At 28.1% G+C, this 53,571-nt stretch carries 48 protein-coding genes, 1 tRNA gene, 2 riboswitches and 1 other annotated feature (1 of these 52 running past the window's edge); of the genes, 16 read left to right on the plus strand and 33 right to left on the minus strand.

Annotated features, from left to right (window positions below; genetic code table 11):
• From LQE93_RS07985 to LQE93_RS07995, 3 genes are all read right to left on the minus strand, one after another.
• Positions 1 to 496, minus strand: the start of a protein-coding gene (locus tag LQE93_RS07985; RefSeq protein WP_055267565.1) for a sensor histidine kinase. The gene continues 1,490 nt to the left of window position 1, outside the view; 496 of the gene's 1,986 nt are visible here — the first part of the coding sequence; it begins with the start codon at positions 494 to 496; its stop codon lies off the left edge, out of view.
• A 255-nt stretch (positions 497 to 751) separates the two neighbouring features.
• Positions 752 to 1,594 carry a CvfB family protein gene (locus LQE93_RS07990; protein WP_055267563.1) on the minus strand — a complete coding sequence of 281 codons (843 nt, stop codon included), beginning with the start codon at positions 1,592 to 1,594 and terminating at the stop codon, positions 752 to 754.
• 8 nt (positions 1,595 to 1,602) lie between these two features.
• Complete coding sequence (locus tag LQE93_RS07995) at positions 1,603 to 2,106, minus strand: gamma carbonic anhydrase family protein (RefSeq protein WP_055267561.1); 504 nt, start codon at positions 2,104 to 2,106, stop codon at positions 1,603 to 1,605.
• 125 nt (positions 2,107 to 2,231) lie between these two features.
• Here LQE93_RS07995 and LQE93_RS08000 point away from each other — a divergent pair, with 125 nt between their 5' ends.
• Complete coding sequence (locus tag LQE93_RS08000; protein ID WP_055267559.1) at positions 2,232 to 3,266, plus strand: CehA/McbA family metallohydrolase; 1,035 nt, start codon at positions 2,232 to 2,234, stop codon at positions 3,264 to 3,266.
• Positions 3,267 to 3,296: 30 nt separating this feature from the next.
• Here the strand turns inward: LQE93_RS08000 and LQE93_RS08005 are convergent, their stop codons facing one another.
• Positions 3,297 to 3,647 carry a hypothetical protein gene (locus LQE93_RS08005; RefSeq protein WP_055267557.1) on the minus strand — a complete coding sequence of 117 codons (351 nt, stop codon included), beginning with the start codon at positions 3,645 to 3,647 and terminating at the stop codon, positions 3,297 to 3,299.
• Positions 3,648 to 3,854: 207 nt separating this feature from the next.
• On the opposite strand from LQE93_RS08005, the gene LQE93_RS08010 reads away from it, so the two are divergent.
• On the plus strand, positions 3,855 to 4,316 hold the full coding sequence (locus tag LQE93_RS08010; protein WP_055267555.1) for an Lrp/AsnC ligand binding domain-containing protein: 462 nt from the start codon (positions 3,855 to 3,857) through the stop codon (positions 4,314 to 4,316).
• A 61-nt stretch (positions 4,317 to 4,377) separates the two neighbouring features.
• The gene (locus tag LQE93_RS08015; protein WP_055267553.1) at positions 4,378 to 4,587 is read left to right on the plus strand and encodes a DUF378 domain-containing protein; all 210 of its coding nucleotides are present in this window, start codon (positions 4,378 to 4,380) and stop codon (positions 4,585 to 4,587) included.
• A 35-nt stretch (positions 4,588 to 4,622) separates the two neighbouring features.
• Here LQE93_RS08015 and LQE93_RS08020 read toward each other — a convergent pair whose 3' ends face one another.
• On the minus strand, positions 4,623 to 6,368 hold the full coding sequence (locus tag LQE93_RS08020; RefSeq protein ID WP_055267551.1) for a hypothetical protein: 1,746 nt from the start codon (positions 6,366 to 6,368) through the stop codon (positions 4,623 to 4,625).
• Positions 6,369 to 6,502: 134 nt separating this feature from the next.
• Positions 6,503 to 7,171, minus strand: a complete 669-nt coding sequence (locus LQE93_RS08025) for a lysophospholipid acyltransferase family protein (RefSeq protein WP_231072940.1) — start codon at positions 7,169 to 7,171, stop codon at positions 6,503 to 6,505.
• Between the two features lie 167 nt (positions 7,172 to 7,338).
• Between LQE93_RS08025 and LQE93_RS08030 the strand changes: the two genes are divergently transcribed.
• Positions 7,339 to 8,184 carry a ComEC/Rec2 family competence protein gene (locus LQE93_RS08030; RefSeq protein WP_055267547.1) on the plus strand — a complete coding sequence of 282 codons (846 nt, stop codon included), beginning with the start codon at positions 7,339 to 7,341 and terminating at the stop codon, positions 8,182 to 8,184.
• Positions 8,185 to 8,259: 75 nt separating this feature from the next.
• On the opposite strand, the gene LQE93_RS08035 is transcribed toward LQE93_RS08030, so the two are convergent.
• Positions 8,260 to 8,931, minus strand: a complete 672-nt coding sequence (locus tag LQE93_RS08035) for a ribonuclease H-like domain-containing protein (RefSeq protein WP_055267545.1) — start codon at positions 8,929 to 8,931, stop codon at positions 8,260 to 8,262.
• A gap of 213 nt (positions 8,932 to 9,144) precedes the next feature.
• Between LQE93_RS08035 and LQE93_RS08040 the strand changes: the two genes are divergently transcribed.
• Genes LQE93_RS08040 through LQE93_RS08050 form a run of 3 tightly spaced genes read left to right on the plus strand, consistent with a single transcriptional unit; the run spans position 9,145 to position 11,295 of the window.
• Positions 9,145 to 9,366, plus strand: a complete 222-nt coding sequence (locus LQE93_RS08040) for a FeoA family protein (RefSeq protein ID WP_055267543.1) — start codon at positions 9,145 to 9,147, stop codon at positions 9,364 to 9,366.
• Between the two features lie 13 nt (positions 9,367 to 9,379).
• A complete protein-coding gene (gene feoB / locus LQE93_RS08045; protein WP_231072941.1) occupies positions 9,380 to 11,140 on the plus strand; it encodes a ferrous iron transport protein B in 1,761 nt (586 codons plus the stop codon).
• A 14-nt stretch (positions 11,141 to 11,154) separates the two neighbouring features.
• On the plus strand, positions 11,155 to 11,295 hold the full coding sequence (locus LQE93_RS08050) for a FeoB-associated Cys-rich membrane protein (RefSeq protein WP_084759041.1): 141 nt from the start codon (positions 11,155 to 11,157) through the stop codon (positions 11,293 to 11,295).
• Between the two features lie 69 nt (positions 11,296 to 11,364).
• Here LQE93_RS08050 and LQE93_RS08055 read toward each other — a convergent pair whose 3' ends face one another.
• Together LQE93_RS08055 and argS are read right to left on the minus strand one after the other, a co-directional pair.
• On the minus strand, positions 11,365 to 12,483 hold the full coding sequence (locus tag LQE93_RS08055) for an AI-2E family transporter (RefSeq protein ID WP_055267540.1): 1,119 nt from the start codon (positions 12,481 to 12,483) through the stop codon (positions 11,365 to 11,367).
• A gap of 140 nt (positions 12,484 to 12,623) precedes the next feature.
• Positions 12,624 to 14,315, minus strand: a complete 1,692-nt coding sequence (gene argS / locus LQE93_RS08060; RefSeq protein WP_055267538.1) for an arginine--tRNA ligase — start codon at positions 14,313 to 14,315, stop codon at positions 12,624 to 12,626.
• Between the two features lie 123 nt (positions 14,316 to 14,438).
• Positions 14,439 to 14,647 (minus strand) — a binding site (T-box leader).
• Positions 14,648 to 14,781: 134 nt separating this feature from the next.
• Here argS and LQE93_RS08065 point away from each other — a divergent pair.
• Positions 14,782 to 16,287 (plus strand): Ppx/GppA phosphatase family protein, encoded by a 1,506-nt coding sequence (locus LQE93_RS08065; protein WP_186838883.1) that lies wholly within the window; start codon positions 14,782 to 14,784, stop codon positions 16,285 to 16,287.
• Between the two features lie 57 nt (positions 16,288 to 16,344).
• On the opposite strand, the gene LQE93_RS08070 is transcribed toward LQE93_RS08065, so the two are convergent.
• The gene (locus LQE93_RS08070; RefSeq protein ID WP_055267534.1) at positions 16,345 to 16,992 is read right to left on the minus strand and encodes a site-2 protease family protein; all 648 of its coding nucleotides are present in this window, start codon (positions 16,990 to 16,992) and stop codon (positions 16,345 to 16,347) included.
• A gap of 137 nt (positions 16,993 to 17,129) precedes the next feature.
• Entirely contained in the window at positions 17,130 to 18,569 is a 1,440-nt protein-coding gene (locus tag LQE93_RS08075; protein ID WP_055267532.1) for an LCP family protein, read from the minus strand.
• 416 nt (positions 18,570 to 18,985) lie between these two features.
• Here LQE93_RS08075 and rocF point away from each other — a divergent pair, with 416 nt between their 5' ends.
• Positions 18,986 to 19,885 carry an arginase gene (gene rocF, locus LQE93_RS08080; protein WP_055267530.1) on the plus strand — a complete coding sequence of 300 codons (900 nt, stop codon included), beginning with the start codon at positions 18,986 to 18,988 and terminating at the stop codon, positions 19,883 to 19,885.
• 94 nt (positions 19,886 to 19,979) lie between these two features.
• Positions 19,980 to 20,612: a 3'-5' exonuclease gene (locus LQE93_RS08085; RefSeq protein ID WP_055267528.1), complete on the plus strand. Its 633-nt coding sequence runs from the start codon at positions 19,980 to 19,982 to the stop codon at positions 20,610 to 20,612.
• A gap of 237 nt (positions 20,613 to 20,849) precedes the next feature.
• Here the strand turns inward: LQE93_RS08085 and LQE93_RS08090 are convergent, their stop codons facing one another.
• Together LQE93_RS08090 and pflA are read right to left on the minus strand one after the other, a co-directional pair.
• Positions 20,850 to 22,169 (minus strand): CapA family protein, encoded by a 1,320-nt coding sequence (locus LQE93_RS08090; protein WP_231072943.1) that lies wholly within the window; start codon positions 22,167 to 22,169, stop codon positions 20,850 to 20,852.
• 227 nt (positions 22,170 to 22,396) lie between these two features.
• Positions 22,397 to 23,098, minus strand: a complete 702-nt coding sequence (pflA, locus tag LQE93_RS08095) for a pyruvate formate-lyase-activating protein (protein ID WP_055267524.1) — start codon at positions 23,096 to 23,098, stop codon at positions 22,397 to 22,399.
• 473 nt (positions 23,099 to 23,571) lie between these two features.
• Between pflA and LQE93_RS08100 the strand changes: the two genes are divergently transcribed.
• The 6 genes from LQE93_RS08100 to LQE93_RS08125 all read left to right on the plus strand — a co-directional run bounded on the left by LQE93_RS08100 (position 23,572) and on the right by LQE93_RS08125 (position 28,339).
• The gene (locus LQE93_RS08100; protein ID WP_055267522.1) at positions 23,572 to 24,111 is read left to right on the plus strand and encodes a helix-turn-helix domain-containing protein; all 540 of its coding nucleotides are present in this window, start codon (positions 23,572 to 23,574) and stop codon (positions 24,109 to 24,111) included.
• Positions 24,112 to 24,134: 23 nt separating this feature from the next.
• Positions 24,135 to 25,178, plus strand: a complete 1,044-nt coding sequence (gene potA / locus LQE93_RS08105) for a spermidine/putrescine ABC transporter ATP-binding protein (RefSeq protein ID WP_055267520.1) — start codon at positions 24,135 to 24,137, stop codon at positions 25,176 to 25,178.
• Positions 25,179 to 25,180: 2 nt separating this feature from the next.
• Positions 25,181 to 26,032, plus strand: coding sequence for an ABC transporter permease (locus LQE93_RS08110; RefSeq protein ID WP_055267518.1), 852 nt, complete (start codon positions 25,181 to 25,183; stop codon positions 26,030 to 26,032).
• Positions 26,026 to 26,838 (plus strand): ABC transporter permease, encoded by an 813-nt coding sequence (locus LQE93_RS08115; protein WP_055267516.1) that lies wholly within the window; start codon positions 26,026 to 26,028, stop codon positions 26,836 to 26,838. The genes LQE93_RS08110 and LQE93_RS08115 overlap by 7 nt, the downstream gene beginning before the upstream one ends.
• Complete coding sequence (locus LQE93_RS08120; RefSeq protein ID WP_231072945.1) at positions 26,825 to 27,886, plus strand: ABC transporter substrate-binding protein; 1,062 nt, start codon at positions 26,825 to 26,827, stop codon at positions 27,884 to 27,886. Before LQE93_RS08115 ends, LQE93_RS08120 begins: the two co-directional genes overlap by 14 nt.
• A 180-nt stretch (positions 27,887 to 28,066) precedes the next feature.
• Entirely contained in the window at positions 28,067 to 28,339 is a 273-nt protein-coding gene (locus LQE93_RS08125) for an acylphosphatase (protein ID WP_055267512.1), read from the plus strand.
• A gap of 28 nt (positions 28,340 to 28,367) precedes the next feature.
• On the opposite strand, the gene LQE93_RS16880 is transcribed toward LQE93_RS08125, so the two are convergent.
• The 20 genes from LQE93_RS16880 to LQE93_RS08225 form a co-directional block, all read right to left on the minus strand.
• Complete coding sequence (locus tag LQE93_RS16880) at positions 28,368 to 29,315, minus strand: glycoside hydrolase family 73 protein (RefSeq protein WP_084759040.1); 948 nt, start codon at positions 29,313 to 29,315, stop codon at positions 28,368 to 28,370.
• Between the two features lie 76 nt (positions 29,316 to 29,391).
• Complete coding sequence (locus LQE93_RS08135; protein ID WP_055267510.1) at positions 29,392 to 30,768, minus strand: alanine/glycine:cation symporter family protein; 1,377 nt, start codon at positions 30,766 to 30,768, stop codon at positions 29,392 to 29,394.
• 172 nt (positions 30,769 to 30,940) lie between these two features.
• Positions 30,941 to 31,023: riboswitch (glycine riboswitch) on the minus strand.
• 2 nt (positions 31,024 to 31,025) lie between these two features.
• A riboswitch (glycine riboswitch) is annotated at positions 31,026 to 31,103 on the minus strand.
• Positions 31,104 to 31,223: 120 nt separating this feature from the next.
• A tRNA-Leu gene (locus LQE93_RS08140) sits at positions 31,224 to 31,309 on the minus strand.
• A gap of 47 nt (positions 31,310 to 31,356) precedes the next feature.
• The gene (locus LQE93_RS08145; protein ID WP_231072947.1) at positions 31,357 to 32,127 is read right to left on the minus strand and encodes a potassium channel family protein; all 771 of its coding nucleotides are present in this window, start codon (positions 32,125 to 32,127) and stop codon (positions 31,357 to 31,359) included.
• 157 nt (positions 32,128 to 32,284) lie between these two features.
• Entirely contained in the window at positions 32,285 to 33,784 is a 1,500-nt protein-coding gene (gene malQ / locus LQE93_RS08150) for a 4-alpha-glucanotransferase (protein WP_231072966.1), read from the minus strand.
• A gap of 82 nt (positions 33,785 to 33,866) precedes the next feature.
• A complete protein-coding gene (locus LQE93_RS08155) occupies positions 33,867 to 34,877 on the minus strand; it encodes a LacI family DNA-binding transcriptional regulator (protein ID WP_055267503.1) in 1,011 nt (336 codons plus the stop codon).
• A gap of 208 nt (positions 34,878 to 35,085) precedes the next feature.
• Positions 35,086 to 36,036 (minus strand): PucR family transcriptional regulator, encoded by a 951-nt coding sequence (locus LQE93_RS16885; RefSeq protein WP_055267501.1) that lies wholly within the window; start codon positions 36,034 to 36,036, stop codon positions 35,086 to 35,088.
• 56 nt (positions 36,037 to 36,092) lie between these two features.
• Complete coding sequence (locus LQE93_RS08165; RefSeq protein WP_055267499.1) at positions 36,093 to 37,202, minus strand: ABC transporter ATP-binding protein; 1,110 nt, start codon at positions 37,200 to 37,202, stop codon at positions 36,093 to 36,095.
• 142 nt (positions 37,203 to 37,344) lie between these two features.
• Positions 37,345 to 38,388, minus strand: a complete 1,044-nt coding sequence (locus tag LQE93_RS08170; RefSeq protein WP_231072949.1) for an aldose epimerase family protein — start codon at positions 38,386 to 38,388, stop codon at positions 37,345 to 37,347.
• A gap of 78 nt (positions 38,389 to 38,466) precedes the next feature.
• Positions 38,467 to 39,501 carry a galactose ABC transporter substrate-binding protein gene (locus LQE93_RS08175; protein ID WP_055267496.1) on the minus strand — a complete coding sequence of 345 codons (1,035 nt, stop codon included), beginning with the start codon at positions 39,499 to 39,501 and terminating at the stop codon, positions 38,467 to 38,469.
• 33 nt (positions 39,502 to 39,534) lie between these two features.
• Positions 39,535 to 40,512 (minus strand): substrate-binding domain-containing protein, encoded by a 978-nt coding sequence (locus LQE93_RS08180; RefSeq protein WP_055267494.1) that lies wholly within the window; start codon positions 40,510 to 40,512, stop codon positions 39,535 to 39,537.
• Positions 40,509 to 42,314 carry a sensor histidine kinase gene (locus LQE93_RS08185; protein ID WP_231072951.1) on the minus strand — a complete coding sequence of 602 codons (1,806 nt, stop codon included), beginning with the start codon at positions 42,312 to 42,314 and terminating at the stop codon, positions 40,509 to 40,511. The genes LQE93_RS08180 and LQE93_RS08185 overlap by 4 nt, the downstream gene beginning before the upstream one ends.
• 2 nt (positions 42,315 to 42,316) lie before the next feature.
• On the minus strand, positions 42,317 to 43,921 hold the full coding sequence (locus tag LQE93_RS08190; RefSeq protein ID WP_186838943.1) for a response regulator transcription factor: 1,605 nt from the start codon (positions 43,919 to 43,921) through the stop codon (positions 42,317 to 42,319).
• Between the two features lie 152 nt (positions 43,922 to 44,073).
• On the minus strand, positions 44,074 to 44,229 hold the full coding sequence (locus LQE93_RS08195; RefSeq protein ID WP_172675773.1) for a hypothetical protein: 156 nt from the start codon (positions 44,227 to 44,229) through the stop codon (positions 44,074 to 44,076).
• Between the two features lie 48 nt (positions 44,230 to 44,277).
• Positions 44,278 to 45,312 (minus strand): galactose/methyl galactoside ABC transporter permease MglC, encoded by a 1,035-nt coding sequence (gene mglC, locus LQE93_RS08200; RefSeq protein ID WP_231072953.1) that lies wholly within the window; start codon positions 45,310 to 45,312, stop codon positions 44,278 to 44,280.
• A gap of 16 nt (positions 45,313 to 45,328) precedes the next feature.
• A complete protein-coding gene (gene mglA, locus LQE93_RS08205; protein ID WP_231072955.1) occupies positions 45,329 to 46,825 on the minus strand; it encodes a galactose/methyl galactoside ABC transporter ATP-binding protein MglA in 1,497 nt (498 codons plus the stop codon).
• A gap of 128 nt (positions 46,826 to 46,953) precedes the next feature.
• Positions 46,954 to 48,033, minus strand: coding sequence for a galactose ABC transporter substrate-binding protein (locus LQE93_RS08210; RefSeq protein WP_055267486.1), 1,080 nt, complete (start codon positions 48,031 to 48,033; stop codon positions 46,954 to 46,956).
• 189 nt (positions 48,034 to 48,222) lie between these two features.
• The gene (locus LQE93_RS08215; RefSeq protein ID WP_055267484.1) at positions 48,223 to 48,405 is read right to left on the minus strand and encodes a DUF1858 domain-containing protein; all 183 of its coding nucleotides are present in this window, start codon (positions 48,403 to 48,405) and stop codon (positions 48,223 to 48,225) included.
• A gap of 16 nt (positions 48,406 to 48,421) precedes the next feature.
• Complete coding sequence (locus LQE93_RS08220; RefSeq protein ID WP_186838947.1) at positions 48,422 to 49,060, minus strand: hypothetical protein; 639 nt, start codon at positions 49,058 to 49,060, stop codon at positions 48,422 to 48,424.
• Between the two features lie 219 nt (positions 49,061 to 49,279).
• Positions 49,280 to 52,477, minus strand: a complete 3,198-nt coding sequence (locus LQE93_RS08225) for a ligand-binding sensor domain-containing protein (protein ID WP_055267480.1) — start codon at positions 52,475 to 52,477, stop codon at positions 49,280 to 49,282.
• Positions 52,478 to 53,571: the final 1,094 nt, after the last annotated feature.

The following is a 53,571-nucleotide window of genomic DNA, read 5'->3' on the forward strand; positions in this document are numbered from 1 at the left end:
ATATATTTATTGAAATAAAGTTTACTAATAGCCCTAAGGATAATATCTTTATAAAACTCCTAATATTTTCTTTGAAATTATTTAGTGTATAAGCTATTAAAATTATTTGTAGCAAATAATATATATTATTAATAAATACAGTTTTATTTGATATTAAATCTAAAGCTATATTATTACTATATGTTGAATAGAAAATTGCTGATTTAATCATTGTAATAATTGCTAAAAATCCACATCCAACTGATATTTGTAAATAAAACTTATCTCCGTAATCTTCTGATAAAATACTATTACACTTATATTTAATTTTGCTTAACGAATAAATCATTAGAACTATATAAAACATACTGATTATAGTTTTACATAAATATTCTATAAAATATTTATCCACAATTCCATTTATAACAAAAGATGTAAAAAATAAAAATGTTATTATACTTAAAATATTTATTATATCCCTTGTACTTGCTCTTTTTATCATAAACCCCTGATTCATATCTAAATTACCCCACTATAACTACTATATTTAAGCAAAACTTCTTATCATTTTTTATTTACTTTTTCATACTTATAAATTTTACATCATTCTCACTTTTATTTCAATTTTTTCTTTAAATTACTATTTTTATTTATTTTTCTTCTTTTTACCACAAAATTTCATTCTAATTATAAAAATGACCTCTCGCCATTCTTTAATTACTTTCCTAATAAAAAAAGATGCTACACTTTTGTAACATCTTTAAAATATAATCTAAATTAATCTGCATCCCTCTGAATCTTGCTCAATTCTACCTTCTTTCATAAGACCACCTAACGCCATCTTAAAGTAGTTTTTACTAGTTCCAAAAGTAGCTTTAATATCTTCTGGTTTAGATTTATCGTTAAACTCCATAAATCCACCATTTTTTCTCATATATTTAACTATCTTTTCTTTCAGTTCATCTCTTTCATTTAATCTAGTTTTTCTTGGAGTTAATCCTATAACTCCATCCTCATATATTCTTTTAACTCTTAACTTCATTTCTGTTCCTGGGAATATTTCTTCATAATATTCATTAGGTAAAACTAATCCTTTATACTTTCCATCTATAGCAACATTCAATGTTCCTGATGGAGTTCTTGAATAAACCATCGCAGTAACCTCATCTCCAACCTTGAATCCTACAGACTCATCAGCTATTTCTATGTAGTTTTCTACTTCAGTAGTAGCTGCTAATCTATTTGTCTTATCTAAGTATATATAGAATAAATACTTATCTCCAGTACGAAGTTTGAATCGTTGTTCTTTAAGTGGAACAAAAATATCCCTATCTAATCCAAAATCTATAAACGCACCGAATTCTCCTTGATGAACAACTTTTAAGTACGCCACATCATATACTTTAGCTAATGGCTTTTTAAAAGTAGCTATAGGTCTATCTTTAGAATCTCTATAAATAAAAACTTCTCTTTCTTGACCGACTTCAACATTCATTCCTTCAGCTAAAGATTTTGGAAGTAATACATCTTCTCCACTCTCTTTATCTACTAAGTAAAAACCAAAATCTTTCTCTCTATCAACTCTTAGAGTATTATAATCACCTATTTTTAACATAAGTCCTCCTATTTTTTATATTTATTACTTAAGGCCACATAATTATCAGCAGATTTTTGAATACTCTTTATTTCTTCATCTGTTAATTTTCTAATAACCTTAGCTGGATTTCCTAATACTAGAACCCCCTCTTCAAAGCTTTTGCCTTGAGTTATTAATGATCCTGCACCTATAATAGTATTCTTACCAATTCTAGCTCCATTTAATATTATAGACCCCATTCCTACTAAAACATTATCTGCTATATTGCATCCATGAATTATAGCTCCATGCCCAATTGTAACGTTTCTACCTATTATAGTCTCATAATCAACATCTATATGAATAACTGAATTTTCTTGAATATTAGTATTTTCTCCAATAACTATTTTATTCATATCAGCTCTTAGCCTTGCACCAAACCATATATTAACATTATCTTTAATTAAAACATCTCCTATAATATCTACAGATTCTGATATATATGCTGTCTCATTAATATTAGGATACTTTCCATAAAACTCCTTAACCATTACTATTAAACCTCTCTCATTCCAAAGTTTCACTTTATTTTATCATCATTTATAATTGTTGTCATTATTTTAATACTCCTAATACTATATATAAGTATGTAATAATTTATTAAGAGGTATACATTTTGGGAAAAAAGAAAAGTAAAAATAATATAGTCTTTGATCAAAATAAAATTAGATTTTATTACGGAATACCTCACTGTCATTCAAATTACTCTACTGGTAGAGGAACACCTACTGAGCTTTATGAATACGCAGCCAAATGTGGCTTAGATTATTTATTTATAACTGATCATAATGATTTTCTTAATAATAAATCATCTAAAGACGGTTCATCAACTAAGTGGCAAAGTTTAATTAGTATTTGTAATAAATTTAAAAAGTCTCATGATGATTTTCTTCCAGTTGTTGGTTTCGAATGTAAAACTCAATCATATGGTGATTTTAACGTAATAAATTCAAAAAATTTTTTTACTGGCACTCTTAAAGACTTAAGACTTTTAACACTATGGATGATAAATAATCCTACTGCTTTTATATCTATTAATCATCCACATAAAAACATAATGGATATACCCTATGATCCAATATTTAATAATATAATTACTTCAATAGAAGTTTGTAATGGGAATCCATCTGCAAAGATTACTTACCATGAAAAATACTTTTTTCAACTATTAGATTGCGGTTGGAAATTAGGTGCTATAAATGGTCAAGATAATCATAGAGTTAACTTCGATGAATCTGATAACCTTACGGTATACATTGGAAATGAGCTATCTAAAGAAGCTTTAATAGATGCATTTAGGATGCATAGAACATATTCTACTGAATCTCGTTTTTTGCGATTATATTTTACAATAAACAATAATTTTATGGGAGAAAGTATTGTTACTAACAATAAAAAATTAAAATTTTTAATTTTTGCTGAAGATGTTAAATATAGAATAAAAGATATAGAAATAATAACTAATGGTGGTAAACTTATTAAATCAATAAATAATATAAATTTAAATAGCATTAAGTATCTCTATGAACATATTCCTGCTGAAAACGAAAGTTGGTATGTAATAAAAGTTTATCAATCTAATGGAAAAATCGCTATTACATCCCCCATATTCATTTATCACTATAATATTATTGATGAAAACACCTTATAAAAAAGATGAGAAGCTATACTTCTCATCTTTTTACTTATTGTCTTTTTGATTTTTTAAATGCTTAACTCTATTTGGCTTAGCCTTAGGTCTAATTTCTATTTGTTTTTCTTTCTTCTTAGGCCCTCCAGTAGTTTGAATTTCTAAGAACCATAAGAAAAATGTTACTGTAACTATTGTAAGAATCATACTTAACCATAAATTTTGCTCTTGCATAATCTTTGGTAAAAACATTTGTAAAACAAATAATGCTATTGATATTCCTAGTGGTATAAACTTATTTATTCTTACCTTTGAGAAAACATATTTTCTACCTAAGAACAGAATTCCAAATGTGATTGCTAATAATATTACAAAATATAATACTGTAAATAAAATGCCCATCCTCTGTTTGCTCCTTCCATATATATATACACTTATATATTACTTTTTATTTAACATATTTTCAAGTAATATTATTTTTCCATATTTTGATAAAACGTTAAATATTGAGTTATTATTTAAAAGATTTTATTTAATACTTCTTTTTTCTTATATAATTTGATAAAATATATTAAAGATATTATAAATTTATTAAAAGGGGTGTTAGTTTTGAATCAGAGTTATCAATTAGATGAACTAGATTTTCAGATATTAGATATATTAGTTAAGGATTGTAGAACTCCTTATTTAGAAATTGCTAGACTTTGTCATGTTAGTGGTGGTACAATACATGTTCGTATGAAAAAGATGGAGGAACTTGGTATAATTAAAGGTTCTCGTATATTACTTGATCTTCCAAAGTTAGGATATGATGTTTGTTGTTTTGTTGGAATATATGTTGATAAAACATCTTCATTTAATGATGTTTTTGACGAACTATCAAAAATAAAAGAAGTTGTTGAATTGCATTTAACTACTGGTGATTATTCAGTATTTGCCAAAGTTATATGTAAAAACATCACAGATCTTCAAGATATACTTTTAAATAAAATTAATGTTATAACCGGAATTCAACGAACCGATACTATTATATCTTTAAATCAACCTATAGACAGAAATATTACTATTTAGCGAATAAAACCTCCTTTTTATGGTTACTATAGCAACAGTATCATAAATAAGGAGGTTTTTTATGAAATTATTAGATACTATAATACTTGCAATAATTATACTTGGTTCTATTAATTGGGGGCTAATTGGTATATTTCAATTTGATTTAATTTCCAACATTTTCGGTGATATGTCCGTATTTACTCGAATTATTTATACATTAGTTGGTATATGTGGTTTATATGCTATTTCATTTTTTATGAAAAGCAAAAGTACAAGTAATGACAAATAAAAAAAATCCTTCTTTTTATCGAAGGATTTTTTTGTTTATAATGTTTTTATAATATCAAATAACTCTATTGCAGCTCTTCTTGGACCATCTTTTTCTTGTCCTTTTATTCCTAAACAAGTTTTAATCTGTCCTACCTTAATATTATTTTTAAACATAAGATTGAAATATTCTTCTATTAATACATCAGTTTTCTCTTTCATTTGAACTGGCCCAAAAGGATTTGCAAAGTAACTTTCTACTAACCCTTTTTCAGATGTAGTCCCTTTTGCCATTCTTGCACCACTTTTAAACACATTAATAGCTTCATCTACATTTCCAAAGAACTCTATAGATTTATCCTCAGCTTCCACCGCTGTATAGTTATTTGCATAAAGCATCATATCTACTTTATAGCCTTTAACTATTTCAAAGTATGGAGTTATAGGCATTACCAATCTAGCATTTATCTTATCTGGATTCATAAATATACTTCTATCTATTTCATTAAATGCATAACCTTGCTCTAAATCATCTAATCTAACAAATGCTCCGATTTCTGTACCATATCCAACTACTTCATTATCTGTATTTTTAAATATACCCATATCATCGAATATCACTGTCATATCACTTATATTATCTTTACCAAGTGCTCTAAAAGCTTCTAAACTCTCTGATTTTCCTGCTCCACTATCTCCCATAATTACAACATTGGCTTCTTTACCACTCTTAAGCTTAATATTAACCATTGCACCATGTATTGGTAGATATCCTCTTTTTATCATAATCAAATTGTGAAGAGTTAAAATCATCTTTTTCATATATCCAAAATAATCAATTTGATCTGAATGATTAATGTATCCTAACATAATATCATTTTCTACATCATCATAAAATACTGTCTTGAAGTCATCTTCTTTATCAGTTCCTCCAAACACATAGATTATATCTGGTTTTCTATTTCTACATTCATCTCTTTTTGCCATTTCAAAAAGATTACATAGAGTTATTCCATGCTCCATAAAATCTCTATGGAAATATACATATGCCAACAATTCTCCTACTTTCGCTGGATAGCAGAACCAATGTTCTTTATTTATAACACAATTTTTTAATGGATTTTCAGTTACCTCTGAGAATATTCCCGTTCTTGTATTTCTTTTTGGATAAGTTATAAATGGAGGTTCAATTAAAATACAATCAATAAAGTTTATTTCTTGTAGCATTCTATAAGATTTAGGCATTGGCCAATTCACCTTATTTATCATTACACTACAATTTCCCCCAACTGGTATTTGTCTAAATACAAGCGGTTTTTCTCCTAAAACATTCTCTTCTACTTTTCTATATAACTTTAATATTAATCTTGAAAAATTACTATTTGCTTCAGTAAAGCTCATAGCCGCAAGCCCCTGTCTCACTCTATCCGTATGGATAATAGTATATCTTTCTAGCCTTCTCCAAAAACGATAAAAATCTTCTATTACTTTTATAAATTCATTTCTATCTTCAAATAACCCTTTATAATTTATATTTACTTCTAATATTTCTTCTACAGTCATTAATGTTAACCATTTAAACACTGTAACAAGATTTTTTCTTATATATTGTATATCATTACTCTCAAGGGCCTCTGTTAAATATCTATATGAGTTAGATCTCTTGTTTTGCGCCTTCTTTAAATAAACTTCTAACGTTCTTCTAAACCCATCACTATCAAGTACCATCTCATAAGTTGTACAATATTTCGCTGTAAAATTAATTAATACTTTATCATTATTGATAGAAAATTCTTTTCGCATTTAGCAATCTCCTCCCCAATGTGGCTTTATCTTATATTATTTATTCAAAAAATACTCTAATATGCAAAATAAATAAGAAATTCTTACTGAATATAACAATTTTCACTTAAGTTATTTAATTATTAAAGTATCTTCTAACTTAAATATGATTTAATAATGTTTCTAACATCTTCATTTAAAGTCTTTTCTTCTTCTTTAGTTAATTCAGCAGTACTAATTGCATTTCCAAAAGTAACTTTAATTTTTGAAGGTTTAAATTTTTTATCTTTTTCAAAACTAGTGTAAGCACGATCTATTGCAATTGGTACAATTGGTGCCTTTGCCTTTGTAGCAAGCTTTAAACTTCCTTTTTTAAATTCTCCTATATTTCCATCCTTACTTCTAGTTCCTTCTGGGAATATAGCCAACGAATATCCTTTTTTTAATAATTCTACTCCATAATTAATTGTTTTAATTGCTTCTCTTGGATTTTCTCTATCTAATGGAATACAATGTGCCTTTTCAAGCCACGTTCCAATAACTGGAGCTTTCAACATTTCTTTTTTAGCTACAAAACCAACTAATCTATCTATTGTATAAAACATAATAGGTATGTCTAATATACTTGTATGATTTCCAATAAAAACACATGCTTCATCAGGAATATTCTCTAATCCTTTTACCTCTAAATCTATCCCAATAGTTTTTATTGTGTATTTTGCCCAAAGATACGCAGTTTTTTGAGCATATTTATCTGCTTCTTCTTGCCCCTTATACTTTTTTATCCACGAATGTTTTATAGCTTTCACTCTTACATTTAACATGTACGCCCCGTATAAAATCCCTTTTATTATCATTAACTTTCTCACACCTTTTTTATTTAATTGTTTTAATTATACTATTTAAAAGATTTTACTTCAAGAAATATGTTAATAAGTTTGTATATTTTTTCGTAATATTGTTAAGCATTAGTAATACCCTGGAGGTTATTATGAAATTTTACAAACTTTTATTTCTTATTTTTATTATCCTATTATATAGTTGCTCTAATACTTCAGCAAATTCTAATTCAATTATGACCGTGCATTTTATCGATGTTGGTCAAGGTGATGCAATTCTAGTGCAAGTTAATGATAAAAATCTTCTTATAGATTCTGGTCCTAAGGAAAGTAGTTCTATTTTTTTCAATTATCTTAATTCCATAAATATAAAAAAACTTGATTATATTTTGGCTAGTCACCCTCACGAAGATCATATAGGAAATATGTATTCAGTTATAAAAAGATATGATATCGGTGAATTTTATGCCCCTAAGATAACACATACTTCAAAATCCTTTGAAAAAATGGTTGAATCACTTATATCTAAAAATAAAAAAATAAACGTATTTGATATAAATACAACATCAATTGATTTAGGGGAAAATGTAAATATAATTATATACTCCCCACTCTTGAAAGATTATGGTGATAATCTTAATCTTTACTCTGCTGTATTTAAAATTGAATATGGTAATACTTCTTTTTTATTTACTGGTGATGCTGAAAAAACTAATGAAGAGGATATTTTAAATTCAAATACTTCTATTAGATCTGATGTATTAAAAATTGCACATCACGGTTCATCTTCTTCTACTTCTACAGCATTTTTTAATGCAGTATCTCCTTATATAACTGTTATTTCAGTAGGAAAAGATAATAATTATAACCATCCAACTTCTAAAACATTAAACCTATTAAATTCACGCTCTAATAAAATTTATCGAACGGATATAGATAATACTATAGTATTAATTTCTGATGGTAATAATATCTATAAAAAATTCTCCTATAAATGATAGATGCTCCTAAATAATTAGGAGCATCTATCATTTAAGGATGTTATCCTTAAATCAATATATTGATAATAAACATTATGCTTCTTCGTTCATTTCTTCTATCGGGTTAATATATTTTCTCCATGAAATAAACATAGAATATAAACTTACAACATCTTGTTCATTATACAATAATATATTTTCTATTTTTTCACTTGGCATTCTTTCAATATATTCTTTATCCTTCAATACCTTATGGAAAGTTTTAGCTAAATTTGAACCACTGATTAATTCACTTTCTCTATGTATACCAAATACTTTTTCTAGGTTTTTTAATCCTATAGATGTCTTTTTATCCATCTCATACTCTTTTTGAATATCCACAGATTCATATTCTTTTGTAAAGTCATAATATATACCATACTTATTAAATAAATAATTAATTACTGTAAAGTCATTATTGCCTGAAAATGTTACTATTGCTTTTTTTCCCTCTTCTTTCATTTTTATAAAATACTTCTTTGCTAATATCAATATATCTACCACATCATTTTTTCCTTCTATCATATATTGAGTAACATGAAGTTTTTTATCTTTTTCATCAAATACACATGCACCAAAAACACCTACACATTTAGGTTTTTTATACACGTAATGTTCTAAATCGAAAAATATTAATTCTTCAGGCTTAAATTTAACATCATCTCTTTCTAGAATATAATCTAACTCTTGTTCCTCTAACTCTATTATATTTTCTCTAATTATCAAAAATATCACTCTTTCTTGTTTATTGTTTCTTCCCCCTCAATTCAAATATACCAAACTTTCTTTTTCATTATATCATCTTATTTTACAAGTGAATATATAATTATTACTATTAATACAGCATTTTAAACTAATGCGAGATTTTAATATATTGACCCCTTATTAAAGTTTTGATATCATAAATATGATAATGATTTTCAATTTGAGGTGGAATTTATGTGCATTTGTGATTTAAAACTTGGAGAAAAAGGTATTATAGATAAAATAAATGGAGATTCCAAATTAGCTAAAAGACTTTCCGCTTTAGGTTGTATTGAGGGAACAGAAATTGAACTAAAAAGAATTGCTCCTTTAGGAGATCCTATAATCTTAAACTTAAGAGGCTTTGATCTTGCAATTAGAAAGAAAGATGCAAAAAACATATGCTTGACTAAATAAAGGAGATGACATAATGAAAACTATTGCCCTATTAGGTAATCCAAATGTCGGTAAAACAACTCTTTTTAATGCCTTAACTGGTTCAAACCAAAGAGTTGGAAACTGGGCTGGTGTTACTGTTGACAGAAAAGAAGGAACATTTGATGATGTGAAAATTGTGGACTTGCCTGGTATATATGCTATGGATACCTATTCTAATGAAGAAAAAGTTTCAAAAGAATTTTTAGAAACTGGTGATGTTGATGTTATTTTAAATATCATTGATGCTTCAAATATAGATAGAAATCTTTATTTAACCACTCAATTAAAAGCTTTTAAAAAGCCAATCATTTTAGCTATAAATATGATTGATGTAGCAGAGAAAAAAGGAATTCAAATAGATTATAATAAACTTTCAGAATTATTACAGGTAACAGTTATTCCTATACAAGCTGCCAAAGGATTAGGAATAAATGAAATTAAAGAAACTATAAAATCTGATAATTTCTTAAAGATAACAGATGATAATAATTATAAATTTTCTTCAGAAAAGGATGCTTATAACTTTATTTCATCACTTTTAGATAAATGTAACAAAATACATATTTCGGAGAAAAAAACTTTAAAAGATAAACTTGATAATATTTTATTAAATCCATGGTTAGCATATCCAATTTTCTTTATTACCATGGCTTTAATTTTCCAAGTAACATTCAGTTGGATAGGACAACCTCTTTCTGATTTACTCGATGGATTTTTAAATGATACTATTATTCCCTATGTATCAACTTTATTATCAAATTCTAGTCCTTGGTTTAGTTCTCTAATTGTTGATGGGATAATTTCCGGTGTTGGTGGAATATTAGTTTTATTACCAATAATTTTATCACTATTTACTTGCATAACAATTTTAGAAGATAGTGGATATATGGCAAGAGTTGCTTTCCTTATGGATAAAATAATGAGAAAGATGGGATTGTCAGGTAAAGCGTTTATACCAATGATAGTTGGTTTTGGATGCTCAGTTCCAGCAATTATGACTGCTAGAACTCTAGAGAGCGAAAAGGATAGAAAACTTACTGCTCTTCTTGTTCCATTGATGAGTTGTAATGCTAGATTACCTGTTTACAGCGTATTTGCTGCAGTATTTTTCCCAAATAATATTGGTATTATTGTAGCTTCCCTTTATTTCTTGGGAGTCCTATTAGCTTTTCTAATGGGGATATTATTTAAAAATACTTTATTCAAAAAAGATGAAGAGCCATTCTTAATTGAATTGCCTGAATATAAATTACCATCATTTAAAAGTATTTTAAATCAACTTTATGAAAAAAGTAAAAGTTTTATCATAAAAGCTGGTACATTAATCTTTGCCATGAGCGTAGTTTTATGGTTCTTATCGAACTTTAATTTTTCAGGCATGACAGATGTTAATAACAGTATATTATCATCTATAGGTGGTTTCTTAGCACCTATATTTAAACCGTTAGGTTTTGGTAACTGGCAAGCTTCTGTTTCGCTATTAACAGGATTAATTGCCAAAGAAACTGTTGTTTCATCTATGAGTGTTATATTCGCCGGAGACCTTTCTGTCTTATTACCACTACACTTTACAGCATTATCTGCACTATCATTTTTAGTTTTTGTTTTACTATATACACCTTGTATAACTGTTTTAGGTACTATGAAAAAAGAATTCGGTTTAAAAATTACACTTTTCTCTGTTGGATATCAACTTGTTTTAGCTTGGATAGTATCTTTCTTAGTATTTAATATAGGTTCTTTAATCATATAAAGGAGATGTATATTATGGAGATTTTTATAACAATAGTGATAGTTTTAATAGCATCATTTATAATATATAAAAACATAAAAAAATCATCTAAAGGCAATTGTAATTGTGGAAGTTGTTCTTCTCATTGCTCTAAATATAAAAACGATGATAAATAAAATTCATATAAATTTTGATATAACTAATTACTATTATGTATAAAAAAAGGAGTCCATACACTCCTTTTTTTATACTTTTTCAATATTCTTTATTACTTCTTTATTCTTTTCTAATAGCTTTGAATAGTAAAACTTCATTGTAGCTGCTGTTGGAGATGCAAGTAACATTCCAATAGGTCCAAAGAATCCTCCACCAATCACTACTGCATATATAATCCAGAATGGTCTAACCCCAACTTTACTTCCTATAAGCTTAGGATCTAAATACCAACCATCAAACATCTGTAATGCAAATAACGTTAAGAACACTACTAAACCTTTAGTCGGAGAAACAAATATATTTATAAAAAATCCTACTATCTCTCCTATAAAAGGCCCAAAATAAGGTATCATATTAGTTATACCAACAATTATAGAAAGCAATAAAGCATACTCTGATTTTACTATAGTTAACAATATAAATGCCATTATCCCTATTATAGTTGAATCTATAGCTTTTATTCCTATATATGTACCTATCATATTGTTATATATTCTACCAAATTCAATAACTTGTTTTGCCCTCTTCTCTTTTAACACTAGTACTAAGACTCTCTTCCAGTCATTTATAAGTTTATCTTTATCTGATAAAACATAAATAGATACTAAGAATCCTAGAACTACTTTAACAAGTTGTGAGGATAAATTAAATAAAGTATTAAATGAACCTTCTAATAAATTCATTAAAACATATCCTATTTTTTCTATATATGACTGTATTGTACCTAATGTACCAGTAGAATTAATTAATCCATTAATATTATCGTTGCTAACTATATCATTTAAGAATCTCTGAGCTGAATCTATATAACCTGGCACCTTATTAATCATATCTCTAATACTATCAATTAAACTCGGTATTCCATATATTGATATAATTGCGATTATCGTAATAAACAATATATAAGTTACAGCTATTGCAAGACTTCTTCTCATTTTCGTTTTTGATTCAATTATCTTTACTATAGGATTTAATACATATGCTATTACTATTCCATATATAAATGACATTGATAACGAAATTATTTTTCCTAGAGTGCTTGTTATGTCATCTAGGTACCCGAACAATTTAAATGCTAAAATACTAAAAACTACTATCCATAATGCAGCTACCACTGCATCTTTATACTTATTGTTCTTCAAAAACACGTTCTTTGTGCCTCCTTTCATTTTACTCTTTGATTATAACAGAATTTATCCTTCCGATAATAAACTTTCTGTTATCTTTTTGTTAATATCATAAATTAACAAAAGTAGAAGCTATTTAGCATAGCTCCTACTTTCAAATCCTACATTTTTTCTACTACTTCTATACCTATTAATTCTAATCCATTTTTAATTACTTGACATGTAGATTTTACTAGCGCTAATCTAGCTGCCATTAAACTCTTATCTTCTAAATTTAACACTGAATGATTATTGTAGAATTTATTAAATGTCTTAGCCACTTCAATAACATATCTAGTAACAACTGATGGTTCTAATTTTTCAATAGCTAAATGAATGTTTTTACCAAAACTTTCTAATGCTTTAACTAATTCAAATTCTTCTTTAGAATTTAACTTTGTAAAGTCTGGAGCTTCATTTACTTCACCAGCTCTAGTTAATATACTATTTGCTCTTGCATAAGAATATTGAACATACGGACCTGTTTCCCCTTCAAATGAAAGCATTTCTTTCCAATCAAAAACTATATCCTTCTCTCTTGAGTTCTTAAGATAAGTAAATACTACTGCTCCTACCCCTATCTTTTTAGCTACTTCCTCTTTATTTTCAAGGTTTGGATTCTTTTCATTTATTACTTCTAAAGTCTTATCTATTGATTCTCTTATTAAGTCATCAAGAAGTATAACTTCACCTTTTCTAGTTGATAATTTTCTATCAGCAAACTTAACTAATCCAAATCCAACATGCACACAATCCTTAGCCCATTCGTGCCCTGCAAGCTCTAATACCTTAAATACTTGTTTAAAATGTAATGCTTGTGGAGTTCCCACTACATATATACACTTATAAAAGTCGTACTTATTCTTTCTATACATAGCAGCTGCTAAGTCTCTTGTAGCATATATAGATGCCCCATCAGCCTTTAAAACTATACATGGAGGCATATTGTATTCATCAAGCATTACAACTTGAGCTCCATTACTTTCAACTAGTAAACCTTTATCTCTTAGCTCATTTACAACTACATCCATCTTATCGTTATAAAAAGCTTCACCTGCATACGAATCAAACTTAACATTAAATATATCATATACTCTTTGGAATTCTTTTAAGCTTAAATTTCTAAATCTTTCCCATAAAGCTTCTGCTTCTTTGTCTCCATCTTCTAAAGCTTTAAAATATGCTCTTCCTTCATCTTCTAAAGATGGATCTTTCTCAGCTTCATCATGGAATTTAACATAGATTCTTAAAAGTTCTGCTATTGCATCTTTTTCTAGAGCCTCTTCATTACCCCATCTTTTATAAGCAGATATAAGCTTACCAAATTGAGTTCCCCAATCTCCTAAGTGATTTATACCTTCAACTGTATAGCCTTCTTTTTTAAATAGTTTATATAAAGAATTCCCTATAGCTGTTGTAAATAAATGTCCTACATGGAACGGCTTAGCTATATTAGGAGATGAATATTCAACACATACTGTCTTTCCTTCACCTATATTTGAGCTTCCATAAGAATCACCTTCAGCAAGTATTTTTTCTATTGTATTCTTAGTAAACGTCCCTTTATCAACAAAAAAGTTTAAGTAAGGTCCTAAGCTTTCTATTTTTTCAAAACCTTCCTTATCTAATTTTTCCTTTAACTCTTCTGCTATCATATTAGGCGCTTTTCTAAAAGCCTTAGCTAATTGGAAACATGGGAAAGCAAAATCTCCCATCTCTGGCTTTGGTGGAATTTCTATTAACTTTTCTATGCTTTCTATATCCATATCTACTTCTGTTTTTATAAGTTCTGCAACTTTCTTTTTATAATCCATAAAACTACCTCCAACATTTATTATCACAATAATATTTTAAATTTTCAAAGTACTCTAAGTTCTTCAAAAAAATTGTTATACTTTCTATTATTCCCTTAAAATAAAAAAAACCATCTCCATAAATAAAGAGACGGATATTCCGCGGTACCACTCTAATTGCATTTTTATTCAATGCCACCTCGACGCTTTAACGCAGCTACTACGGTTTATCCTACTTAATTCGGTAAACTTCTCCAAGGCTCTATTTCCTTTAATATATCTTATGAACCTTACACCATCGTTCACTCGCTTTAAGACTTAACTAAAGTACTTTTCCTCTTCATAGAATTTCTTTTTTCATTTTATTATAACTAATAAAAAGATTTTTTGTCAATAAATCATAAATTTTTATTTGAACTTATATAAAATTAAATGTACAATAAGATAATGTAATATATAAATTTAATGAGATAAGAAAAGGTGCGTTATGGTTAAAATTGGAATTATTCATATAAGTTCAAGTTCACTTAGACTTGTACTTGCAGAAATTGAAGAAATCGGGTATTTCAGAGTTGTAGATGAATTAAAAACCCCAATGAAGATTTGCTACAATTTAAATAATACTTGTAAGGTATGTAATGAAAAATTGCATTATATAATTTCCACATTAAAAACTTACGAGTCTTTATGTCTAGCTAGTGGCACTTCGAATATAATTGCTATAGCAACAAATTCATTCAACCAAATTTGTGACAACGAAATCATAGTTAAATCACTTAAGGATAACTTCGATTTAGACTTAAGAATATTAACTCCAAAAGAAGAAATATATTATAACTATTTAGGAATAGTAAAAAGCCTAAATGTAGAAAACTCTCTTGTTGTTGAAATAACTGGTACTTCAACAAATTTAACCTGGGTTAAAGATGGTAATATCGAAGAATGGTCAGTACTACCTTTTGGTAATATTAATTTAACATATAATTATGGATTAAACGATAGAATTTTATCTGATTCTATAGATGAATGTAATTCTTTCATAAGTAATCACTTAAAAGATGTTGATTGGTTAAATAATTCTTTTGAGTCGATAATTCTTATAGGAGATGTAGGTCGTAATATAGCTAAAATAGATAAAAAACGTAGACGTTATCCTTTTGATAATTTTAATAACTATGAATTATTAGATAATGAAATACATGAACTTTATAACATGGTAAAATCTAAAGATTTAAGACAACGTCGTAAGATAGAGGGTCTTGAGCAAGATATGGCTGATACAATATTTACTTCTTTAGCAATATTCCATAATATTTCTGATTTAGTGAGCTCAAGATATATAAAGATATCTAATCATTCATTAAGAGAAGGTATACTTTATGAATTCCTAGATAATAATTATGATGTAATTCATGATATATTAGACTATAGTTTATATGGTATACTACATTCATTAAACTGCAATATCGATCACGCTAATCAAGTTTATAAAATAACTTTAGATTTATTTAACGCTTTAAAACCATTACATCACTTAGATGATAATTATTTAAATATATTAAAAACTAGTTCACTACTTCATGATTGTGGTATAAGTATTAATTATTTACAGCATCATAAACATTCTTTTTATATAATTCTTAACTCTTATATAAATGTTCTAAATCATAAAGAGTTATTAATGAGCGCTGCTATTGCCGCATCACATAGATTTAATAATTATCAAATACCAGTTCCTCAATTCTCATCTATAATCAATAAGCTTGATTTAAAAGCTATATATGAAATTGGAGCTTTATTAAAGATTGCAGAAGGATTAGATAGAAGCCTAGTTTCTTCTGTTAAAGATGTTGAAGTAACACTTAATGATGAAGAAGTTATTATTCTCCTATCTTCACCACTTAATTTAGATGTAGAAATTCATCAAGCATTAAGAGCTAGAGATTTCTTTAGAGAAGTATACGATAGAGATTTAATAATACGTAAAAAGTAAGTAAAAATTAAATGCCCTTATTAAAACATAAGGGCATTTAAACTACTTACTTTTTTATTATATAAAGCTAAATATAAAGCTTACAATATATAAAAAGAAGTTAATTATATATGAAGAAACCATTGATAGTATTCCTCTACCAAGCACTATAACTAACATTAATATTATTAACTGATATTGATATATTTTATCCGCATACTTATAAAAATTCTTTGGTGATATTGCTCTAAATATATCAAATCCAGCTAAGCCAGGAAGTGGAAGTAGCGTAAATATAGCTAGCCCAACATTTACTGTAACTATAGCTCCTAACATTCCTGCTATTACAACAAATATACTGCCAGGAAGCCACATAAACAACTTATTAAATAAAACATATATTATTGCCCCTAAAAAACCTACTATCAAATTCGCTAAAGGTGGTGCTATTGCAACCTTAATTGAATCTTTATAACCTCTTTTAAAAGCACTTGGATTTGTCTCTACCGGTTTTGTCCAACCAAATCCAACTAAAAGTATCATTAAGAATCCTATAGGATCTAAATGTGCTACTGGGTTTAGCGTTAGTCTACCTTGAAATCTAGGAGTTTTATCGCCCAATCTATCAGCAACAAAAGCTTTTCCATATCCTTGTGCAGTAAATGCAATCATAACTGCTGGAATACTAAGTATAATATTTAGTAATATCCCTCTAAATGAACCCATCTTTTCACCTCGTGTTCTTATTGTTTTAAAGTTATTATATCATATATTAATTATTTTTTTATATTATTAATAAATTTTTAATAAAAAATGGAGATAAATACCTATCTCCATTTACTATTACAATATACTTAATCTTCTTATGTCTGTGGTTGTTCTTGTGATATATCTTCTGGTTGAACTGGATCTGTTGCATTTACAGGTTTATCAGTTCCATCTACAGGTTGTTCTGTGCCTTCACCTGGTTTCTCTATACCTTCATCTGGTTTCTCTGTGCCTTCACCTGGTTGCTCTGTACTTCCACCTGGTTGTTCTGTACCTTCACTTGGTTGCTCTGTGCCTCCACCTGGTTGTTCTGTACTTCCACCCGGTTGCTCCGTACCTTCACTTGGTTGCTCTGTGCTTCCACCTGGTTGTTCTATAGGCTTTTCTTCAACTGGCGGTTTTGTTATTTCCTCTTGTTTTGGTAAATCTTGATCAATATTTTCATAATCTTCTGGATTTATTCCATTTTGACTATTATATATATCTTCATCTGCAGCATATTGAGCTAACTTTTGATATAAAGAATAGTAATCAAATTCATCAGGATTAGGAATTTTATCATTATATATGAAATCATGAAGAATTTGAGCATTTTGCTCTCCATCCATTAAGAATACCCATCCTAAATCCTTATACAATCTTCCCTCAGCAAGTTCTGGCGTTGGTATTTGTAATTGTTCTGTAACTAAAGAAGGGAATTTATATATTGTATAAGCCATATTTAAAGCTTGCAGTGGATCAATGTTAGTTTTTATATAATCTAACATTTTATTCATTATTCCAAGATATTTACTTGGTTTTGTTTCCCTAAGCTTCTCTGCTACCTTCATTAAAACTTCTTGTTGTCTAGCAGTTCTTTCAAACTCATCACCTGTATTGTATCTTATTCTTGCATAAGATAATGCTTGTTTTCCATTTAAAACTTGCAATCCTGTTTGCGTTACTGGACAATCATTTCCGCCAGTAGATTCTCCAATGTACTTATTAAGTTCTTCAAGTTGATAATCTTTTACATCAACTTCTATTCCACCAATTTGATCTATTATAGCTTCAAATCCCCAGAAATTAATTACTACATATTTATCTATATGTATATCGTATGTATCATTTATAGTCTCTAAAAGTAAACTTGGACCACCTAAAGCATAAGCTGCATTTAACTTTTGCTCTCCATACCCAGGAATATTTACTAAGGTATCTCTAAATAATGATGTTAATTTAATTTTTTTAGTATTATTATCTAAAGTCGCAATTATTATAGAATCTGATCTTGACTGTTCATCTAAAGTCCTTGCATCTGTACCAATAAGCAATACATTGGTTATTCCAGGTACTTCTTGATACTCACTATCTTTTATAGAATTAGAATTATCATTACTATATATTTTACCTCTGACATAAAGATATCCGCCTAATAAAAGCATAATAATTGCTATTAAAACAGATATAGTAGATACAATTATTTTCTTCCTATTTGACCACTTTTTTCTCTTATCTTTATTCTGCCTTCTTTTAACTGTATTATCTTCACTCATTATTAAACCTCCATAATTAATAACTATAAATTTACGTATTAATTATAATTTTGAAACTTTTTACTTTTTACTTTTCTTCATAATTATTTTGTGAACAAATTAAAGTATTTATTATATTCTTAGTATATATTATCACATTTTTCACAAAAAAACTTAATAACAATATGAATTCTTTATAAATTTTACATTTATCGATTTAAAAAATATTATTTAGCCATTTTTAATCGGAAAAAAAATCCTAAATTTCTTAATTTTCTATCGTTTTCTTAATATTTTAATGGGCAGAATATTAGTATAAGGAATATATTATTACGGATAAATTACTATATTTTTTAAATTATTGTTTACTTCTAAAACTTTAAGTATTAATATATATTTATTGTTTTAAAAAATAAGTTGTTTATTGGAGGTTTTTTATGGATATAAGTATTATTGGAATGCCTCTTTTTTATGGTTGCGATAGACCCGGTGTAGAAAAGGGACCTGACATTTTAAGAGAAAACAACCTTGATAAAATATTAGGAAAGAATCATTATGTTACTGATTTAGGTAACATTGATGTGGATTATATAGAGTCAAAGGACAAGTTCTTAGAAAATGATAAATTAAAATATTTAAAACAAGTAGTTGATGCAAATAATAGACTTGCCTCTAAAGTATATGAAGCATTAACAAACAACACTTTACCTTTTATTATTGGCGGTGATCATTCATTAGCTTTAGGCTCAATTGCAGGTTCAAGTAAATATTACGGTAATGATTTAGGCGTAATATGGATAGATGCTCATGGAGATATTAATACAGAAACAACTTCTCCTTCTGGCAATATTCACGGAATGCCATTAGCTGCATCTATGGGGATTGGTTATGAAAAATTAACTTCAATTTTTTTTGATGATTTTAAAGTTAAACCTGAAAATGTATTTATTATAGCATGTAGAGACTTAGATCAAGGTGAAGTTGAATTGATAGAAAAACTTAAAATAAATGTTTGGAATATAGATGATATACAAAATGGTAATTTAGATCAAATTATCGCTGATTTACTATCTATGATTAAAGAAAATAATATAAAAAATATTCATCTTTCTTATGATATAGACTGTTTAGATCCTGAATATGTTCCCGGCACTGGTACTCCAGTAGAAAATGGCTTAACTTTTGAAGAAAGTAAAAAACTTCTTAAATCAATTTTAGGTACAAGCTTGGTTAAATCTATAGATTTTGTTGAGTATAATCCAGAATTAGATTTAAATAACAAAACAAAAGAAACTTGTATTGAGCTTTTAAATATAATTTCTGCTGAATTAAAATAAGATTTATAAGAAACTTCTTTTAGGAGTTTCTTATTTGTTTTTAAAAAGATATATGATATTATTAAACATATATCTTTTTATTTTGGAGGAAATAATGAAATTACTTTTTTTCGATACTGAAACTACTAGCGTAAAACCAGGTAATATATGCCAATTAAGTTATATAACTGTAGATACTTCAACTAAACCACAAACTACTATAGGTAAGAATTTTTTCTTTACAGTTGATGAAATGGATGAAGGTGCTGAAGCTATTCATGGATTTTCTTTAGAAAAATTATATGAATTATCAGATGGTCTTGAATTTTTTGATCAAATCCAAGAATTTATGAAAGACTTCTTTGATGCTGACTTTGTAATAGGTCATAATGTTCAATTTGATGTTAAATTCTTAAAACATGAAGTAGACTCACTTTATCAAGCTGGCATGATAGATACCAATTGGGAACCAAAAAGAACTTTCTGTACTATGGCTTATTATAAACCTATATGTAATATACCATCTGCTAATGGAAATGGTATTAAAAACCCTAAACTTTCTGAAGTTATAAACTTTTTAGGAATTTCTGATGAAACAATAGCAGCTAAAGCTGATGAATTATTCCAAGGAAGTGGAAATTACCATGATGCTAGATTCGATACAGCTGCGGTATATTTACTTGTTATAGAGGGTATGAAAAAGAAACTTATTAAACCTGGATTTTTTTCAAACCAACTAAATAGCTAATCACCTTAAGTTATACATACTTTTAAAATGCTGTTCGCAAAGCTCACAGGTAAAAAGTCAAATACATGGAAATAAAAAGGCTACTATCGTAGTAGGGAAAAGTTAACTTAAGTAATAGCTAAAAGTACTAATATATACTTTGCACTATTGCCACAATCAATGTTTTCCCTGTCACGTCAGTAACCTTTTTCTTTTTAAATTAAGTCAAGCCTTTTCCTAAATTTCTCAGCAATTTATTTAATTACCACTCCACACTTCTATACTATCATTATAACTTTCTACAATTCCAAATGTTCTATCAAAGGATTCATCTACTCTTATAGTTTGATAGTAATCCAAATAATCAGCTTCATTCTCCGTAGCTGGAACTACCTGATAACAATAATTTCCATTAAAGATATTTAACTTTACCCATGTAGGGATATATTGCGGTACATCAACTGTAACTTCGCCAGTTTTAAAATTCTTAGTTATATTAACAGATACCATTAATCCATCTTCAGTATAAGGGTTACCTATACTTTCTGTTCTCTGACTAGATATAAAATTTCCTAGGGAATATATTACCGCAGTACTATGGTTACCGTCATCTGATTCTAGAATATCTATAGGTTGAATTGTATGCGGATGGTCTCCGAAAATTATATCAACACCTTCATTAGCCAAAAACTGTGCTATTGTTAGTTGACTTTCATTTGGTTCTAACTGATATTCTTCTCCCCAATGCATATAAAATACTATTACATCTACCCCATCATCTTTCATTTTATCTATTTCCTTTTTCATTTCTAAAAGGTCATTGTCTAAATCATATGGATTAAAAGTATTCATTAAGCTATATAAATTATCAGGAATAGGTATTCCATTTAATCCTCTAGCTTCCTCATAAGCATCTGTAGTGTATCCATAGGCTGTAATTCCAACTTTTATATCTTTCACTTCTTTTATAATATATCTTGAGTCTTTTTCGCTATCTCTTGTTCCTATAACATCAAAACCTTTTTCTTTTAACACTTCTCTAGTACGGATAAAACCATATTCTCCTTTATCTAGTGAATGGTTACTCATATTACTAATTATATCTACTCCAGATTTTTTTAATGAATCTGCTAATTCATCTGGAGTGTTAAAACAAGGATATCCTGAGTATCCACTTTCTTCTCCTGCTAAAGTAGTCTCTAAGTTTGCTATAGTTAAATCAGCTTTGCTTAAATAATCTTTTATTAATTCAAAATTATAATCAAAATTATAAGTATCGTTACTCCAATCATACATAGCTTGTACAATATCTATATGCATTAACAAATCTCCTACAGCCATTATTTCTATAGTTTCAATTCGTTCGTCTTCTATTTCATCTTTTTTTATTATTTCTTCATCAAACTTAATAGTTTCATCATTAGTTTCATTTGAATTATAATTAGTTGCTTCATCTGAGTAAGTCGCTATATTCTTATTTTCACTTCTGTTTATATCTTTATAAATAATTATTCCGATTAAGCCTATTACAATAACAAAAAAAATACTTCTATAAATCATTTTAATTTTACTTTTCATATATTTCACCTCTAGTAAAATTATAATTCTTTACAGCTTTATTTTCCATTATTTTACATTTGTTTTTTCTTATATATTTCTACATTTCACACTAAATGTTTACAATATTTTATAATAACTATATACAAAGTATCATTTATATTTTTAATAATTACGGATATAATAAAAAATATACTTATTTATAAAAAAAGAGATGTACTTATCGTACATCTCCTTTTACAATACAATTATAAAAATTTATATAATTCCTTACATTTTTCCTTATCCATAGCTGGAATTCCTTCTAGTCTATATTTTATTCCCATAGTTTCATACTTACTTATACCTAAAAGATGATATGGTAATAATTCTACCTTTTCAACATTTTCAAGAGTTCTTATGAAATCCCCAAGATTCCTAATATACTCTTCACTATCTGTAATACCTGGAACTACAACTTGTCTTATCCACAACTTAGTACCACACTTTTTGCAAGCTTCTAAGAATTTTAAACTTTCATCAATATCACTACCTGCTAGATCCTTATATCCTTCTTTAGTAAGATGTTTAACATCAAAAAGTACTAAATCAACATATTTTAATATTTCTTCATAATTTCCAAAACCAACTCCAGAAGTATCTAACGTAGTATGTATATTCTTGTCCTTACATAATTTTAATGCTTCTATTAAAAATTCTGGTTGTCTTAAAGGATCTCCCCCTGAAAATGTTATTCCTCCTCCAGATCTTTCAAAATAACTTCTAAATCTTGAAACCTTATTTATTAATTCTTCAGGAGTCATAAGTAATTCTCCTTCACCTGACCAAGTATCAGGATTATGACAATATTTACATCTCAATGCACATCCTTGCATAAACACAACTACTCTAATTCCTGGCCCATCAACTAATCCCATACTTTCTATGGAATGTATTTTTCCCTTTATCATTTTCAACCTCCTGATAAATATATTAGTTCAATTAACTTTTCACATTAATATCCATATATTTTTGTTTATATATATCAAAATTATACACTTTTTATCACCTTTTGTTAATGTAATTTATTCCCACGATATTTCTTGCTGTTAATTCTACCTAAACAACATTTTTTTCCTTTTAACTATATAACTTTGATTTTTACTTGACATTTTGATAATATCATTATTCCCGATTTTTAACACTTTTTTCTTTTTCTTAGTTATACTAAACTTTTAATGCAATATTTTTAAACTCCAAATACCTCATATTCCATTAAACCCTTTCAACTCAACGTTTTTCATTGATATTTTTTTAATTTTTTTTTAACAAAAACATTGCTTTTCTTCCACATTATATATATAATACTATTTGTTTGTTTAGTAATTTTAAACCTTTAGTTTAGTAATAGTTACTAAACTTTTTTGTAGTAGGAGGTGAAAATATGGAGATAGGTGAAAAAATCAAGCGAATGCGAATCGAGAAAGGTCTTACACAAGAGGAGCTAGCTAATAGATGTGAACTTTCAAAAGGATTTATTTCTCAACTTGAAAATGATTTAACATCACCATCTATCGCTACCCTAATAGATATTCTAGAAATATTAGGGACAAACCTTAAAGAATTTTTTAGCGATGATAAAGAAGAAAAAATTACATATACATACGAAGATATGTTTGAAACAGAAAATGAAGAATTAAAATATAGTCTTATGTGGTTGGTGCCAAATGCTCAAAAAAACGAAATGGAACCAATTATGATAACTCTTGAACCTAATGGGCAATATATAGAAGAAGAACCTCATGAAGGTGAAGAGTTTGGGTATGTTTTATCTGGAAGTATTACCCTACATCTTGGTAAAAAGAAATTTAAAGTAAAGAAAGGTGAAAGTTTTTACTTTAAACCAAGATCAAATCACTATATTTCCAACTCTGGAAAAACTCCAGCAAAGGTGATTTGGATTAGTACTCCACCATCATTTTAGCATTAAGAAAGAGGTGTTTTATTTTGAGTCAAAACATTATTGAATTAAAAGAAATTTCTAAAACATACGGAGAGAATAAAGTTTTAAATAACCTTTCATTAAATATAAAGAAAAATGAATTTTTAACTCTTTTAGGACCTAGTGGTTGTGGTAAAACAACAACACTTAAAATAATAGCAGGTTTCGAAAATGCTGATGAAGGTGTGGTTCTATTTGCAGATGAAAACATCACAAATCTTCCTCCATATAAAAGAAAGTTAAATACAGTATTCCAAAAGTACGCTTTATTTCCTCATATGAATATATATGAAAACATAGCTTTTGGTTTAAAAATAAAGAAGCTTCCTAAAAATGAGATTGATAAAAAGGTTAAAGAAATGCTAAAACTAGTTGCTCTTGAAGGTTTTGAAAAAAGATCTGTTGAATCATTAAGTGGTGGTCAACAGCAAAGAGTTGCTATAGCTAGAGCTTTAGTAAATGAACCTGAAGTTTTATTATTAGATGAACCACTTGGTGCTCTTGACTTAAAGCTTAGAAAAGAAATGCAAATTGAGCTTAAGAAAATTCAACAAGAGCTTGGAATAACATTTATCTTCGTCACTCATGACCAAGAAGAAGCATTGACTATGTCAGATACTATCGTAGTAATGAATAAAGGGGTAATCCAACAAATGGGTTCACCTGAAGACATTTATAATGAACCAGCTAATGCTTTCGTTGCAGACTTCATAGGTGAAAGTAACATTTTAGATGGAATTATGCTTGAAGACTATAAAGTTGAGTTTTCTAATGTTATATTCCAATGTGTTGATGCAGGATTTGATAAAAATGAAAAAATTGATGTAGTAATAAGACCAGAAGATATTGAAATAACATCTCCTGAAAGTGGAATGTTACAAGGTAAAGTTAATACAGTAACCTTTAAAGGTGTACATTATGAAATTGAAGTTGAAGAAAAAAATCAAAAATGGATAATACATAACACAAAATCTGCTGTAGTTGATAGTATGGTAGGATTAAATATTGATCCTGAAGCTATCCACATAATGAGAAAGGTGTCTGAATAATCATGAAAAAAAACAATGGAAAAAGTATACTTCCAGCAGCACCTTATATTGTTTGGAGTTCACTATTTATTGTAATTCCACTTTTAATAGTAATATTCTTCAGTTTCACAGTAAGTACTTCAGATGGTTATAAATTTTCACTAGAAAATTTTCAGAGATTATTAGATCCAAATTACTTTACAGTCTTTAAAAGAAGTATCTGGCTTGCTCTTAAAGCTACTATAGGTTGTTTAATCCTTGGATATCCTGTAGCATATTTAATTTCTAAGATGAGACCTGGTAAACGTGATATGCTTATAATGCTTTTTATAGTTCCAATGTGGATGAACTTTCTACTTAGAACTTATGCATGGCTCCCTATCTTAGGAAAAAACGGAATTATAAATAATTTCCTTGCTTTTATAGGTGTTGGTAGAATCAATCTTCTATACAATGATTTTGCAGTACTTCTTGGTATGATTTATAATTTCCTTCCATTTATGGTACTTCCTATATACACTGTTCTTACAAAAATGGATAAGGATTTAATAAATGCAGCATCCGATCTTGGTGCAAATAGAGTAAAAGTATTTACAAAAATAATATTCCCATTAAGTATGCCAGGTGTTATATCTGGAATAACAATGGTCTTTATGCCTGCTGTTTCAACTTTCGTAATATCAAGACTTCTTGGTGGTGGTCAATACATGCTACTAGGAAATTTAATAGAACAGCAATACACTACTATGGGTGACTGGAACTTCGGTTCTGCCATAGCTATATTTATGATGATTATAATCTTAATTTCAATGGGTATTATGAACCTATTTGAAAGTTCTGACGATAAAGAAGGAGGAGGAAGCATGTTATGGTAAAAAAACTTGAATCTTTTATAAAGAGATTTTATCTTATTTTAATATTTATCTTTTTATATACACCAATAATAACATTAATGGTTTTCTCCTTTAATGATTCTAAATCTATGGGTAAATGGAATGGCTTTACTCTTAGATGGTATAGTGAGTTATTTCAAAATGCAAGAATAATGAATGCATTAAAGTATACTCTAATAATTGCGGTAGTTGCATCAATAATAGCAACAATTATAGGGACTCTTGCAGCTATAGGAATTCATAGAATGAAAGGACTTCCTAAAAAAACACTGCTTAATATAAACTACTTACCAGTTTTAAATCCAGATATAGTTACTGGTATATCACTTATGAGTTTATTTATATTCCTTAAACCATTATTAAATATAGAATTTGGTTTTTTAACGATGTTATTAGCTCATATTACTTTCAATATACCTTACGTAATATTATCAGTACTACCTAAATTAAAGCAAATGCCTGCAAATATAACAGATGCTGCATTAGATTTAGGCGCAACGCCTGGATATGCTATGAGAAAAATAATATTACCACAAATTAAACCTGGTATATTCGCTGGACTTCTTATGGCATTTACAATGTCTATAGATGACTTTGTAATAAGTTTCTTTACTACAGGTCCTGGAGTAACTAACCTATCAATTGAAATTTACTCTATGGCTAGAAAAGGAATTAACCCTTCAATAAATGCGTTATCTACGCTTATGTTTGTAACAGTATTAATTTTATTATTAATTGTTAATAGAAAAGAATTTACTTCAAGAGGTGGTAAGGTTGAAAAAAATTAAAAAACTAAGTGCTCTTGCAGCTGCTACTGTTCTAACAGCTTCTCTTTTTACTGGCTGCGGAAATAGTAATGTTGGAGAAAATGGAACTATAAACTTCTTTAATGTTGGGGACTACATTGATGAAGCATTAATTCAAAAATTTCAGAAAGAGACTGGAATCAAAGTTAACTACGATACTTACGATACTAATGAAATAATGTATCAAAAGGTAAAAACTAATCCAGGTACTTACGATTTAGTTGTACCATCAGACTACATGGTTCAAAAAATGATTAATGAAGGTCTTGCTGAAAAGATAGATTTTAATAATATACCTAATTATCAATATATAAACCCAGAGTTTAAGGATTTATCTTATGATCCAAACAATGAATATTCTGTACCATATATGTGGGGAACTGTTGGTATATTATATGATACAACTAGAGTTACAGATCCTGTAACTAGCTGGGATATATTATGGGATACTAAATATAATGATGAAATATATATGTTCAACTCTCTTAGAGATGCTTTAGCTGTTGCTTTCTTAAAAGATGGATATTCAATAAATACTACTGACCCATCTCAAATAGAAGATGCTAAAAAGGCTTTAATAGAACAGTTATCTTTAACTAATCCTATATATGTAAATGATGAAGTTAAAGATAATATGATATCTGGAGAAAAAGCTCTTGCTACTGTATGGTCTGGAGATGCAATATACTGTATGGCTTCTAATCCTGATTTAGCTTATGCTATTCCTGAAGAAGGTTCAAATAAATGGGTTGATGCTTTAGTAATACCTAAAGATGCTCCTAATAAAGCAGGCGCTGAAGCATTTATAAACTTCTTATGTGATCCTCAAAATGCTAAAGAAAATGTTGATTATATAGGATATTCAACTCCAAATAAAGCTGCATTCGATCTATTAGATGATGAAACAAAAAATAATCCTGCTGCATATCCTTCAGATGAAGTATTAGATAAATGTGTATTATTTGTTGATCTAGACAAAAGTACATTAAAATTATATGAGGATGCTTTTACAGAAGTATTGTCACAATAAAAAAGAAGCGAATTTTTCGCTTCTTTTTTATTTTAACCCTAGCAATCTAAAGTTAATTTGTATTTTATCAATTTCTTTGAAATTTGAAACGTACAAACTTTTCTTAATATCTTCACTAATATCTTTTATCATTTTTTATGGTATAATTAATAATAAATATTAATAAAAACGGAGGATGCTATGATAAGATACCATGTAATTCTAGATGGAAGAGTCCAAGGTGTAGGATGTAGGTTTTTTTGCCAAATGAATGCAACTTCGCTTTCATTAACTGGTTGGGTTCGAAACTTGGATAACGGTATGGTTGAACTTGAAGTACAAGGTGATGAAAAATCTGTAGATAAATATATTTCAATAATCAGTAAAGGAAATAGATTTATACGAATTGATGATTATTCAATTAAAAAGAAAGATATAGTTTCTAACGAACGTTCTTTTAAAACAACTTACTAACTTCTTAGTACTGCAAAAAAAGTGGCTTTTACAAGCCACTTTTTGCTTTGGAATCAAAAATCATTAGGTTATATTTTTGTATAACATTAATAAGTTTATCTGCATATATTTTTTCTCCGTTCTCATCTTCCGCTGTACTATAACCTGCATTTTCTAAAGCCTGTGCTTGGCTTTTATATTCTTTTCCATCAAACAAACCATTCACCCTATATCTTTCATTTTCATTCAAGAATTCACCATGATCTGCTATGGATTGAAGAATATTATCATACTTTCTAAAATTCGCCTCTATAATATCATCATAATTTTCTTTTGTTGTCATAGTTGCAATAGCTCCATCCCAACGACTATCTGCTTTTATTCCAAATATATTATTATGTTCTAATGCTAACTCAGACTCTCCCCATCCAGATTCTAATATAGCTTGTGCCATTGTTATAGATGGTAAAATACCATAATTATAATAATTATCTAAAGCTGCTGGATATATTTCGTTAATAAATGTCATTTTAGCTTCATCTTTATATAAATCCTTATATAAAGTATTATCATTTATTTCATTTAGAAAAGCTTTTACCTTCTCTTCTTCTTCATTATTTACTTTTAATCTTTCTAAAACCTCATCAACAGTAAATAATGTATATTCACCATTTTCACCATTTTTCAAAAACACTTTTGCTATCTTTGAAACAAGTTCATCTTCTTTACCATCATTAAGCACTTCATTTATAGCCGCAACTTCTTGCCAGTTTACTTGAGCTTTTCCTTCACTAACATTATCTGTCACATCTATATAATATTTTATTTTATCGTAACCTAAAGTATCGAAATCTGTTCTAGTAAAGAATATATTTCTTCCAAACAGTATTAAAGCAGTAAATATAATTACAACTATAAATGGATACAATTTAACCTTCTTTTTTGTTGTTTTATATCCATAGTTATTTATACCATTATATATAAGTTTTTCATTCACATAATCACCTCACATAATAAATATATGATAAAACTATTAAGAATATCTCATATATTTATTAAGAAATTCTTATGTTTTACCTTTCTAAATCTACTTCTACCTTATCTTTATTATTTTCTAAATTAAAAAAATCTCTTGTTTCATTAATTACTATCTTCCTTAACCCTATAAGCCCCACTAAATTTGGTAACGCCATAAGACCATTACAAATATCAGCTATAATAAAAATTATATCTAAAGGTAAAAATGGTCCTATTGCAACAAGAATAATAAAAACAACTTTATATGGCCTGATAGCATTAACTCCATATAAATACTGAATGCATCTTTCACCATAATAATTCCATCCAATTATAGTAGTAAATGCAAAAAATATGAGCCCTATATTAACAATATATTTCCCTATATTAAATATAGGTAATGCTGAGCTAAAAGCTGAAGTAGTTACTGCTGCACCATCTAAGCCAATATTATATGACTTAGTTATAACTATTGCTAATCCTGTTAACGTACATATCACTATTGTATCAATAAACGTTCCTGTCATTGATATCAAACCTTGTCTTACAGGTTCTTTAGTTTTAGCTGCTGCTGCTGCAATAGGCGCACTTCCTAATCCTGCCTCATTTGAAAATACACCTCTTCCAATTCCCCTTTGCATAACCATAAGAATTGTAATACCAGCAACTCCTCCAAAGGCAGCTCTAGGATTAAATGCACTTTCTATAATTAACATAATGGTTTCTGGTATTAATTTAATATTAACAGCTAATACCATTAAAACTCCTACTATATACATTATTGCCATAAATGGTACAATAGCTTCTGATACCTTTGAAATTCTCTTTATTCCACCTAATGTTACTAAAGATACTATTGTTGTAAGAATTATAGCTGTTACTATTATAGGAACATTAAAGCTTAGCTTTGCTGCATCTGCAATTGACTTAACTTGCCCAAAAGTACCTATCCCCAAAAGTGCAACTCCAACTCCAAACACTGCAAAAGCTTTTGCTAAAAACTTTGACCCAAGTCCTTTTTCAATGTAATACATTGGTCCACCAGCCATTTGACCATTTGAATCTACCTCTCTATACTTTACAGCAAGCACTCCTTCTGCATACTTTGTAGCCATACCAAAAAAAGCTGCTATCCACATCCAAAAGATTGCTCCTGGTCCACCTGCTACAATTGCTGTTGCTACTCCAACAATATTTCCTGTGCCTATAGTTGATGATAATGCTGTACAAAGTGCTGCAAAACTACTAACATCCCCTTCTAAGCCCTCTATTTCATTTTCATCTTTAGAAAACACATACCTAAATGCTAACTTTAATTTACTTATTTGAATAAATCCTAACTTAAAAGTAAAATAAATTCCAGTTCCCACTAATAAAACTAATAATGGTACTCCCCATACAATATTGTTGATAGTTGATAAAATTTTTTCCATAAAAAAATCCTCCTAATTTAAAATTACGGAGGAGACTTAGATACATTAATAATTTATAATTAACAATTTATAATTAATGGCTAAACCTTTGCTTAAATTACTTTTAAATCTAGTCTATCTAATCTTTCACATTAAGTATTAATTATTAACTTTTAATTTTTAACTATCCTATCCCCTGTCCTTTTACCTGAGAGTTTGAGTTTAATAAAACTTAAACCTTGCTCCTTCGGTGCTCTCTTTGAGTCTCTCCAGAGGCTCGTCCAATAGCGGTCCTGTTACCTGAAAGATTTGCTTCTTCGGCGGACAATAATCTGTCTCTCTCCCACTACCTTCATCCGAACTCTATTAAATTATAAAATTATTATATTTACATTTGCTTCGATATGTCAATATTAAATTTCAAATCTATTTTTTATTTCACCTCTAACTAAATAATGTGTAAAATACTTTTTTCTTGGTGCAGATGACGGGACTTGAACCCGTATGAGAACTTCTCACTACCCCCTCAAGGTAGCACGTCTGCCTATTCCGCCACATCTGCTTGTTATCTATTATATAATCCTAAAATATTAAATCAAAATTTTACCTTTATCTATCTCTTAATGATTTTAATATTTTCACTATATTATCTATATCTTCATCACTTAAACTATCATAATTATCAAGCATTAATTTAATTCCTTCTAATACTTTATTTTTATATGAATTATTTTTTTCCTTCTTCCCACCATTTAAAACTCTTAGAGCAATGGCTGTTGATGTTATTCCTATAAATCCAACTCCAAAAACCATAAGAATTACAGCTATACTTCTACCTAACTGTGTCTTTAAAACAACATCTCCATATCCTACTGTAGTAAAAGTTACAAAACTCCACCATAAAGCATCTCCTAAAGATATTCCTTCAATAAGCGATATTATAACAGCACCTATAACAATGATTGTAGTTGATATTATTAATAGATAATATACTCTATTGGTTCTAATCTCCTCTTTTGTTTTTACCTTAAACTTTATAAAAAATATTCCTAGCATAAATATTTTAAAGATTTTTATTATAATATTAGGTTCTATAATATAAGCTAAGTTAATAACTGCAGCTATTTTAACATAAGCTCTAAGTGGTATTATTGACAGTAAATCAATCATGTTATTTTTTATAAATTCTCTCTTACCTTTTGATATAACAAATCTTACTACATAGTCTCCAATAAAAATAAGCCTAACTATATTTTCTATATAATAGAAACTTAATGTTACCTCTTTAGGTAATGGAATAAAAATATCAATAACTAACATTAATGCTAATAGTAACGCTAATAAACCTATAAAAAATTCATATACAGTCTTTTTATTCATATACTCTACCTCATTATTAAACTAATAGATTATATTATTTTTTATGTAATCTTAGAACTAAAATACTAGTTAAAAGTTAATCGTTAAAAAATATTCTCTACTAATCAATAAAAAAAGCAATATAAAAAGCCAGCATTGCTGGCTTTAAAACTATTAACTATTCACATCTTCCATACATTTTAGTGTATCTATATATTTTTTCTGCCAATTCATCATCGTAACTTCCTTCAGATATTCTCCATTTCCAGTTATTACCTAATGTTGAAGGCATATTTATTCTTGTTTCATTTCCAAGGTCTAGGAAATCTTGCATTGTTGCAATTGCAAGATCTGATACACTACTCCAAACTCCTCTTATGAATCCCCAATTATATCCTTCTTCATCAGATAGAGCTAAGTACTCTTTACAATACTTCACATCATTTCTTGGAGCAGTTAAGTCATACCATCCTCTGAATGTATCATTATCGTGTGTTCCTGTATAAGCTACACAATTATTATTATAAGTATGAGGAAGATAATTACTTTCTTCTCTTTCATCAAAAGCAAATTGTAAAACCTTCATTCCTGGAAATCCTGAGTCTTCTAAAAATTCTTTTACTTCAACAGTTAAAAAACCTAAATCTTCTGCAATTACATTAACTTCTCCTAAAGCTTCTTTTACTGCATCAAATAATTTCATTCCTGGCCCTTTTACCCATTCTCCATTAATAGCTGTTTCTTCCCCATAAGGAATTTTCCAATAGCTTTCAAATCCTCTAAAGTGATCTATTCTGACAACATCATATAACTTCAAACTTTCTCTAACTCTCTTTATCCACCAAGAATAACCTTCCTTGTCCATATATTCCCAATCATATATTGGATTTCCCCATAATTGACCTGTAGCTGAAAAGGCATCCGGTGGACATCCAGCAACACTTATAGGTTTTAATGTTTCTTTATCTATTAAATAACTTTCTGGATTACTCCACACATCAGCACTATCTTCTGCTACATATATAGGAATATCACCAATTATTTTTATTCCTTTAGAATTAACATATTTCTTTAAATCATTCCATTGTTTAAAGAATAGGTATTGTATAAACTCCCAATACTCTATATTATCTTTAAGTAAAACCTTATATTTTTCCAAAGCTTCTACTTCTCTTTTTTTAATGTCATCATCCCAGTCTTGCCAACTTACAAGGTTAAAATGATTTTTAATTGCCATATATAGTGCATAATCTTCAAGCCACCATTTATTTTCTTCTCTAAACTTTTCAAACTCTTCTCTTAAGTGACTTGATTCATTATTTATAAAATTATTATAAGCTTTTCTTAATACCTCATATTTTATTTTAAATAGTAATCCATAATCTATATAATTCTTATTGTCACCATAATTTTCATTTAAATATTCATCTTCCCTTAACAGATTATCTTTTGCTAGTAAATCAAAATCTATAAAATATGGATTACCTGCAAAAGCTGAAAAAGATTGATATGGAGAATCTCCATATCCCGTCTGCCCAAGCGGCAATATTTGCCAATACTTCAACCCTGATTTATATAAAAAGTCTGCATAATCATAAGCTTCTTGTCCAAAAGTTCCTATCCCAAACTTTCCTGGTAAAGATGATATATGCATTATTACTCCAGCACTTCTATTCATTTTTTCCACCTATCCCTCTCATTTTAATGCTTATACAATTTATATATTATTATGGCTAATTAATAACCATATAATTATCTAATTAAATACTACTACAAGACTCTCTTTCAATTAATTCTGTATCTAATAAAATTTGTCTGTGCTCACCTTTTCCACTTAAAAGTGCAAATAACAACTCTACACTTTTTAATGCCATTTCTTCTTTAGGTTGCTTCATAGTAGTTATTCCTGGATTATAAAATTCACTTATATCCATCCCATCAAACCCCATAATTGCTATATCTTTACCTACTACTAAACCACAATCAGCTGCTGCCTTTGCTGCACCAACTGCCATAATATCAGAAATAGCAAAAATAGCAGTTACACCATTATGTTGCTGTAAAAATCTTTTCGCCTCATTATAGGCTGTTCTAGTATCATAATTACCTATTAACATATTTTCTGTATCAACATCTATGTTACTTTCTTCTAAAGCCTTCTTGTACCCTTTATATCTCCACCAACTTATACAAAGGTCATTTTTTTCACCTAACATTATTGCTATATTTTTATGCCCTAATTTTATTAAATAATTTGTTGCGTCATAAGCTGATTTCAAGTTATCAATTCCAACAGTAGAATACTTGTCTTCTATATTAGGAATTACTGTATTTACAGAAGTTAAAACTACTGGTACATCAATATTTCTAAAACTCTCTTCATCGATGTCCACAAAATTTCCTCCTAGGCATATAACTCCTTGTAATCTTTTCTCCTTAATAAAATATTTTAATGTATCAACATCTTCTTCTAGTCCATAGTCATTTTGCTGTAAAATCATAGTATACTTGGACTCATTTATTTTACTTCCTATTACGTTAAGCATTTCGGAGAAAAACGGATTGAAAACCCCTTTAATTAACACTCCAATATTTTTTGTGTTATTTTGCTTCAATATTCTCGCACTATTATTTGGAATATAATTGCTTTCTTTTATAATTTGCATTACCTTTTCCCGTGTACTTTCTTTTACATCAGGATGATTATTTAATACACGGGATACTGTACTTACGCCAACACCTGATAGCTTAGCGATATCTCTAATATTCATCTTTCTTCTCCTTTTATAAAAATTCAGCTATAATTTCGGCACCGTTTCCAAAACTCTTTAAAAATTTTTATATTATTCTTTCTATAATTAACTAGGTATATTATTTGTTTAAGGTATAAAACCACAAATATGTGATTTTATACCCTATAAATTACATTTAATTCGGTATCGTTTCCAATATCAATTATAAAATAATTTGCAAACATTTTCAACTATTTTTAGTTTTTTTTTCCTTCCATAAGAAAAAAACTAATTTAAATATTACTGCATTATTAAATTCTCTTATATCATAAGACGTATATTTTTCAATTTTATCTAACCTGTAAATTAAAGTATTTCTATGAATATATAGTTCTTTTGCCGCATCACTTAAATTAAGGCCACATTTAAAAAATACCTCTATCGTCTTAATCATCTCAGTATCTAATTTTAAAAATCCATTATTAACTTTTTCAAAAACATCTTCCTTTACATAGTCTGAAACTGAATCTATTATACCTTCAAATATCATATTTCTATCATCAATTATAGATTCATTAAAATTATATTTTTTAGCTAACTCTATTTTAGCTATATTATCTTCAAACTCTTTATTTATTTTGTTTAAATCTAAAACCTTAGAATAACTAATATAATATTTCCCGGAAAATGTATTGTCAATAGTTTCTTTTATACTTTCCATATGATCTCTAGCATCTTCTAGCTCACCTATAATTATAATATTTCCTTTATAAATTACAACCTCAACTTCACTATCAGTATAACATTCTTTAATATAATCGTATATACTTTCTATATTGTTCTCCGCATAAATACTAACTAGATAAAATTCTTTAGTAAGTGCTGGTAAAGTTGCCTTTAATATCTCTGGTTCTATTTCTTCACCTTTTAGTAATGATAATATTATATCTCTTTTATGTAAAAATCCATCTTCTAACTTATCTTTTATACAAAAAATTAATAAATCTAAAATAGCACTAAATGCTGCATTAACTTTTATGCAGCATTTAGTATTTTCAAATTTAAAATTCTTTGTTAAGTAATTCTGTGATTTGTCAAAAAGAGGTGTAGAATATATTCCAAATCCATCTATATTTAGATTAAAAGGAATTTTCGAACTCTTATAAATATCATCTACTAATTTTTCAATAAATTTCACAAAATCACCTCAACCCTTTTATAATTACAAAATATATAATCTTACTTTCTAATTACTTAAACTATTTTTAATTCTGTTTCTTTATTAAATACATGTAATTTATTAGCATCTAAGAACAATTTAGCTTCTTGTCCAATTTTTAAAGAAGTTGTTCCTTCAACTCTTACATTCATATTATTATCTCCACATTTAGTGTAAATGTAACTTTCAGCACCCATAAGTTCAATTACTTCAACATTACCATTTATAACACTATGAGGATTATCTTTGATTAACTCATCTTTATCACTTATATGCTCTGGTCTTATTCCAAATATAACTTCCTTACCAACATATCCATCAGCTTTTAATACTTTAGCTTTATCAGCTGGAATATCTATTCTATTACCATTAAATACAGCTACTAATCCATCGCCATCATTTTCGATAGTTCCGTTTAAGAAGTTCATTTGAGGACTTCCTATAAATCCTGCTACAAAAAGATTTGCTGGATTATTGTATATGTTTTGTGGTGTATCAACTTGTTGAATAACCCCATCCTTCATAACAACTATTCTTGTACCCATTGTCATAGCTTCTACTTGGTCATGAGTTACATATATAAATGTAGTTTCTAATTTTCTATATAATTTAATTATTTCTGTTCTCATTTGAACTCTTAGTTTAGCATCAAGATTAGATAAAGGCTCGTCCATTAAGAATACCTTTGGATTTCTTACAATCGCTCTTCCTAATGCAACTCTTTGTCTTTGACCTCCTGATAAAGCCTTTGGTTTTCTCTTTAATAAATGTTCAATATCAAGTATCTTTGCAGCTTCATGAACCTTTTCTTCTATTTCAGCCTTTGGAACTTTTCTTAACTTTAATGCAAATGCCATATTGTCGTAAACTGACATATGTGGATATAATGCATAGTTTTGGAATACCATTGCTATATCTCTTTCTTTTGGTTCAACATCATTTACTAATTTATCTCCAATATATAATTCACCTTGTGAAATATCTTCTAATCCTGCAATCATTCTTAATGTAGTTGACTTACCACATCCTGATGGTCCAACAAAAACTATAAACTCTTTATCTTCAATTTCAAGATTAAAGTCTTTAACCGCAGTTACATCTCCTTGATAAACTTTATAAATATGTTTTAATGATAAATTTGCCATTCTTAACCCCTCCATTATTCTTTCTCAATATACTTAAATTTTACACTCTGAAATCATTTTCATCCATATACACTATTTACAAATATTAAGCATATTTTTTGTAATATTATCTAAATAAAGTATTTTATTCTCATACTAATTTTTACCTAACTTCAAATTTGTATATTGTCTGGCTTATATATTCTTCATCTTGTTTTAATATTGAATCTTCAACAAAGCAAGAATTCACCCCAATTGGTGGATTTTGAGGTTCTATTGCAACTCCATATCTCCACTGACTAGACTTACCATTCTCTAAAATTTCATCATCAGGATAATTGTGAGTATATACAACTATAGTCTTTCTATCTGTATAAACTTCCAATGCTCTTCCAGACTTTTCATCATAAAGTTCTAGATCTGGACCTTCCCCTCCTTCAATATACCAAGGAATATCATATCCTTTTCCTTGAAGTAATTGTGGATGATTACCATCTATATCTTTTCCTATTTTCTTGCTTGAAGTAAAATCATATTCTGTCCCCTCTATAAACATAAGTAATCCTGTTGGTGCTTGTACATCATTCAACTCAACAATGCTTTTGCTATTTATATATAAGTTGTGATTTAGTATGCTTTCTTTTCCATCTCCACTTAAATTAAAATAGCTATGATTTGTCATATTTACTAATGTATCTTTATCACTTTTAGCGTAATATCTTATCTTTAATTCATTATCCTCTGTTAGTATATATTTAACTTTAACTTTAAGATTTCCTGGATAATTTTCTTCCATATCAGGACTAACTCTACTTAACTCAATATATGCTTCATTTTCTAATGCTTCATATTTAACTTCATAGAACTTTTTATTAAACCCTTCATTTCCTCCATGACCTTGATTTGGATTATAATTTTTGTTTAAAACTAATTTTTTATCTCCTAAATCAACTTCCGCATTGAAAATTCTGCCTCCAGTTCTACCTATTAAAGAACCTAAATATGATGGATTTTCGATATAACTTTCCCAATTCTTATACTTAAGAACTATATTCTCTCTTTTATTATTTCTATCTGGCATTAATATATCAGTTATTATTCCACCATAATTTAAAACTCTAACTTCTACCCCTTTAGAGTTTGACATACTATAACAAATAATCTCTTTATTATTAAAAACGCCTAAAACCTTTTCAAAAATCTCCATATTATCCCTCCATAACCACTATTAAAAACATTATAACACATTTACGTAAACAATAATTATTAATTATCTTATCAAAAATTAATTTAAATATAAATCTACATTTTCTTTATCTACTTTTATATGCTTTGTTTTTATATATTTACCTTCTAATCCATCTACATTGCTTAAATCTCCATTTATTGCTTTTAAATACGCAATGTTAAAAATCCCTTCAGCTTGAGCCATAGAATTACTAATTACAGTTCCTAATATTTCTTCATTTTTCACGGCTTGTAACGCCTCTTTAACTCCATCTACACCTACTACTATCACATCATAAATTTTAGCATCATTTAATGCATCAACAGCACCTAAAGCCATATCATCATTATTGCTAAATACAACTTCTATCTCACTTCCGAATTCTTTTATCCAACCAGTCATCTTAGATTTTGCTTGTGCAAACTCCCAATTTGCCGTATCATCAGCAAGTTTTTCTACTTCAATTCCACTTTGAACAATAGTTTTAATACTATATTCTGTTCTTATAGCAGTATCTTGATGTCCATGCTCTCCTTCTAACATCACATATTGAATTTTACCATCTCCATTTTTATCAACAGAATCTTTATCCATATAATATTTATCAATTATTAAGTTGCCTTGAAGCTCTCCTGACTGTTCAGCTTCAGCTCCAACATAATACACTTCATTCCATCTTCTCATATCTTCTTCCACTGGCTCTCTATTAAAAAATATAATCGGAGTATTACTATTTTTAGCTTTATCTATTATAGTTGCAGCTGATGTTCTATCAACAATATTTACACAAATCACATCATAATCATTTAAAATAAATTTATCAACTTGATTACATTGATTAGCTAAATTACTTTTTGCATCTAAAATATCTACTGTTATTTTTACATTTTCCTCTATTTCTTTCTTTTTAGCTAGCTCTAGTATATTATTAGTTATTGTTGATATAAACTTATCATCTTCTTTATATACCGTTACTCCAATCTTGATTTCATCAATATCATTATATATTTCACTATTATTTGTGCAGCCAACTAAATAATTAAAGATAAAGATTATTGCTGCAAAAGTTGAGCATCCCCTCATTTTACCCATTCAAATTCCCCTCCTAGTTTGTATTTATCAATACTATCTAACAAATGGAAATAATAATCTTTGATTTTCATCTGAATACATATTAATTTTTGATATGATGGAAAAATCAATGTTTTTATTACTTATCTTTTCACCTTTTATAAGCCCTACTGCTGCTTGTACTCCTAAATATCCTACATTAAACTCATTCTGTACTATAGTAGAATTAATTATATTTTCTTCTAATAATGCTATTATCTTATTTGTACTTCCTACGCCATAAATTTCAATTTTATTAAATTCTTCATTCTCTAAAGTTAACTCTTTCTTAGCCTGTGCTAATATTTCTAGAGTAGATGGTTCTAATGCAACTACTATATCTATATTATTTTCTTTAACTCTTTTTTTAACATATTCTATACCTTCTAGCACATCACTACTTGTATCCCATAATTCATAATTATTTTTACTTTCCTTAATTACTTCTTCAAATCCTTTACATCTTTCTTTTACACTACTATAGCTTGTCTCACTATTAAAAATAGCAATATTATTTCTATAGTTTCCGGCCTTTATAATTTCTTCTGCCAAACTTTTTCCTAATTCATAATTATCACAAGAAACATACGGAATATTTCCAATGTTTTTTACTGTAGATTCTATTAGGACAACAGGAACCTTCTCTTTAGCACTTTTTATACTGCTTGACATTTTCTCATAGTCTACAGGTACAACTATAAGTGCATCTATCCCATCATCAATTTCTCTTTTTATTAGTTGCTCTTGCTCATCTAGATTATTTTCTTCAGAAAGTGTAATAAAACTTACATCTACATTCATATCAGAAGCAGCTTGGTCTATTCCTTCTTTTGTTATCATCCAACTTTCGCTACTTTTTCCCCTTATAATAACTGATATTTTATAAATTTTATTATCCTCTCCATAAATAAAATTTTTACTAAGCATAATTAAGAAAAATAGACTTAAAATCAATACAAAGAGAATTAAATACTGTTTTTTTCTACTTCTCATCTATTTTCCTCCTTTGATAAATAATCACTATAACTTATTTTCGGCATACAAATTCTTATAGTTGTTCCCTCATCTGGTTCACTAAATATATCTAGACCATAATCTTTTCCAAAATATAGTTTTATTCGCTCGTTAACATTCTTCAATCCTATTCCTGACCCCTTTTTAGAACTATTTTCATTAGTCAATAACTTGTTAACAGCTTCCTCTGTCATACCTAGCCCATTATCAATTATGTCTATATATAAAATTTCATCTGTTACATAGGCTTTCACTACTATTTCCCCATCTCCATACATAAACTCCATACCATGATATATAGCGTTTTCAATAAGAGGCTGAATTATTAATTTGATACATGATAAATCCAAGATAGATTCCTCTGCCTCAATATAATAATCAAATTTATTTTTATATCTTATATTTTGTATAGTTAAGTAGTTTTTAGCATGCTCTAGTTCATCTCTTAAAGTTATTATATTCTTCCCTTTACTTAAACTTATTCTAAAAAGTCTAGCTAGTGCTGTTACCATAACTACAGCTCCATCGTATTTTTCATTTTCTACCATCCATATAATAGAATCTAACGTATTGTATAAAAAATGTGGATTTATTTGAGCTTGTAATGCATTAAGTTCACTTTTTCTTTTAGCTTCTTGCTCAATAACTATGTCATCCATAAGTTTTTTCATATTATTTGCCATTGATTTTATAGCTTTACCTAAATGCTTTATTTCATGAGATCCTTTAATAGATATATCTACATCCATTATTCCATTCTCCAAATCATTTACTGACTTTTCTAATTCCCTTATTGGATTTGTAATTCTAGTAGATACAAAAATATTAACAGCCACAAGAATAAAAATTACTGCTATCAGTATAAAAATAGCAAAAATCCCAACTTGAATATAGTTTTTTGAAAGTTCATTCATCGGCTTAACACCAACTATTTTCCACCCAGTATATCCTACAGTTTTTACTGTTATTATCCTCTTTTCACCTAAAAACTCCTCAATATGATTTCCATCTTCATAAAAAGCACTTTCCTTTGTATTTTCTTGAATTAAATTTGAATAAATAAGTTGTTGTCTAGGATGATATATTATCTCACCATTTCCATCTATAAGATAGATATATCCCGATTTACCCATATCGACATTCTTACATATCTGCTCAATTCCGCTGAAATTCATATCGACCAACAAAACTCCTGGCGTTATTTTCCCATTATAAGTAAGCTCCACAGCTCTACTTAAAGAAACTACCCATCTATATTTATAGTTATTATCTACAAATAAATTCTGTACATGCGGAGTTGAAAAATGTAAATTTTCTCTTTTTTCAACTGCACTAATAAACCATTCATTATTTCTTGGATCGATAGAATTTTTTAGTTGAGCAATAGGGGATGCAGCTATTACATCCCCATATTCTGAAAATAAACATATACTAACAAGTGAACTTTTATTTGTTTCATATAAAAGATCCATTTCTTTATCTATACTTTCAACTGCTAAATCTTTTCGTTTTATTACGTTATAGTATATCCCATCAGATACCTTCATCATATTACGTAAATAACTATCTAAATTTAAATTTACTTGCTCTATCATAGCTTTATTATTTTCTAAAACCATTGTTTCAGTTGTGTGTATAGACTTCAAATAAAATGATACTCCTACAATTAACATACATATTACTGCAACAACAGTAAATGAAAATGAAATAATATACCTTATACTAGTATGGTCATATCTATCTTTTATTTTATCTGCTATAAAGTTCAAAATTTTTTTCATATCTAATTCCTTCTGTATCTCGATGGCGCAATTCCATATTTTCTTTTAAATACGTAACTAAAGTAATTTGCTTCCTGATATCCTACCTTTCCTGCAATTATATACGTCTTATCATCTGTTGTTTTTAAAAGCTTTAAAGCTTCTTCTAATCTTACTGATGTAAGGTAGTTTACAAAATTCATTTCAGTTTCTCTTTTAAATATAGTAGAAAAATAAGTTGGACTTACATGAAGATAATCACAAAGTTTTTCTACTGATAAATCATAATCAGTATAATTGTTATTTATATACTCTTTAGCTTTTTCAACTAATAATTTTGATGAATTCATCCTTTCTTTTCTTATATTTAAATTAATTTTTTTAGCCTTGTCTGTAAACCATTTCTTAACCTCTTCTAAAGAACTAAACTCTTCTACACTGCTATAAGGATTAAAGTTATCTCCATAAATCTCACTTACATCTAAGTTATAACTTTGTATTAGTTTAAGCATAGCTATATTTATCTCTAAGAAATAAATTTTATACTTGTCCAAAACTAAGATAACCTCTTCTGTTTTTTTAAATAAATTATTTATTACTTCATCAATATCACTTTCTTCTGCAACCTTTATCGTATCCAACAACTTACGTTCATCTTGCTCAGTAAATTTTAATTCTTCATATTTATCAGGCTCTACATCCTCAATATAGATTACCTTTCCAGTTCCAAATAAGAATTTGTAATTCAAAGCATCTTGGGAACCAAGATAAGATATATTTAAATCATATGGATTATCTACTATATTTCCTAATCCTATTGATAGTTTTATTCCAAGAATTTTTTTATAAATACTACTAAAATTATTTAATCCTTCGATAAATGAAACAATCTGTTCTCTTTTATCAAATAAAGCAATAACTATTACTTTACCATAATAAATAAAAGATATTGTTCTACAATACTTATTTATTTCATCATCTAATATTTTTTTTATACTTATATTAATAATATACTCTTCTCTACCGTCTAAATTTAGGCGATTTTCATCATCTTTTTCTGCCTCAATTATAGATATAGCTAAATGTTTACATTTTAGATTTACTCCTAACTTATCACATTCATTTACAAAACTTTCTTTATTTTGTCTTCCTTCTATTACAGAGGCTAAAAACTGTTCTCTTAATATTGGTAAACTTTCTGAATAATGTTTGTGAAGACTTTCTAAGTTTATTTTATCATTATATTCTTTATCTAATTTCGCTTTTAATTTCTTTAATATCTCAATTAATTCACTTGAGTTTATTGGTTTTAATACATATTCGATAACATTAATCTTTATAGCTTTTTGAGCATATTCAAAATCATCAGAACCTGAAAAAATAATTATTTTCGTCTCAGGCATTTTTTTACTTAATTCTTTTCCTAATTCTAATCCATCCATAAAAGGCATTTTAATATCTGTCATAACTATATCTGGTCTAAGCTTTTCTGCTTTTTCTAATGCTTCTTGTCCATTTTCTGCATCTCCTATAACTTTAAATCCATACTCTTCCCATGGTATTTTCTTTATTATTCCAAGCCTTATTTCCTCTTCATCATCAACTACCATAATAGTATATAAAGTCATAATAATCTCCTCCGATACAAATATGAATTTAATCCCATAATTATTCCACAATATTACATATATTATAATATATCACATCTGAGTATTTTTTGCATAAAAAAATCCCCTAGTGATATAGATTATTTTCCATACCACTAGGGAATTTTTATTATTTACATTATAACGCCTAAAATTATAGAAGAAGCAAGAACTATCATAAGTCCTATTATTACTTTATCCATTGTCTTAACAGATACATCTATTCTTCCATATATAGTATCTCTAACCGTTTTATTTTCTTCGTTTTTCTTTTTTTCTTCTATCTCCATTTAGCTTGCCTCCTTAATTTTGGGTTTTATACTTGAACTTATATTTAATTATTTCTTAGCTAAGTATTTTCTTACGTCAAGTGATACCGCTATAATTATTATTAACCCTCTTATAATGTATTGCCAATAAGCATTAACTCCTACGAAGTTTAAACCGTAGTTAATTACTTGAAGTAAAATTGCACCTATTAATACTCCTGGAATTGTACCAACACCACCTGAGAAAGATACTCCCCCAACAACACAAGCAGAGATTGCATCAAGCTCATAGTTAAATCCTGTCATAGTAGATGTTGAACCTGCTCTTGCTGCTTCTAAGAATCCTGCTATTCCATAAAGCACTCCTGAAATTATAAATATAAACATTATATTTTTTACTATATTTACTCCTGATACAGCTGCAGCTTCTGGATTACCACCAATAGCAAACATATTCTTACCAAGTTTTGTCTTATTCCATATAAACCACATTACAATTGCTGCAATTGCTAAATAGAATATTAAGTATGGTAATTTTATTGTTCCAATTTTAAAATATCCATTTACTAACTCAGTATATCTTTCATCTAAGTTTGCAATAGGTTGAGCCCCTAGAGGTGGTCTATCTATATATAGACAAGATATTCCGTATGCAATAAGCTGAGTACCTAAAGTTATAATAAATGCATGTACTTTAAGCTTAGCAACCCCAAAACCATTTATTGCTCCAAATATTCCTCCAATTATTACTGCTGCTATTAAAGGTAGTATAAGTGGTAGCATTGGAAGATTAGGATACATTCTTGAAGCATAAGTAGTTGATTGCAGTAATGAAGCTGACACTATCGCTGTTAATCCTAAAATACGCCCTGCTGAAAGGTCAGTTCCTTGTAATACTATAAGTCCTGCAACACCAAGAGCAAGTATACCTCTTGTAGATGCTTGGCTTAATATTTTTGTAAAGTTATTAATAGAAAGGAATGTAGGCTCCTTAATAATAAACACTACTATCATAATAAATAAAACTATATATAATGCATAATTTAATAAGAAATCCTCTAAATTCAGTTTTTTTGTTTTATTTTGTTCTTTAATCTTTTCCATAAGTTGCACCTCAATTCTAAATATATTTTGCTGCTGATTCCATAATAGCTTCTTGTGATAATTCATCAGGAGTTCCTTCTCCAGCAATTCTACCATTTGACATTACAAGAATTCTGTCGCAAATTCCAAGTAACTCAGGCATCTCTGAAGATACAACAATAACGCCTTTACCCTTATTAGCTAAATCTATTATTAATTGATATATTTCATATTTTGCTCCAACATCTATTCCTCTTGTTGGCTCGTCTAGCAAAAGTACCTCTGGGTTAGTTAAAAGCCATCTTCCTATAATAACTTTTTGTTGATTACCTCCAGAAAGTGATTTTATAGGTGTCTTTTGACTTGGAGTCTTTACTTTCATAGAATCTATTACCCATTTAGTATCTTCTACCATTTTCTTTTCATTTAACATACCTTTACTATAATTATCTATGCTAGCAATTATAGTGTTAAATTTAATATCTAATCCTCCAAATATACCAGTTGCTCTTCTTTCTTCTGTCAAAAGAGCAAATCCGTTGTTAATTGCAACTCTTGAGTCTTTATTTTCAACCTTTTTTCCATGCAATATAAGTTCACCAGAACTATGATGACGAATACCAAAAATAGTTTCTAATAGCTCTGTTCTTCTTGACCCAACAAGCCCTGCAATACCTAATATCTCTCCCTTTTTAAGTTCAAATGATATATCTTTAACTGCTGGCTCATATTTACCAGTTAAATTCTTAACCTCTAAAATTACATCACTTGGTTTATTAGTTTTAGGTGGGAATCTATTAGTTAAATCACGTCCAACCATAAGTTTAATAATTTTATCAGTTGTAAGATCTTTAGCTTCTTCTGTAGCTATCCATTTACCATCTCTCATAATTGTAACATCGTCAGAAATCTCAAGTATTTCTTCCATCTTATGAGATATGTAAATAATTCCACAACCTCTATCTCTAAGCTTATTAATTATCTTAAATAAATGAGTTACCTCTTCTTGAGTTAAAGATGAAGTAGGTTCATCTAAAACTAATATCTTTGCATTGTAAGAAACTGCTTTTGCAATTTCAACCATTTGTCTTTGTGAAACAGATAGCTTTGCCATCTTTGTCTTAGGATTAACATCTATTTCTAGTTCTTTAAAGACTTTTTCAGTCTCTTCAAACATTTTCTTCGAATCCACAATACCTTTACCACCTGGATATCTTCCAAGCCATATATTATCCATTACATCTCTTTGTAAAACTTGATTTAATTCTTGATGAACCATTGCAACTCCATTATCCATAGCTTGCTTTGGATTTGAGAATTTAACCTTTTTACCATCTACATAGATTTCACCACTATCCTCTATATATATCCCAAAAAGACATTTCATCAATGTTGATTTACCTGCACCATTCTCTCCCATAAGCGCATGTACGCTTCCTTCTTTAACCTTTAAATTTGCATTATCTAAAGCTTTAACTCCTGGGAAACTCTTATTTATATCTATCATCTCTAAAATGTATTTAGATTCTGCCATAAAAATATCTCACCACTTTTCTTACTATTTATCGAAATTAAATTTAATTGTATTATAAATGTATTTTTTATGCATATTTGTTGGAGGTGCTTTTTTAAACACCTCCAAATTTTATTAATTATTCTAAATTATTTTGTATATGGTTGATATGGTATTCTTACAGCTACTCCAGTATCATCTATAGTATAAGAAGTACCTTCAGTAGGAGTTTTACCATTAGCTAAGTTCATTCCTATAGTATAAAGAGCTTCAGCCATTGCAGGAGCATCTTGAAGAACTGAACCTTGCATATAACCTTTAGCTATATAGTCTTTTGCAGCTTCTGTTGCATCAACACCTATAACTGGTATATATTCTCCATCACCTTTATTTAAGCCTTCAGCTTGTAATGCAGCAATTGCACCAAGTGCCATACCATCATTATTAGCTATAACAGCTTCTATCTTGTCACCATCTTTAGAAAGCCAAGATTCCATAGCAGTTTGAGCTAAATCATTTTGCCAGTTACAAATTTGCTGAGCTATTTCTTCTGTTTCAATTCCGTTATCATTTAAAGTAGATACAGAATATTTTGTTCTTGCAACTGCTTCTGGGTTATCAGGTTCACCTTGTAACATAACATATTGGATTTTTCCATCTCCATTTTTATCTAATGTGTCTTTTTCAGAATTCCATAAATCAGTTAATATTTTACCTTGCATAACTCCAGCTTCTTGAGCGTTAGTTCCTACGAAAATAGCATTTTCATAAGATTTTATAGCATCTGCAGCTGGTTCTCTATTGAATAAAACTACTGGAACTCCAGCATCTTTAATTTTATTGATAACAGTTTGTCCTGCTCCTGTATCAACTAAGTTAACTAGTAATAAATCAAAACCTTTAGATATTATTGTATCAATAGCATCATTTTGAGTAGCTTGGTCACCTTTTCCATCAAAGAATTCAAATTCAACTTTATCTGAATTTTCTTTTTGTATAGCTTCTAAACTTTGTCTAACTGTTGATATATAAGTATCATCAAATTTGTATAAACATACTCCTACTTTTATTACATCACTTTTAGTATCATCAGCATTTGCTTCTGTAGATGTTTCAGTATCATTACCTCCAGTACTTTCTGAAGTTGAGCTTGATCCACAAGCTACTAATGATGCAGTCATCATTAATGTTGCAACTGCAAGTGCAACTAATTTTTTTACCTTTTTCATAAAGTTTCCCCTCCATACTTACCTTTAATTTTATTCATTGTTTAATAACGTTTACAGTTATAATTATAATTTTTACCACATTTTAACTCCATACAAAATTCTTAACTCTTCTATCGAAATTCTAAGGTTTTCTATAAATTTGTTACAAATAAAAAATCACCTATATTTCAAGGTGATTTCTACTACTTATTATTCATTTAATTTTTTTAGTACTTCATCTATATCTATCCCATGAATCTCACAAGCATCTTCTAAACTTTCCATAGTAGCTGATGGACATCCTAAACATCCCATTCCAAAACTTCTTAAGATTTCTTCTGCATTTTTATTCTTCTTTAATACATCTGCAATTATATCTACTTTTTTTATCATTTAATTACTCCTCCATCTATATTTTTCTTATAACTCTTGTATCATTATCTACTTCTAAATATTCAAAATCTCTATTTAATTCACTTACAAAAGCTTTAATCCAAAGACCTCTAAAATCATAGAAATACTTAACATCAATATTTTCTGCATCCCATATATCTTTATGCACACAAATTCTCTTCGTCCACTTAACTAATTCTTCTGAAGATTCCTCTATAACATTTACTCTGTCACAAGGCATACCATCTAATACATAATCATTCATTAAATTATATATCTCTTCAGCATTTTTATAAGATTTTCCAGATTCCTTAATCTCTTTTGCAGCTTTTATTCCTTGATCTATATATACTTTTTCTATCTTATTTATACCATTTTTACTATTGTTTATTATTATTGATGTCCATGCAGCCATTCTTCCTTCAGCAGAATTGATTTTAGATTGTAACCATCCATGAATATTTCCAGTATCAATCATATCTTCCAAAGGCTTATTAGGTAACTTTTCTCCGTACTTTTTATTTATTTTATCATTTATTTCCTCTGTATATATTCCTTCGTCCTTTGCAACTTTTATAATATCTTCTTCTAAAATTTCAAACCATTGTATTTTATTAAATAACCAATAGTGTATCTTTCCTAAAAATAAACTCATATTACGTCCTCCCTCTTAATGTGTATTTAATATGAACTTTATATTGTATATAATATATCATTATCTTATTTTTTACAATACCTATTTAAAAATTCTTAAATTACAAAACGCTTATATTTAGTATGCTCAATGTATATATAATTATTAACATATATAATAAAGAGAGCAGATTATATTTACTCTGCCCTCTTTTATCAATAATATATTTTACTAGAAATATTATTTAATAGGTAATATTATAATAAATTCGCTTCCTTCTCCAACTTTACTAACTACACTAATTTCTCCACCATGAAGATTAATTAAATTTTTAGTTAGTGTTAATCCTAATCCACTTCCACCAAACTCTTCAGAAGAAACATCATAAACTTGTCCAAATCTATCAAAGATACTATTATGGTATTTCTCATCAATTCCAACACCTGTATCTTTAACAGTTATTTTAACTTTATCATCTAATTCACTAACAGTAACGATAATACTTCCTTCTGATTCTGTAAATTTTATAGCATTGCCAATTAAGTTAACTATACATCTCTCTATATCTAACCTGTCACAACTTATAGATAATTCTTCTACTTCTGGATCAACTATTAAATCAATATTTTTTGACCTTGCAAGTTCGACCATAGATAGTGCTGTATCTTCTACAAGACATACTATATCTACTTCTTCTTTATTTAATTTATATGCACCAGAATCTATTTTAGAGGTATCTATAATATTATTTATAAGATTTAAAAGCCTCTTTGAATTTCCACCTAAGGTATTCATATAATCTTCCATCTTATCGTTATCTATTTTCTTTCCTGACTTAACTAATGATCTTATCAGCTGTTCCATAGATAAAATTACATTTAATGGTGTTCTAAGTTCATGAGATAAGTTTACAAAGTAATTATTCTTATATTGCTCTGCTTCTATAAGTCTTTTGTAAAGTTTTTTATTTTCATGTAGCTTATTATTTAACTCTTGAGTCCTTTGAGTTACTAATGAATCTAAAATCTTAACTTGATTATAAAAGAAATATATTACTGCTAATACTATAAGTATGTATATAATATATGCAATAGGCGTTTTAAAAATAGAATTTTTAACCTTTATCTCTACACTTGATATATCCGACCAAACTCCATTATAATTTCTCCCTGCTATAAGCATTTTATATTTTCCAGGTGGTATACTTGCATATCTTGCATAGTTTTCAGTTCCTGAAAAAGTCCACTCACTATCCATACCTTCTAACTTATATGCATACTGCATTTGATTCATATTTTTATACTCTGGAATAAAAAACTTTATATATAATTCCCTAGAATCATACTCTAATACAACCTTATGTCGTAAATCTACTTCTAGTCCCCCAATTGTCTTTATACTATCTATTATTACATTGCTAGTCTCCATTTTAAGCTGAAGTTCTCTAGGGTTAAATTTTGTTACTCCATTTACCCCACCTACATAAATTTGCCCATCTTTATTCTTATGATAAGAAAATCCATTAAACTCATTCGTAGCAAGTCCATCAGCCTCGTAATATCTTACAAATTTTTCTTCATTTTGATCATACATAGATAATCCATAATTAGTAGTTGCCCAAATATTATCATAATCATCTACAATTACACCATAAATAAAATTATTTGATAATCCATCATTAAATGAATATACTGTAAACTTCTCTGTTTTTTTATTTAGCTTATTTAATCCGTCTTGAGTTCCTATCCATATATTCCCATAACCATCTTCAGATATAGATCTAACATTATTGAAGCTTAAAGAGTTCTCATTATTTTCATCATTTAAGTAATTTTTTACCTCTCCTGTTTCTCTATTATAACTTACAAGTCCGCCATCATTACCAAGGCCAAACCACATTATTCCTTCACTATCTTCGTAAATAGCACTAATTGTTTTTTCATATATCCCATTTTTCTCTAAAACTTCATTATAAGATGTAAAGTTCTCTTCCCTATCAAATGTAGATATTCCCCCTCTAGTTCCTATCCACAAAAGTCCATCTCTATCAATATATAAAACTCTTATTTCACTATTAACTACACTATTTTCATCATCTGTTTTTTTATATACAGTAAACTTTTCAGTATCTTTATCATACTTATTTAAACCATTGTCTGTAGCTATCCATATTTCATTTTCTATTCCAGTTATATCTTTTACTCTATTACTACTTAATGAATTTACATCATTTAAGTCATTATAATATCTAGTTACTTTATCTCCACTAACCTTATTTATACCAGCATTAAAAGTTCCAATCCAAACATTACCTTCATCATCCTCATATATCCCACAAACACTACTGCTACTTAAAGAATTATCATCTGAAGGGTCATTTCTATATACCTCAAAGTCATTATTAGGGAAAAACTTACTTATTCCACTAAAGGTTCCAATCCATATTACCCCTAATCTATCTTGATATAAATTAATGATATTGTTATCACATATACTATGCTTATCTGTATTACTTGTATATGTATAAAAAGTCTCATTTTTCTCATCAAAATGAGCCAATCCTTGATCAGTTGCTAGCCACATATTACCATCTTTATCTTTAAGTATGTCTCTAATAAGATTGCTCGGTATAGAATTGGGATTACTAGGATCATGTGCATATCTTTTTATGCTATAATCTTTTAGGTTCATTATATTTAATCCACCAGTTTTAGTACCAATCCATAACTTACTATCGTTATAGTAAAGAGAAAAAATATTGTTTTCGCTAATTGTATTTTTATCATTAACATCATGATAGAAAGATTCTACAACATTTTTTTCATGATTATATTTAAATAGACCATCTCTTGTAGATACCCAGATATTCCCTTCACCATCTTCTGCAATATCTTGAATACCTTTATTCTCTAAGTACTCTTCTGCTACTTTAATAAAAGTATCATTTTCACTATCATATAAATTAAGACCATTAATAGTACATACCCATAGTCTTCCTTTGGTATCAAATAAAAGTTCATCTACAACAGTATTAGAATATAGCTTGTCTTCTTCCGAAACTAAATATCTAGTTATTTCACCAGTATATAAGTTCATTTTATTTAAGCCACCATCTGTTCCTATCCATAAATTTTTATTATTGTCTTCAACTAATGAACTAATCATATTATTACTGATACTATTATCATCATTTTTAATATTTTTATATACCTTAAACTCATTTCCATTATATCGATTTAATCCATCATTAGTACCTATCCATATATATCCAAAGCTATCTTGATATATATACTCCGCTAAAGATTGAGATAATCCATCATCTATACTTATACTTTGAAAATTTATATTACCTATTTTACTTGCTGAATATACATTTTCACTCCAAATACAGATAAATAAAAATATTAATACTAAAATATTTCTTATGCTTTTTTTCATATGTCACCTAACCTAAAAGAATTCTTTTATAACATTGTAACAAATTTATACATTTTTTTCATCATTTTTTCTATATTTTCTTTTATTGGATTATTTTTAATTAATTAAATTATAATTATATTGTAAAATATTCCTTTAAAACATTGCTTATTTGACTTTTTCAACAAAAGTTTTACTAAAAAAACACTAGTTAACCTAATGTTTTCAAAATTATCCTATTAAATTTTATAGATTAAATTTACTTTACTGTATTTCAAAACCACCTTTAATAAATCTTACTCAGTAAATTTAACATTTCATTTTTTTATAACTTTTATCCTATTTTGAATCAATATAGCATTTCTACCCTTGTGGTATATTGATACTCTACAAGATCCATAAATACTAGTTTCTAAAGCAGCTATTACATAACATACATGTTCTCAAAAAATTTCATATCCATCTTTAATATTATATTATTTTTACAATCCCATCTTAACATGTGATATTAACTCTCGTAGAAATTATACAAAATTCATACAACACCTACTACTTTTTTGCTGCTAACTAAACACGCTACTTAACCCTAGAGTATTTTATAATAGTTTACTTCGATTATATTTTCCTATTTATATTTATCTATATAACTCCTCAATTATTACTATTTCTTAAATTAAAATCCCTTTTACTTTTATTTATGATAATTATTTTCAGTTTAGCATTTTTATTTTTTAAATATATCATCTTACTTTTCATTATTATTTAATTGTTCCTATACCCATCTATTTTCCAAATAACTCTAATAGTGTAATCCATAATTTAAATTTTAAACTTATTTCCACATCACTTTATCACATCAGAAAACATTATAGATTCCTTTATAACTAAACTTCCTAAAATAACTACATAATTAATTTATTCCGATTTTTATGCCAAAAAAGAAAAACGCTAGGCTTTAACCTAGCGTTTTTCATGTTGCGAGATAGTCCGTAAGCGGAGTTCTGTAAAATATTTTACGTATATTTTTCATATCTTTTCAAACTAAGATCCTTGGATTACCAAGGATCTTTATCTCTTTTTATATTTTTATTGTATCTATTTACTTTAGAATTTTG

It is taken from the genome of Clostridium sp. NSJ-145 (assembly GCF_021044725.1).
Lineage (GTDB): Bacteria > Bacillota > Clostridia > Clostridiales > Clostridiaceae > Clostridium > Clostridium disporicum_B.

What these genes read in the sequence shown, in the direction of transcription:
- LQE93_RS08070 (WP_055267534.1), bottom strand. Translation starts at nt 16,992, where the DNA reads ATGGGTTCATTTAGAGGGATATTACTAAATATTATACTTAGTATTCCA.
- LQE93_RS08015 (WP_055267553.1), top strand. Translation starts at nt 4,378, where the DNA reads ATGAAATTATTAGATACTATAATACTTGCAATAATTATACTTGGTTCT.
- argS (WP_055267538.1), bottom strand. Translation starts at nt 14,315, where the DNA reads ATGGATTATAAAAAGAAAGTTGCAGAACTTATAAAAACAGAAGTAGAT.
- LQE93_RS08115 (WP_055267516.1), top strand. Translation starts at nt 26,026, where the DNA reads ATGGTAAAAAAACTTGAATCTTTTATAAAGAGATTTTATCTTATTTTA.
- LQE93_RS07995 (WP_055267561.1), bottom strand. Translation starts at nt 2,106, where the DNA reads ATGGTTAAGGAGTTTTATGGAAAGTATCCTAATATTAATGAGACAGCA.
- LQE93_RS08215 (WP_055267484.1), bottom strand. Translation starts at nt 48,405, where the DNA reads ATGATAAAAAAAGTAGATATAATTGCAGATGTATTAAAGAAGAATAAA.
- feoB (WP_231072941.1), top strand. Translation starts at nt 9,380, where the DNA reads ATGAAAACTATTGCCCTATTAGGTAATCCAAATGTCGGTAAAACAACT.
- LQE93_RS08075 (WP_055267532.1), bottom strand. Translation starts at nt 18,569, where the DNA reads ATGAGTGAAGATAATACAGTTAAAAGAAGGCAGAATAAAGATAAGAGA.
- LQE93_RS08125 (WP_055267512.1), top strand. Translation starts at nt 28,067, where the DNA reads ATGATAAGATACCATGTAATTCTAGATGGAAGAGTCCAAGGTGTAGGA.
- LQE93_RS08065 (WP_186838883.1), top strand. Translation starts at nt 14,782, where the DNA reads ATGGTTAAAATTGGAATTATTCATATAAGTTCAAGTTCACTTAGACTT.
- LQE93_RS08165 (WP_055267499.1), bottom strand. Translation starts at nt 37,202, where the DNA reads ATGGCAAATTTATCATTAAAACATATTTATAAAGTTTATCAAGGAGAT.
- LQE93_RS08110 (WP_055267518.1), top strand. Translation starts at nt 25,181, where the DNA reads ATGAAAAAAAACAATGGAAAAAGTATACTTCCAGCAGCACCTTATATT.
- LQE93_RS08180 (WP_055267494.1), bottom strand. Translation starts at nt 40,512, where the DNA reads ATGAGAAGTAGAAAAAAACAGTATTTAATTCTCTTTGTATTGATTTTA.
- LQE93_RS08030 (WP_055267547.1), top strand. Translation starts at nt 7,339, where the DNA reads ATGAAATTTTACAAACTTTTATTTCTTATTTTTATTATCCTATTATAT.
- LQE93_RS08005 (WP_055267557.1), bottom strand. Translation starts at nt 3,647, where the DNA reads ATGGGCATTTTATTTACAGTATTATATTTTGTAATATTATTAGCAATC.
- mglC (WP_231072953.1), bottom strand. Translation starts at nt 45,312, where the DNA reads ATGGAAAAGATTAAAGAACAAAATAAAACAAAAAAACTGAATTTAGAG.
- malQ (WP_231072966.1), bottom strand. Translation starts at nt 33,784, where the DNA reads ATGAATAGAAGTGCTGGAGTAATAATGCATATATCATCTTTACCAGGA.
- LQE93_RS08170 (WP_231072949.1), bottom strand. Translation starts at nt 38,388, where the DNA reads ATGGAGATTTTTGAAAAGGTTTTAGGCGTTTTTAATAATAAAGAGATT.
- LQE93_RS08040 (WP_055267543.1), top strand. Translation starts at nt 9,145, where the DNA reads ATGTGCATTTGTGATTTAAAACTTGGAGAAAAAGGTATTATAGATAAA.
- LQE93_RS08190 (WP_186838943.1), bottom strand. Translation starts at nt 43,921, where the DNA reads ATGACTTTATATACTATTATGGTAGTTGATGATGAAGAGGAAATAAGG.
- LQE93_RS08145 (WP_231072947.1), bottom strand. Translation starts at nt 32,127, where the DNA reads ATGAATAAAAAGACTGTATATGAATTTTTTATAGGTTTATTAGCGTTA.
- pflA (WP_055267524.1), bottom strand. Translation starts at nt 23,098, where the DNA reads ATGATAAAGGGAAAAATACATTCCATAGAAAGTATGGGATTAGTTGAT.
- LQE93_RS08025 (WP_231072940.1), bottom strand. Translation starts at nt 7,171, where the DNA reads ATGTTAAATGTAAGAGTGAAAGCTATAAAACATTCGTGGATAAAAAAG.
- LQE93_RS08220 (WP_186838947.1), bottom strand. Translation starts at nt 49,060, where the DNA reads ATGAGTTTATTTTTAGGAAAGATACACTATTGGTTATTTAATAAAATA.
- LQE93_RS07990 (WP_055267563.1), bottom strand. Translation starts at nt 1,594, where the DNA reads ATGTTAAAAATAGGTGATTATAATACTCTAAGAGTTGATAGAGAGAAA.
- LQE93_RS08185 (WP_231072951.1), bottom strand. Translation starts at nt 42,314, where the DNA reads ATGAAAAAAATTTTGAACTTTATAGCAGATAAAATAAAAGATAGATAT.
- rocF (WP_055267530.1), top strand. Translation starts at nt 18,986, where the DNA reads ATGGATATAAGTATTATTGGAATGCCTCTTTTTTATGGTTGCGATAGA.
- LQE93_RS08100 (WP_055267522.1), top strand. Translation starts at nt 23,572, where the DNA reads ATGGAGATAGGTGAAAAAATCAAGCGAATGCGAATCGAGAAAGGTCTT.
- LQE93_RS08175 (WP_055267496.1), bottom strand. Translation starts at nt 39,501, where the DNA reads ATGGGTAAAATGAGGGGATGCTCAACTTTTGCAGCAATAATCTTTATC.
- LQE93_RS08050 (WP_084759041.1), top strand. Translation starts at nt 11,155, where the DNA reads ATGGAGATTTTTATAACAATAGTGATAGTTTTAATAGCATCATTTATA.
- LQE93_RS08225 (WP_055267480.1), bottom strand. Translation starts at nt 52,477, where the DNA reads ATGAAAAAAAGCATAAGAAATATTTTAGTATTAATATTTTTATTTATC.
- LQE93_RS08135 (WP_055267510.1), bottom strand. Translation starts at nt 30,768, where the DNA reads ATGGAAAAAATTTTATCAACTATCAACAATATTGTATGGGGAGTACCA.
- LQE93_RS08020 (WP_055267551.1), bottom strand. Translation starts at nt 6,368, where the DNA reads ATGCGAAAAGAATTTTCTATCAATAATGATAAAGTATTAATTAATTTT.
- LQE93_RS08155 (WP_055267503.1), bottom strand. Translation starts at nt 34,877, where the DNA reads ATGAATATTAGAGATATCGCTAAGCTATCAGGTGTTGGCGTAAGTACA.
- LQE93_RS08085 (WP_055267528.1), top strand. Translation starts at nt 19,980, where the DNA reads ATGAAATTACTTTTTTTCGATACTGAAACTACTAGCGTAAAACCAGGT.
- mglA (WP_231072955.1), bottom strand. Translation starts at nt 46,825, where the DNA reads ATGGCAGAATCTAAATACATTTTAGAGATGATAGATATAAATAAGAGT.
- LQE93_RS08090 (WP_231072943.1), bottom strand. Translation starts at nt 22,169, where the DNA reads ATGAAAAGTAAAATTAAAATGATTTATAGAAGTATTTTTTTTGTTATT.
- LQE93_RS08210 (WP_055267486.1), bottom strand. Translation starts at nt 48,033, where the DNA reads ATGAAAAAGGTAAAAAAATTAGTTGCACTTGCAGTTGCAACATTAATG.
- LQE93_RS08195 (WP_172675773.1), bottom strand. Translation starts at nt 44,229, where the DNA reads ATGGAGATAGAAGAAAAAAAGAAAAACGAAGAAAATAAAACGGTTAGA.